Source organism: Umezawaea sp. (assembly GCF_057122925.1).
This window is the reverse complement of sequence record NZ_DBNGPQ010000030.1, coordinates 1-56,915: the sequence shown is the minus strand read 5'-3', so window position 1 is coordinate 56,915 and position 56,915 is coordinate 1. Positions and strand designations below refer to the sequence as shown.

Below are 56,915 nucleotides of genomic sequence, written 5' to 3'. Positions count from 1 at the left end.
CTTCCGCGCGGGCCCGGTCTTCACCGGCCTGCTGCTGGCCGACGAGATCAACCGGACCCCGCCCAAGACCCAGTCGGCGCTGCTGGAGGCCATGCAGGAGGGGCAGGTGACGGTGGAGGGCCGCACGTTCCCGCTGCCGCGGCCGTTCCACGTGCTGGCCACCGCGAACCCCGTGGAGCACGAGGGCACCTACCCGCTCCCGGAGGCGCAGCTCGACCGGTTCCTGGTGCGCCTGGACATCGGCTACCCGCCCGCCGCCGAGGAGGTCGAGGTGCTGCGCCGCAGGCTCGTCCGGCAGCGCGAGCAGACCGAGGTGGCACCGGTCTTCGAGGCGACCAGGCTCGCCGAGCTCCAGGCGGGCGTGGAGCGGGTCGCGGTCGACGAGGACGTGCTGCGCTACTGCGTCGACCTGGCCTCCTCGACCAGGGCGCACCCGGCGGTCGAGGTCGGCGCCTCGCCCCGCGGCGCGCTGGCGCTCGTGCTGGTCGCCAGGGCCCTCGCCGTCCTGGACGGCCGCGACTTCGTGCTGCCCGAGGACGTGAAGGACTGCGCCGTCCCCGCCCTCGCCCACCGGCTCACCCTGCGGCCCGAGACGTGGACGTCCGGCACCACCGGCGTGGAGGTCGTCACCGAGCTGCTGGGCAAGGTCCCCGGCCCCGCGAGCACGCGCTCGTGAGCCGGGCCGACCGGCTCAGGGCCGCGTTCACCCGCGAGACCGGGTGGCGGGCCACCGACGCGTACGGCCGCGCCGTCGTGCTGGGCGTCGGCCTCGTCGTCCTCGGCGGCCTGCTCCACGAGGTCGAACTCGTCCTGGTCGGCACCCCGTTCCTGATCTCCCTCCTGGCGGCCCTGGCCGTCCGCGTCCGCGGCGTCCCGACCGTCACCGTCCGCGCGCTGCCGCGCACCGCGGAACCCGGCTCGGCCACCACCGGCGTCGAGGTGGACCCGGCCGAGGGCGCCGAGTTCCTGGCCGTCCGCCTGCCCGCACCAGGCGCGGGGGGCGACGCCCTGGGCCCGGTCCACCTGCTCCCCGCCACCACCGACCCGATCGCCGTGAAGCTCCGCCGAGAAGCCTGGGGCGACGGCGTGGACCTGCGCGCGGACCACCTGTTCGCGGGCCCGGACGGCCTCCTGGTCCACGGCCCGGTCGTGGGCGTGGAACGGGGCCGCGTGGTCCTCCCCCCGGTGGACGCCCTACCAGCGGGCCTGCTCCCCGCCCGAGCCGCGGGCCTGGTGGGCGTCCACCGCACCCGCCGCCCCGGCGACTCGACCGAACTCCGCGACATCCGCGCCTTCCAACCGGGCGACCGCCTGCGCCGCATCGACTGGCGGATCTCCCTGCGCAGCCAGGTCGTGCACGTCCGAGAACACCACGCCGAAGCGGACGCGGACGTCCTGCTGGCCCTGGACACCCGCTACGACCTGGGCAGGAGGGTCGCGGACTGGTCAACAGGCCAGCCGGGCAACACCACGAGACCGAACGGCAGCCTGGACACCGCGGTAAGGGCAGCGGCGTCACTGGCCTCCGGCTACCTGCACCAGGGCGACCGAGTGGGCCTGGCAGACCTGGGCCGCCCGCAACTCAACGTCCGCCAGGGCACGGGCAAACGCCAACTGCTCACACTCCGCAACCAACTGGTCGTCTGCGCCCGCTCAGCAGGCTGGTCCCCCCGTCCGACACTGCACCGCACCCCCCACGGCGCCCTGGTCATCATCCTGTCCCCGTTCCTGGACGACCACGTGGTGGAGATAGCGGTACAGGCAGCCCGCAGGGGAAACCTGGTACTGGCGGTGGACGTACTACCACCGGACCTGGTCCCGGACGCGGAAACCCCGTGGGGCCAACCAGCGCTAAAACTGCTGAAACTGGAACAACGAACCAGGCTAAAAGCCCTGAAGCAGCACGGCGTCCCAGCGGTGACCTGGGACAAATCAGGCCGCTCAGCGGCAACGACACTGCAAAGGGCAAAACGCGGGGCAAGCCGGCTGAGAAGGTGAAACCACAGGCGAAGAATCCACCAGTCCACCCAACGCGGCAGACCGACCGCCGCGTGGCCGATTCTTCTCGGGGATCTGACCCTTGAAATCGATGATCGGGCAGGCTTTCGGGACCGCCCTTTTAGCCCGACCGAGGGTCGGATCGAGGGGTCCCCGAGTCGGCCACCCCACCGGACCCGCCCCCACCGGACCCGCCCCCACCGGACCCACATCCGAGGCCCACGCGATGACCCACCCCACCACCCTCCCGGCAGGCCTGCCGGCCTGGACCCTGAGAGCCCTCTCCACCCTCACCTGCGCCGCGACGGCCCTGCTCCTGGCCCACGACGGCGTCCGAGCCCCAACCCTCACCCTCTACGCCCTGATCTCCCTGGCGGCCATCACCATCCCGGCCTCGGCGGCCCCGGCCCTCGGCATCGGAGTAGCCGCCGCCGCCCTGGCCTTCACCGAAGGCGGCCCCTTCCGCCCCGCGGTCCTCGCCATGATCGTCCTGCTGCACCTCTTCCACCTCACCTCGGCCCTCACGGCCCTCACCCCACCCCGCTCCCGCCTCCACCTCAGCGCCCTGAAGGGGCCTGCCCGCAGGTTCGCCCTGACCCAGCTCCTCACCTCCACCCTCGTGGTCGTGACGGCGTTCCTCCCCAGCGGCGGCACCGAGCCCGCCGTCGAGGTCGCGGGCCTCCTCGCGGCCACCGGACTGGCCACCGCGGCCGTGCTCCTCATGCGCCCCAGGAGCTGAGGAACACCTCAGCTCAACCTGAGCTACTGGATCGATCCTCTCAGGGGTTATGCCCAACCGAGACGCTTCCCGCAGGTCAGCGGCGGGGGTGTTCGCCATCACCCGGCGACCGTGGTCACAACGGGGCCTTCGGACGCGCGAACACGGGGGTCGCGGTGCGACCATGTGCGTATGGCTGCTGTGAAGTCGCAACCCACGAGGATCGTCATCGTCGGCGGTGGGTACGTCGGTATGTACACCGCACTGGGGTTGCAGAAGAAACTGCGTTCCGGTGAGGCGTCGGTGACCGTTGTCGACCCGCAGCCTCACATGACCTACCAGCCCTTCCTCCCGGAGGCGGCCGCGGGGTCCATCGAGCCCCGCCACGTCGTGGTGCCCCTCCGCAAGGTCCTCAACCGCTGCCACGTCGTGACCGGCCGCGTGACGAAGATCGAGCACGCCGCCAAGTCGATCACGCTGGAGACCGCCGACGGCCACGTCGAGCAGCTCGAGTACGACGTGCTGGTCAACGCGCTGGGTTCGATCGCCCGCACGCTGCCGATCCCCGGTCTGGCCGAGCAGGGCATCGGCGTGAAGACCATCGGCGAGGCCATCTACATCCGCAACCACGTGCTGTCGCGCCTCGACCAGGCCGCGAGCACCCGCGACCCGGAGCTGCGGCGGAGGCTGCTGAGCTTCGTCGTCATCGGCGGCGGGTTCGCGGGCATCGAGACGCTGGCGGAGCTGGAGGACATGGCCCGCTACGCGCTGCGCTACTACACCCAGCTCAAGCCCGAGGACATGAACTGGGTGCTGGTCGAGGCCACCAAGCGGGTCATGCCCGAGGTGAGCGAGAAGATGGGCGTCTACACCGTCCAGCAGCTCGAGAAGCGCGGCATGAAGGTCTTCCTGGACACCCGCGTGAAGACCATGGAGAACGGTCACGTCGTCCTGGACGACGGCACCGAGTTCGACAGCGACACGATCATCTGGACCGCGGGCGTCAAGGCGAACCCGGTCCTGCGCAACACCGACCTGCCGCTCGACGAGCGCGGTCGCGTCCGCTGCACGGCGAAGCTCCAGGTCGAGGGCCTGGCGGGCGTCTGGTCGGCCGGTGACTGCTCGGCGGTGCCCGACCTGTCGCGCACCGAGGAAGACCCGATGGCGACGTGCAGCCCGTCGGCCCAGCACGCGGTGCGGCAGAGCAAGGTGCTCGTCGGCAACATCGTGGCGAGCCTGCGCGGCAAGCCGCAGAAGGACTACTTCCACAAGTACATCGGCTCGGTCGCGGGTCTGGGCCTGTACAAGGGTGTCGCGGACGTCTACGGCATCAAGATGAAGGGCCTGCTGGCCTGGCTGGCGCACCGCGGCTACCACGTCGCGAAGATGCCCACCTTCAACCGCAAGTTCCGTGTTCTCATGGACTGGCTGCTCGCGTTCGTCAACGGCCGCGAGGTCGTCGCCCTGGGTCAGATCAACGACCCCAAGGCGGAGTTCGACCGCGCGTCGAAGAGCTGAGTCCCCCGACGGGTGTTGCTCGCACTGCGCCGTTCGGTTGCAGTCGGGTGACACCCGTCTGGCTTAGTGCCGTAACTTGAGCCCCCAGAAGGAGCAATCTGGGTGGGCTCATCTTGACATTGCGTTACGTGAACCCGAGACTACTGCTTGTGCATCACCTGAAAGCGTGATGCGCGCGTTGGGGAAAGAGGTGACCGCGATGTCCCTTGAGGAGCTGGCCGCACAGCTTCGCCGCGGTGAGATCGAGGACCGCGCCTTGGCGGAGTACGCCGCCGAGTACGTCACGGCTGGGAAGTGTTTTCGAAGCAAGAAAGACGACTGAGCGTGACCGCTTCCGAGCGCGGGGTCGACAGACCCCCGCTCGAAGCCGTAAGAATCCTCCCCGAACCGAGTCCCACTCCGGTGAAGCCGACTCCGCTCCTCCTCCAAGGCCAGAACTACCTCTTCCGGTCACCCCCCAAGACCCTGGACTTCCAGGAGCAGGTCCACCGGATGGGCATGGTCGACGAAGGCGACGGCAGTCCCGTCCCGTGCGTCCTGGTGCTCGCCCGCAGCGCGGACATGGAGATGAACGAACTCTCCATCGCGCTCGCCGAACGCGGTGTCCGGATGGCCCGCATCGACGCCGACCGCTGCACCGACCTGCCGTTGACGATCTACACCGACGCGCCGCTGGTCGAGCTGGACCGGTGGCTGCTCCGGCCGGTCCTGGTGTGGCGCAGGCACTTCGAACTCTCCGCCCTCCCGGTCGAACCGGGCACGCTCGCGGGCTCGTACGCCGTCGACCAGTGGGGCGCGGTGTCGAACTGGCTCGCGACCCGCGGTGACTGGGCGCACGTCAACCCGGCCCGGTCCACGGCCCACCTCGACCGCCTCACGCAGCTCTCCGACGCCGCCTCGTTCGGCCTGACCGTCCCGCGCACGGCCGTGACGACCCGCCCCGGCCGCACCAGGCCCGGCGGCGCGCACTGCATCGTGAAGACCTCCGGGCGGCACCTGCTGGAGCCGCGCCCCGGCGTGCAGCACGGCCTGTTCCCGCGCCCGCTGGAGACCAGCCGCTCCAGCGACGCCCCCGAGTCGGCGCCGGTGATCGTCCAGCAGTACCTGGCGTCCGAGACGGAGCTGCGGGTGTTCGTCGTGGGCGGTCGCTGCATCGCCTACCAGGTCGACAAGCTCGACCCGGCCCAGCTGTGGGTCGACCCGGACGCGGTCCGGGTGACACCCACGACGGTGCCCGACACCGTGTCCGCCAAACTCCTCGCCTTAGCCCGCTACTGGCGGGTCGAGGTGGCCGCGTTCGACCTCCTGGTGACGGCGAAGGACCACGTCTTCCTGGAGGTCAACGTGAACTGTGACTGGCGGTGGTTCGAACACCGCGCGGAGGACACACTGGTCTCGGACGCGGTCCACGACTGGGTCGCGCAGCGCTTCAAGGAGCTGTTGGGTGCGGGCAAAGGTCGCTGAACACGCGACGCTGTTCTACGAGAACGGCGCCGTCGTCTGGGACGACTACCTGCACCACCGCCAGTTCGCGATCAGCGAGACCGCCGAGCTGCTGTGCCGCAAGTTCAGCACCTTCACCGAGGTCGACGAACTCCTCGCCCCGCTGGGCGAGGAGGACCGGGCCGTGCTGCGCCGCGTGCTCGACGAGCTGGTGGACGCGGGCGTGCTGATCGTCGAGGGCTCCCCGGAGCACGAGGCCGAGCGCGACCTGCTGCTGGCGTGGTCGAGCTGGGGCGCGTCGGCCAGGCACTTCCACTTCGCCAGCCGCACGCTGGGCGACGCCGAGTACCAGGCCGCCGACGAGCACGACGCCGCGCTGGAGGTGAAGCTCGGCGAGAACCCGCCGCCCACCCCGTTCCGGACGCTCGGCGGTGACGCCGTCGAGCTGCCGGTGCTGCCCGCGCGGCCGTCGTGGGGCGCCGCGCCGGTGCTGGACGTGCTGCTGGCCCGCCAGACCACCCGCGAGTTCGGGTCGGACGGGGTGAGCCTGGAGCAGGTCGGCGAGCTGCTGGCCGTGCTCGGCGGCCCGTCGCCGATGCGGTCGCGGATCGGCAGGACCGGCACGGTGTTCAAGACGAGCCCGTCCGGCGGCGGACGCCACCCCGTCGAGCTGTACGCGCACGCGCGCCACGTCTGCGGCCTGCCCCCGGGCTGGTACCACTACGACGGCGCGCGGCACGTGCTCGAACCCGTCGGGCCGGAGTGGACGCCCGCGCAGATCGTCGAGGCCGCGGGGGACCAGGAGTGGGTCGGTGACGCACCGCTGGTGCTCGCCTACACGGCCGTGCTGGAGCGCACCCGCTGGCGCTACGACACCTCGCGCGCCTACCGCGTCGTGCAGATGGACGTCGGCCACCTCTCGCAGACCGCCTACCTGGTCGCGACGGCGATGGGGCTGGGCGTCGGCTTCACGGCCGCGCTGCGCGACGAACTGGTGGAACGGGCGCTCGGCTGTGACGCCTATCACGAAGCGGTATTGGGGATGACGGTCGTCGGTCCATTACGTAAATGACCGTAATAGCGGAACGCGTTGAGCCGTGCGGGTGTCTTGAGTCGATCTCGTTACTCGAATCCACGGACGACCTTTAAGCTGCCCGCTGCCCCCGTAGCCCAACCGGCAGAGGCAGGCCCCTTAAAAGGGTCAAAGGTACGGGTTCGACTCCCGTCGGGGGCACCACTCTTCATAAGCATAGACAACCTTCTGGCCAGCGTAAACCCGCTGAGAAATCATCCCATGTCTACTGGCGGCAGTGGTATGTGCCGCCTGTTCGAGTGATACGCGGCTATCACTCGAACGGGCTATCTCCGCAGAAATAGGGTTACCCCGCGTAACGGCAAAGAATGGTGATGGCCGCGCATTCGTGCGTTGGACATTAACGGTGGATGGTTTCACCTGGTCAGGTGGTAACCGGTTCCGCCGTCGCCCACGCGGTGACGACCTCGTCCAGCACCGCCAGCGGCAGCGGACCGCCGCCGAGCACCACGTCGTGGAACGCGCGGATGTCGAAACGGTCTCCCGCGACCGCCTCGGCCTCCGCCCGGATCCGCTGGATCTCCAGCCTGCCGACCATGTACGACAGCGCCTGGCCGGGCGCGGCGATGTAGCGGTCCACCTCGGACTCGATCTCCACGAGGGCCAGCGGCGTGTTCTCCGTGAGGTAGTCGACGGCCTGCGCGCGGCTCCAGCCCAGCGCGTGCAGGCCGGTGTCGACGACGAGCCTGCCCGCGCGCATCGAGTCCGTCGCCAGCATCCCCAGCCTCGCGACGTCGTCGGAGTACAGCCCCATCTCGTCGGCCAGCCGCTCGCAGTACAGGCCCCAGCCCTCCAGGTAGGAGTTGATGCTCGCGAGCCTGCGCAGCATCGGCAGCTCGGTCATCTGCTGCGCCAGCGTGATCTGGAAGTGGTGCCCCGGAACGGCTTCGTGGAACGCGATGGCCTCGGCCTGGTAGCGGTAGCGCTCCTGGGCCCGCGAGGTGTTCGCGTAGTACGTGCCGGGGCGGGAGCCGTCCAGCGCGGTGGGGGAGTAGTACGCCGCGGGCGCGCCCGGCGCCTCCGCCTCCGGGACGGCCGCCACCTCGCAGCGGCTCTCGGGCAGCGTGCCGAACCACCGCGGCGCGGCCAGCTCGGCCCGCCGCACGGCGCCCCGCGCGGAGTCGAGCATCTCCTCGGCGTCCCGCCAGCGCAGCGCTGGGTCGGTGCGCATCCGGTCGAAGATCGCGGCGAGGTCGTCGGTGCCGAACACCCGCAGCCCCACGGCGCTGTACTCCTCCGCCAGGTCGGCGATCAGCGCGAGACCGGTCTCGTGCAGGTCCTCCGGGGTCCGCGAGGTCGTCGTGTGCACCCGCGCCAGCCTCGCGTAGAGGGTGGCGCCGTCGGGCAGCCAGCACAGCCCCGGCCTGCCCTCGGGGCGGCCCGCGGGCAGCACCTCGCGCTCCAGGACGTCCCGGTACCCGGCGTAGGCGGGCCGCACCACGTCGGCGAGCAGCCGGTCGCGCTCGGCGGTGAACTCCGGCGGGCCGTCCTTGCGGGCCAGCGGGTCGTCCGACAGCGGCGTGGCGAGGTAGCGGTCGACGAACGCGACGGCGTCGCGCACCAGGTGCGCGACCGGCAGCCGTCCGGCGGTGAGACCGCCCCGGTGGCGCTCGGCCAGCACGTCGAGGAACGCGGGCACGGCGGCGAGCCGCAGCAGGTAGTCGCGGCGCTGCTCCGGGGTCGCGACGGTGGTCATCGGCAGGAGCGACAGCAGCGCGCCCGCGGGAGCGAAGAACGACCCGGCGATCGTGTACTCGACGGAGTGGGTGTCGAACCTGTCGACCAGCGACTCGGCCTGCTGCACGACGACCGCTCGCGTCACCGGGTCCTCGTCGGGCAGCGCCCGCGCGCGGGTGGCGATGTCCACCGCGGCGGCGCGCTGAGCGGCGCCGCCCGCCTCGGTGAGGTCGGCGAGGAGGTGGTCGTGCCCGGCGATGCCGTAGAGCGAGGCTTCCAACGGCTCGATGGCCATCACCAGCTCGAACAGCTCGTCCGCGAGTTCGGTCGTCTCCGTCATGGGCCGATGCTACTTAGCCGGTTAAGGCCGTCATCCCCGGTCCAGGTAGGCGAGCACGGCGAGTACTCGCCGGTTGTCGTCGTCGCACGGCGGGAGGCCGAGCTTGCCGAAGATGTTCGCGGTGTGCTTCCCGACCGCCTTGTCCCCGATGAACAGCCGGGCCCCGATGGCCCCGTTCGACCGGCCCTCCGCCATCAGCGCGAGCACCTCCCGCTCGCGGGGCGTCAGCGAACCGAGCGGCTCGTCGCGGACGTGGCTGGCGAGCAGCTGCGTGACGACCTCGGGGTCCATCGCGGTGCCGCCCGCCGCGACCCGGCGGATCGCGTCCACGAACTGGGTCACGTCCGACACCCGGTCCTTGAGCAGGTAGCCGACACCGCCCCCGCGGTCGGACAGCAGTTCCCGCGCGTAGAGCTGCTCGACGTACTGCGACAGCACCAGGACCGGCAGCCCCGGCACCTGCTTGCGCGCCGCGATGGCCGCCCGCAGGCCCTCGTCGGTGAACGTCGGCGGCAGCCGGACGTCCACCACGGCCACGTCCGGCTCGTGCTCGACCAGCGCGGCCAGCAGCGCGGGCCCGTTGTCCACGGCCTCGACCACGTCGAAGCCGTAGGCCACCAGCAGCCGGATCAGGCCGTCCCTGAGGAGGACGAGGTCTTCTCCGAGGACAACTCGCACGGCAGCTCCAAGGTCACGATGGTCGGCCCACCGACGGGACTGGCCAGTCCGAGTGTGCCGTCGAACGCGGCGAGCCTGCGCTCGATCCCCCGAAGTCCGCCGCCCGGCGTGACGGCGGCCCCGCCGCGGCCGTCGTCCCCGACCATCACCGCCAGCCGCTCGTCGGCGTGCCGGATCCGGATCCACGCCGACGTGGCCCCGCTGTGCTTGGCGACGTTGGCCAGCGTCTCGGCCACGGCGAAGTACGCGGCCGACTCGACCGGAGCCTGCGGCCTGCCGGGCAGCTCGACGTCGACCTCCACCGGCACCGGCAGCGCCAGCGCGAGCGCCCGCACGGCGCCGTCGAGCCCCCGGTCGGCGAGCACCGGCGGGTGGATGCCGCGCACCAGGTCCCGCAGCTCCGCCAGCGCCAGCGTCGACGACTCGCGCGCCTCGGCCAGCAGCGCCCTCGCGGCGTCCGGGTCGCGGGCCATCAGGTCCTCGGCCATGCCGAGGCTCATGCCCAGCGAGACGAGCCTGGCCTGGGCCCCGTCGTGCAGGTCGCGCTCGATGCGGCGCAGCTCGGCCGCCTGCGCGTCCACGGTGTCGGCCCGTGAGTCCGACAGCTCCCGCACCCGCGAGGTCAGGGTGGCCCGAGCGGTCGGCGCGAGCAGCCACCGGGCGACCGCGGCGTGCGCCTTCGTGGCCCACGGCGTCACCCACCACCCGGCCGCGATGAACAGCCCGCCGATGATCGGCGCCAGTGCGTAGCCGCCGGGGGTGTCGTCGCGCAGGAAGACGTACTCGACGGTCGCGTTGTCGAGCCAGGCGAGCGGAGCCACGAAACCCGCGATCCCGCTCCCCCACAGCGCGAGCGGCAGGACGCCCGCCGCGATGCTGAGCGGGGCGTTGACGACCATCCACGCCAGGTCCCGCCAGGTGGCCGGGTCGGTGGCGATCCACCGCACCTTCGCGATCGGCCCGCGGCTGGGCGGTACGCGGTAGGGCGAGGCGATCTCCGTGCCGAGCACGTCGCCCGCCCACCGCCGGTAGCGCCGCAGCGCGGACCGCTCCAGCGCCGTCACGCCGAGCAGGACCGGCACGCCGACCGTCACCAGGACCAGCGGGTAGGCGTAGAGCTGCAACGGGACCAGCACCAGCCCGGCCAGCGCCAGCGGGATACGGACGAGGCTCCACAGCACCAGCCGCACGCGGTCGCGGAGCTTCCCCAGCAGCTCTGTGTCCGTCATGGCGTCGAGTCTGGCGTGCCGGGGCCCCTCGGCGCGGTGGGTTTAACCCCCCGGTTTCAGATCTCGACGACGGTGCCGTCCGGCGGGACCTCGACCCCCGCCGCCACGAGCTCCGCGTGCTCCGGGGAGTCGGGGTCCAGCACCGGGTTGGTGTTGTTGAGGTGGGTGTAGATCCGCCGGACACCGGGGTGGCGGCGGAGTTCCGGCAGGCTCGCGGTGATCGGGAGGTGGCCCATCGCGGCCTGCCCGTGCGTGCCGCCCGTGGAGGCGCCCATCTCCCCGGCCGAGTGGAAGGTGCCGTCCAGCAGCAGGACGTCGGCGTCGGCGAGGAGCCGTTCCAGCTCGTGCGGCCAGGTCGCCAGGCAGGGCGCGTAGACCAGGACACCGCCGGTCCTCTGGTCCTCCACGCGGTACGCGACCACCCAGTCCGAGCCCACCGCGGACGCCGCGGCGTACCTGGGCCGCTTGCCGCTGACCGGCACGGCGGTGACCACCAGACCGCCCCGCAGCTCGAACGGCTCGTGCGGCTCGACCTCCCGCCAGGTCCACGGGGAGTACCCGTCCAGGACGCCCCGCAGGTCCAGGTCGCCGCGCAGCGCGTCCAGCACGGTCGAGGTCGCGCGCACCTCCGTGCCCGCCGCGCCGCGCAGTGCCAGCAGGCCGAGCGCGTGGTCCAGTTCGGCGTCGGTGAGGACCACGCCGCGGACGGGGGTGTCGCGGGGACCGGGGCCGGGGGCGAGCGCGGCGGTCGCCACGAGCTGGGCGCGGACGTCGGGGGAGGCGTTGAACAGCCACCAGTCCTCGCCGTCGCCGCTGACCGCCAGGCAGTCCTGCGTCCGCGACCGGAGGCGGCCCGCACGGGCCGCCTCGCACGGCCCGCACGCGCAGTTCCACTGCGGGAACCCGCCGCCCGCCGCGGTGCCGAGCAGGACCGCCCTCACCGCGCCGCCCTCCGCGGCACCAGGTCGGGCTCCGCCCCCGGAGGCGCCTCGGCCGCCAGGACCAGGTCCACGACCCCGCGGTCCGGGGAGAGCGAGCAGACGGGATCGGTGTTCGCCGCGTCCCCGGTGAGCTGGAACGCCTGGCAGCGGCACCCGCCGAAGTCGACCTCCCGGCGGGCGCAGCTCCGGCACGGGTCGCGCATCCAGTCGGTGCCCCGGTAGGCGGTGAACGACCGGGAGTCGTGCCAGATCTCGGCGAGCGGCCGGTCCCGCACGGTGTCGAACTCCAGGTCCGTGATCACCGAGGCGGCCGGGCACGGCAGGACGGTCCCGTCGGGGGACACGGTGAGCTGCCGCGCGCCCCAGCCGTGCATGCACGGCTTCGGGTGGGCCTCGTGGTAGTCGGCGACCACGTAGACGATCTCCATCGACCCCCGGAGCCGTTCCCGCGCCGCGGCCACGACCGGTGCCGCCGCGGCGAGCTGGTCCGCGGTCGGCAGCAGCGCGGCGCGGTTGCGCAGCGCCCAGCCGTAGTACTGGGTGTTGGCCAGCTCCAGCCGCTGGGCGCCCATGCGCTCGGCCAGCGCGACGATCCCGGCCACGTGGTCGAGGTTCCGCCGGTGCAGGACGACGTTCACCGTGAGCGGGAGCCCGAGCCCGGTCACCAGGTCGGCGGCGACCAGCTTGTGGTGGTGCGCCCTCACCCCGGCGACGCGGTCGGCGTCCCGGCGGTCGGCGTCCTGCACCGAGAGCTGCACGTGGTCCAGGCCCCTGGCAGCCAGGTCGGCCAGCCGGTCGGACGTCAGGCCGAGGCCGCTGGTCACCAGGTTCACGTAGCAGCCGAGGCCGCTCGCGCGGCTCACGAGGTCGGGGAGGTCGGGCCGCCCCAGAGGTTCGCCGCCGGACAGGTGCACCTGGAGGACGCCGAGCGCGCGGGCCTGGTCGAGCACCGAGCACCACTGCTCGGTGCTCAGCTCGTCGCGGCGGCGCACCAGTTCCAGCGGGTTCGAGCAGTAGCCGCACCGCAGCGGGCAGCGGTGGGTGAGTTCGGCGAGCAGCCCGAACGGCGCCTCAGCCATCGAGGTCCACCACCCGGCGCTCCACCAGGCGTGCGACGAGTTCGGCGACGTCCGCCGTCCGCACGCCGTCGAACTCGTCGGCCAGCGTTCGCGCCACGTCCGCGATCGTGGCCCGCCCGTCGCACAGGCCGACGACCGCGGCGGCGGTCGGGTTCAGCACCAGGACGCCCTCGGGGAACAGCAGCACGTGGCTCTCCCGGACCCGGTCGTAGGACGCGCGCACGCCCGTCCGGAGGCGGGGGACGCGGTCGTGCGCCGGCGTCACCGCCGCTCCCGACCCGCGTAGTAGTCGACGGTGTCCAGGATCGACCGGAGCACGTCGCACTTGAACGACAGCGCGGCCACGGCCGCCTCCTGCTGCTGCCTGGTCGTGCAGTGCTCGACCACGAGGTCCACCGTGGACCTCCCCTCACCGGCGACCACCCGGAGCCTGCTGGTGAAGTAGGCGAAGCCCTCCTCCGCGATCCACGGGTACCGCGCGCGCATGTCCGCGAGCCTGCGCGCCATCAGCCCGCGCGAGAACATCTCGGTCAACCCGGACGCGACGGCCTCCACCCACGGCCTGGTGCGGGCGAACGTGACGTAGGCGTCCACGGCGAACCGGGTGCCGGGCAGCACGTGGCGCTCGTCCAGCACCTCCTCGCGGGTCAGCCCGACGGACTCGGCCATCCGGATCCAGTCCTCGGCACCGCCCTCGCCCGCCCGCGTGCCGTCGTGCCAGACGATCCGCTCCCGCCACCGGCGCCGCACCTCGGGCAGCGGGCAGTTCGCCAGGATCGCGGCGTCCTTCTGCGGGATGCACCGCTGGTAGTACCAGCGGTTGGCGGCCCACGAGCGCAGTTCCCCCGCGCTCAGCGAGCCGTCGTGCAGGCGCAGGTGGAACGGGTGGGCGTGCCAGTAGCGGGGAGCCAGCGCGCGCAGTTCCGCGGTGAACTCCTCCGGTGGTGCCAGGGCTGCCAAGCGGTGCTCCTAGTCCGACGGGACGCCGTGGACCCCGCTCGGTGCGAGGGTCCACGGCCGGGTCCGCTGAACCGGATCAGGTGCGGGCCGCGTAGGCGGTGACCTCCATCGGGGTGTCGAAGTCCCGGAAGTCGGGCTTCACCCAGACGGGTTTGGTGGTGGCGGGAACCTCGGGCGCGGGGCGGCGGACGTTCTCGGTGTCGGGCATCTGCGCACTCCTCGGGTCGGGTGGAGCACCGTGGCCGCGCGGCGGTTCCCCCACCGTAGGTCGTCCCCGGTGGGAGCGCCAGATGGGAAAGATCCTTTCCTAAATGCTGGGCCCGGTCCGCGGCGCCCGCTCGGACGCCGACCGGGAACCCCGCCCGGTTCAGTTCCGAGCGGCCGGGAAGCTGCGCAGCTGCGCGAGGACCTGCGGGTCCTGGAGCTGCATCCACTGGATGACCTCGGTGTAGGTGGCGCACACGGTGGACTCCTGCACGCAGACCTCGCCCATGAACTGCTCCACGGCCGCGCTGAACGCCCCACCGGCCCACTCGTTGAAGTGGTTGCCGATGGTCAGCGGCGCCCGGTTGCCGTTGAAGGCCGCCCGGTACACCGAGCGGTAGGTGTCGACCACGACGGAGGTGAACTCGGGCGCCCTCTCGGGCTCCTCCTTCGCGCCGTTGAGCGCGTACCAGAGGTTGAAGTCCATCATCACGGCCTGCTTGTTCAACGCGGGCACGCGCACCTCGGGGAGCGGGAACTCGTAGATCCCGTCGATGATCTTGGGCCAGGTGACGCCGAGGCTGACCTGGCTGGTGTCGTAGACGAGCCCGTGCGACCTCATCGCCGGGATGGCGGCCTTGAAGTCGGCCTCCAGGCAGGGGGTGCGACCGCCGCGGACGGTGGTCGGGTCCAGCTTGAACCCCTGGGCGCCCGCCTTCCCGATGATCGAGAAGAACTGGTCCAGCTCGGTGTTCCACTGCTCGGTGTTCCAGGTGCCGACGCTGGGCTCGGTGCCCTGGCAGAAGTGCCCGTTGTAGTGGGTCCCCAGCTCGTGACCGGCGGCGATGGCGTCGTTGAGGTACCCGATGCGCAGCTCGACGTCCTGCTTCGACCCGCCGAAGCCGATCGCGGAGAAACCCGCGTCGTGGCCGGGACCCGTGTACTCGCGGCCCTGGTCGTCGCTCATCATGTAGACGCCCGACAGCAGGCCCGTGACGTGCGCCTTCGCCTGCTCGGTGATGGGCAGGACGCGGTCCCAGTGCGGCTTGGACGCGGCGCCGTCGAACGAGAACATGACGAACTGCGGCGGCTTCTCGTTCGGGCCGAGCTTGCGCATCCAGTCGGCGCGGGGCTCGGCGGGCGCGGGGACCTCGGGGACCGGGCCGTCCGTGACGGGCTGGCGGTTGGGGGCGGGCATGCCCACCGCGGCGTTGTCCGGCGTGTCCCTGCCCTGGCCGGTCCCACCCAGCGTCACCAGCACCGCGACGGTGACCCCGAGGGCAATCCCGGTCGTCACCCAGCCCATCCGATTCTGTTTCCACGCCACGACAGGAAGGACGGCGGTCCGGTACCGCGGGTTGCGTCCAGATCACGATCAACTTCACCTGGTTGTGTCGATCGTTACGTTCCCCCGTCGGCGTTGCCCGGTATCGCGATCGACAGTCCAGGTAAAGTCACTTTTACCCGACGGGAACCGATCGACTCGTGTGGTCGTTGAACCCCGTGACGGCGTCAGCACGCCACAGGAGGACGAGGTGCGTACCACCAGCAACCCCGCTTTCCGCAACCTGCCGACCGGCGGTTACGGGAACAACTACGCAGGCTTCGGTCAGCCGCCGCAGCAAGCGGGCCCCGGCTACGACCCTGCACCCCCATCGGCGGCCAACCGCCCGATGACGATCGACGACGTGGTGACCAAGACCGGCGCGACCCTGGCCGTCCTCTTGGTCGCGGGCACCATCACCTTCGTGATGGAGGCATACGCCCTCGCGCTGCCGGCGATGATCATCGGTTTCGTGTTGGCCCTGGTCAACATCTTCAAGAAGAAGCCGAGCCCGGCGCTCGTGCTCGCCTACGCGGTCGCCGAGGGCGTGTTCCTCGGTGCGGTGAGCGGTCTGGTCGGCCGGGCGTTCAGCAACGGCAACGCGATCGTGATCCAGGCGATCATCGGCACCATCGGCGTGTTCATCGGCATGCTCGTGGTCTACAAGACCGGTGCCGTGAAGGTCACGCCCAAGCTGACCAAGTGGATCACCGGTGCCGTCATCGGCGTCGCGGTGCTCATGCTGGCCAACCTGGTCGCGGGCTTCCTCACGCCGGGCGGTCTCGGCCTGCGCGACGGTGGCACCATCGCCATCATCTTCAGCCTGGTCTGCATCGGCATCGCCGCGTTCAGCTTCCTGCTGGACTTCGACGCCGCCGACGAGGCGATCCGCGCGGGCGTGCCCGCCGTGTTCGCCTGGAGGGTCGCGTTCGGCCTGACCGTGACCCTGGTCTGGCTGTACCTGGAGATCCTGCGACTGCTGTCCTACTTCAACTCGGACTGATCGCGGTTCTTCGAAGAGCGTGCGGGGCGCCCGGCCACTGGTCGGGCGCCCTTCTTCGTGCCTGGTGCGGTGACCGCCCTAGGGGCGCCAGCCGCCCCCGTCGTCCGGCAGCGTGCTCCCCACCTTGATCAGGCAGGACACGCACAGGTGCCCGTGCTGTTCGCGCTCCAGCCTCTCGGTCGGGACGCTGTGCTCGCAGACGGCCTCGTAGAAGCCGCGGTCGGTCGTGGTGGCGTGCTCGGCCCTGAACGCGTGGCACAGCCGGTCGTACTCGCTGTGCCACCAGACGTACGGCATGTGAAGCCTCCCTACTCCGAGGTGGGGACGGTTTCGCGGGCCTCCTCTGACGCGCGAAGGGGACGACCACCGCATCGGAGCAGCGGACGTCCCCTTCGGGGTGAACGATCACGCAGAGCTAGCTCAGGCGCTCCAGCACCATGGCCATGCCCTGGCCGCCGCCGACGCACATGGTCTCCAGACCGAACTGCTTGTCGTGGAACTGGAGAGAGTTGATCAGCGTCGTGGTGATCCGCGCGCCGGTCATGCCGAACGGGTGGCCGACGGCGATGGCGCCGCCGTTGACGTTCAGCCGGTCCAGGTCGATGCCCAGCTCCTGGTAGGAGGGGATGACCTGCGCGGCGAACGCCTCGTTGATCTCGACGAGGTCGATGTCGCCGATCGACATCCCGGCCAGCTCCAGCGCCCGGCGGGACGCCTCGACCGGGCCGAGGCCCATGATCTCCGGCGACAGGCCGGACACGCCGGTCGACACGATCCGCGCGAGCGGCGTGATGCCCAGCTCGCGCGCCTTCACGTCGCTCATGATCACCAGGGCCGCGGCGCCGTCGTTGAGCGGGCAGCAGTTGCCCGCCGTGACCTTGCCGTTCGGCCGGAACACCGGCTTGAGGCCCGCCACGCCGTCCAGCGTCACACCCGCGCGCGGACCGTCGTCGGCCGACACCACGGTGCCGTCCGGCAGCGTCACGGGGGTGATCTCGCGGGCCCAGAAGCCGTTGGCGATGGCCTTCTCGGCGAGGTTCTGCGAGCGCACGCCGAACTGGTCCATCTCCTCGCGGGAGATGCCCTTGGCCCAGGCGAGGTTCTCCGCGGTCTGGCCCATGGAGATGTAGATGTCGGGCAGCAGGCCCGCCTCGCGCGGGTCGGTCCACGTGTCGGCGCCCGCCTCGGCGGTGGCCGTGGTCCGCGCCTCGGCGTCGGCGAACACCGGGTTGTGCGTGTCGGGCCAGCCGTCGGAGTTGCCGCGGGCGAAGCTCGACACGGTCTCGACGCCCGCGCTGATGAACACGTCGCCCTCGCCCGCCCGGATGGCGTGCAGCGCCATCCGGGTGGTCTGGACGCTGGACGCGCAGTACCGGGTGACGGTCGTGCCGGGCACCTGGTCGTAGCCCGCGAGGACCGAGACCACGCGGCCCATGTTGAAGCCCTGCTCGCCGCCGGGGAGGCCGCAGCCGAGCATCAGGTCGTCGATGGTGGACGGGTCGAGCTCCGGAACCTTCGCCAGCGCGGCCTTGACCATCTGCACGGTCAGGTCGTCGCCGCGGATGTCCTTCAGCGAACCCTTGCCCGCTCGGCCGATGGGGGATCGGGCGGCGGAGACGATGACGGCCTCAGGCATTACGGAACTCCTTTGTTCACCGCAGCGTGTGGATCCACCCTAGTTAACGCCTGTTCAGCCGGGCCACCACTCGTGATGAACGCCGCCCGCTTTCACGATGCCGAAGACCCGGCGGCGGGGCAATCCGGGTTACCACCGGTCGGTGGACCGCAGGCCACCTGGTCGGGATCGTCGACCGGGGCACCCTGAGGACGCGGCCGAGTTAGGCTTCGCCGGTAATCTCGCAAAGTGGGAAAGGACTCTCCCGGTGGAGTACGTCGAGCACGTCGTCGACCTGGTTGGCAACACGCCGCTGGTGAAGTTGAACTCGATCACGGAGGGCGCCGCGCCGCTGGTCCTCGCGAAGGTCGAGTACCTGAACCCCGGCGGGAGCGTGAAGGACCGCATCGCGCTGCGCATGGTCGAGGCGGCCGAGGCCTCCGGTGAGCTGCGGCCCGGCGGCACGATCGTCGAACCCACGTCCGGCAACACCGGGGTCGGCCTGGCGCTCGTCGCGCAGCGCCGCGGCTACAAGTGCGTCTTCGTCTGCCCGGACAAGGTCAGCGAGGACAAGCGCAACGTGCTCAAGGCGTACGGCGCGGAGGTCGTGGTGTGCCCGACGGCCGTGGCCCCGGAGCACCCGGACTCCTACTACAACGTGTCGGACCGCCTGGTGCGCGAGATCCCCGGCGCCTGGAAGCCGGACCAGTACTCGAACCCGCAGAACCCGCTGAGCCACTACCACTCCACCGGGCCCGAGCTGTGGCGCCAGACGGAGGGGCGGATCACGCACTTCGTCGCGGGCGTCGGCACCGGCGGCACGATCTCCGGCACCGGCAGGTACCTCAAGGAGGTGTCCGGCGGCAAGGTGAAGATCATCGGCGCCGACCCGGAGGGCTCGGTGTACTCCGGTGGCACGGGCCGCCCGTACCTGGTGGAGGGCGTCGGCGAGGACTTCTGGCCGGATGCGTACGACCGCGACATCTGCGACGAGATCGTGGCCGTGTCCGACGCCGACTCCTTCGCCGTCACCCGCCGCCTCGCCCGCGAGGAGGGCCTGCTCGTCGGCGGTTCCTGCGGCATGGCCGCCGCGGCGGCGCTGAAGGTCGCCCAGGGCTGCGGCCCGGACGACGTCGTCGTCGTGCTGCTGCCCGACGGCGGTCGCGGCTACCTGTCGAAGGTCTTCAACGACCAGTGGATGTCGTCCTACGGCTTCCTGCCGCCCGACTCGTCCGGCGCGACCGTCGGCGACGTGCTGCGGCGCAAGGACGGCCACATCCCGGACCTGGTCCACGGCCACCCGAAGGAGACCGTCGCGGAAGCGGTCGCGATCCTGCGCGAGTTCGGCGTCTCTCAGATGCCCGTCGTCAACGCCGAGCCGCCGGTCATGGCCGCCGAGGTCTCCGGTGCGGTCAACGAGCGCGACCTGCTGGAGGCCCTGTTCACCGGCAAGGCGCAGCTCGCCGACACGCTGGACAAGCACATGTCGGCCCCGCTGCCGACGATCGGCGCGGGCGAGTCGGTGGGCGTGGCGATGAAGGCACTGTCGCATGCGGACGGTGCGCTCGTGCTGGACGACGGCAAGCCCGCGGGTGTCGTTACCCGGCAGGACATCCTGGGTTTCCTCGCCGGACGCTGATCGGTCCCCCCCGGCGGCACGTTCACCGGTTGCCGGTGGCGTGCCCCGGTCGATCCGCTAGCGTGGCCTGCACCTATCCGTGATCGCGACCCGAACAAAGGGGCTGGACACTCCGATGAACGCTCCGCAGCCGCCAGAAGGCCAGAACCAAGGCGGCCAACCACAGGAGAGCCAGGGGCAGGCTCCCAGCGGCGACGCGACGCAGGTGGTGTCGAGCGGCGGACAGCCCCCGGCGTTCCCGTCCGCAGACGCGACCCAGGTCGTCACCCCCGGTCAGGGGCCGCAGCCGAGCTCGGAGGCGACGCAGGTCGTCTCCGGCCAGGGGCAGCCGCCGCAGTCGAACCCGTACGGCCAGCCGCCGCAGACCGGCTCCGGCGGGTTCCCCGCCCAGCAGCCGCCCCCGTACGGCCAGCCCGCTCAACCCGGCCAGTACGGCCAGCCGCCGTCGAACCCGTACGGCCAGCCCGCCCAGCCCTACGGGCAGCAGCCGTACGGCCAGCAGCCGCCGTCGAACCCCTACGGCCAGCCCGCGCAGCCCTACGGGCAGCCGCAGCAGCAACAGCCGTGGGGCGCGCAGCAGCCCGCCTACGGCCAGCCGCAGCAGCAGGCCTGGGGCGCCCAGGGCGCCTACCCCGCTCAGGCGGGCTACGGCGCCGCGGCGGGCAACTACGCCGAGTGGGGCTCGCGCGCGATCGGCGGCCTGATCGACTACGTGGCCCCCGGCATCGTGGTGGGCCTGCTCGTCGGCGTGATCGGCGCCGCCACGGGTGACGTGACCGTGGCGCTGCTGCTGAACCTCGTCGGCTACGTCGGCCTGCTCGCCTTCATGGCGTACAACTCCTGGTACCTGGCGGGCACGACCGGCCAGTCCTTCGGCAAGAAGGTCGCCAACGTCAAGCTGATCAGCGAGCAGACCGGTCAGCCGGTCGGCTTCGGCAACGCCTTCGTGCGGCACCTCTGCCACTTCATCGACGGCCTGCCCTGCGGCATCGGGTACCTCGCCCCGCTGTGGGAGGCCAAGAAGCAGACCTGGGCCGACAAGATCATGAACACCGTCGTGGTCATGGCGGACGGCTCGGCCGCTCCCGCCCAGTACCCCGGCACCGGCGGCCAGCCCTACGGCTACGGCCAGCAGCCGCAGCAGCCGGGTTACGGCCAGCAGCCCCAGCAGGGCTACGGGCAGCAGCCCCCGCAGCAGGGCTACGGCCAGCAGCAGCCGCCCCAGCAGTGGTGACGGACCGGAATGGATGAACGGCCCCCCGACCCCCGGTCGGGGGGCCGCTTGCCGTCCGGTGCACCCGAACGGCCCCGTACGCTGGTGACATGACGGACAGCTCCCACCACGGCTTCGCGACCAGGGCGATCCACGCAGGTCAGGCTCCCGATCCGACCACCGGTTCGGTGATCCCGCCCATCCACGCGACCTCCACCTACGCGCAGGACGGCGTGGGAGGCCTGCGGGAGGGCTACGAGTACTCGCGCACCGGCAACCCGACCAGGACGGCCCTCCAGGAGTGCCTCGCCTCGCTGGAGGGCGGCAGGCACGCCCGCGCCTTCGCCTCGGGCATGGGCGCGACCGACGCCGCGCTCCGCGCGATGCTGCGTCCCGGCGACCACGTCCTCATCCCGAACGACGCCTACGGCGGCACGTTCCGGTTGATCGACAAGGTGCTGGGCCACTGGGGCGTCGAGCACACCCCGGTCGAGCTGTCCGATGTGGACGCGGTGCGCGCGGCGGTCCGGCCCAACACCAAGGTCATCTGGATCGAGACGCCCACGAACCCGCTGCTGAACATCGCGGACATCGCGGGCCTGTCCCAGATCGCGCACTCCGCGGGCGCGCTGCTCGTCGTGGACAACACCTTCGCGTCCCCGTACCTGCAAAGCCCGCTCGGCCTGGGCGCGGACGTGGTCATGCACTCCACGACCAAGTACATCGGCGGTCACTCCGACGTCGTCGGCGGTGCCCTCATCACCTCCGACGACGAGCTGGACGCCCAGTTCGGCTTCCTCCAGAACGGGGCGGGCGCGGTCGCCAGCCCGTTCGACTCGTGGCTGACGCTGCGCGGCATCAAGACCCTCGAACTCCGCATGGAGAAGCACTCGGACAACGCCGAGCTGGTCGTGCAGGCGCTGCTGAAGCACCCGAAGGTCAAGACCGTGCTGTACCCCGGCCTGCCGGAGCACCCCGGCCACGAGCTGGCGGCGAAGCAGATGCGCCGGTTCGGCGGGATGATCTCGTTCACCGTCCACGGCGGCGAGCAGGCCGCGCTGGACGTGTGCTCGCGCACCAGGCTGTTCACGCTGGCCGAGTCGCTCGGCGGCGTCGAGTCGCTGATCGAGCACCCCGGCAAGATGACGCACGCCAGCACCGAGGGCTCGCTGCTGGAGGTGCCGTCGGACCTGATCCGCGTCTCCGTGGGCATCGAGTCCGGTGACGACCTGGTCGCCGACCTGGTCGCCGCGCTGGACTGACCCCGCTCACCACGAAGGCCCCCGCTCGGGTGGAGCGGGGGCCTTCGTCGTCGTGACGCCTAGGGCTTGACCAGGTTGTCGCCGGGCAGGTGGTACTGCGCGTTCTCGGTCTTCGGCACCGCGGGCAGGTCCTGGCCGTCGACGCAACCGCCGATGAACTGGAGCGTGCCGTCGCGCTGCTCGAAGTGCCCGGAATCGTGGCAGCCCGCCTGGGCCACGGTGAAAAAGGCCGCGCCGGTCAGGGCCACGGCCGTGGCGACCGCTCCGAAGAGCGGAAGCACAGCGGCTACGCGCCTTGCGGGTGCCATGCCGCCTCCCCGATGTGAATGCCCTGTGAGGTTCCCCAAGACAGAGCGTACCCGTCCCCACGCGGTGGGTACCAAGCTCGTCGGCGAGAGGTGGCGCGGACTCGCCGGGCGGCCCAGCGGTCGTACCGCCGTTCAGCCGCCCGACGACCGTCAGAGGTTGCCCCGGCGCTCCTGCTCGCGCTCGATGGCCTCGAACAGCGCCTTGAAGTTGCCCTTGCCGAAGCCCAGCGAGCCGTGGCGCTCGATCAGCTCGTAGAACACCGTGGGCCGGTCGCCGATCGGCTTCGTGAAGATCTGGAGCAGGTAGCCGTCCTCGTCGCGGTCGACCAGGATGCGGTGCTCCTTGAGGACCTCGATCGGCACGCGCACCTTGCCGATGCGGGCCCGCAGCTCCGGGTCGTCGTAGTAGGAGTCCGGCGTGTCCAGGAACTCGACGCCCGACGCGCGCATCGCCGTCACCGTGCCCACGATGTCGTTGGTGGCCAGCGCGATGTGCTGGACGCCCGCGCCCTCGTAGAACTCCAGGTACTCGTCGATCTGCGACTTGCGCTGCGCGATGGCGGGCTCGTTGAGCGGGAACTTGACCCGGTGGTTGCCGTTGGAGACGACCTTGCTCATCAGCGCCGAGTAGTCGGTGGCGATGTCGTCGCCGATGAACTCCGCCATGTTCACGAAGCCCATGACCCGGTTGTACCACTCGACCCAGTGGTCCATCCGGCCCAGCTCGACGTTGCCGACGCAGTGGTCGACCGCCTGGAACAGCCGCTTCGGCGCACCGGCCGGGCGGACCACCGTGCTCTCCCTGGCCACGTAACCGGGCAGGTAGGGACCGGTGTAGGCGGACCGGTCGACCAGCGTGTGGCGGGTCTCGCCGTAGGTGGCGATGGCGGCCGTGCGGACCGTGCCGTGGTCGTCGCTGACGTCGTGCGGCTCCTCCAGCACGGTCGCCCCCTGCGCCCGCGCGTGGGCCACGCAGCGGTCGACGTCGTCGACCTCCAGCGCCAGGTCCACGACACCGTCGCCGTGGCGGCGGTGGTGCTCCAGCAGCGAGCTGTCCGGCAGCACGCCACCCTTGACCACGAACCGCGCCGACCCGGACTTGAGCACGAACGACTTATGGTCCCGCTGCCCCGTCTCGGGCCCCGCGTAGGCGACCAGCTGCATCCCGAAGGCGACCTGGTAGAACCACGCGGTCTGCGTGGCGTTGCCGACCACGAAGACCACCGCGTCCATGGACCGCACCGGGAACGGGTCCTTGGTCGCGTCGTAGTCGACCAGCCCGACGAGCTGCCGGAGCTGGTCGTAGCTCACGTCGTCGAGCTGCTGGTCGCCGCGCCCCAGTGTCCCGGTCATGGTGATCCCTCCGTGGTGGTCAGTTCGGTAGGAATAGGATGTGTCGTGCCGGGCATCCTGAGCAACACTCAGTGAAAATGCTGGACATTTTGTATAGTGATGCATGACTTCGGGCGAGCACCTAGAACACTCTGACCAGCCGCTGGACTCCCTGGACGCGAGGCTCCTGCTCCTGCTCACCGACGAACCGAGGCTGGGAGTCCTGGAGTGCTCCCGCCGCCTGGGCGTGGCGAGGGGCACCGTCCAGGCCAGGCTGGACCGCCTGGTGGCCAGGGGCGTCCTGACCGGCTTCCCCCCGGCCTTGGACCTGGCGGCGATGGGCTACACCCTCACCGCGTTCGCCGTCCTGGAGATCGCACAGGGCCGCAGGCAGGAGGTCTCCAACGGCCTGGCGGCCATCAACGAGGTCTGCGAGGTCCACGCCACCACGGGCCAGGGCGACCTCTTCGTCAGGATGGTCGCCCGCTCCAACGCGGACCTGCAACGCGTGATCGACGAAATGGTCGACGTCCCGGGGGTGGAACGCCTCTCAACCTCGATAGCCCTCTCCACCCCGGTGCCACCACGCGTGCGCCCGCTCTTGGAGCGCATCACCTGACCACCTCGTGGGCCCCGGTCCCACCCCGTCCCCGGGTGGAGACCGCCCCTCCACCCGGCGGCACCCCTACTTCAACAACCGGCGCAGGATCTTCCCGCTGGGCGACTTGGGAATGGCGTCCACGACCTCCACCCACCGCACCTTCTTGTACGGAGCCACGCGCTCGGCGACCCACGCCATCAGCTCGTCCGCGTCCACCACCCGCGACACCACCACGAAGGCCTTGGGCGCCTCCCCACCCTCGACGTGCGGCACCCCGACCACGGCGGCGTCGAGCACGTCGGGATGGGTCAACAACAGGGCCTCCAGTTCGGCAGGAGCGACCTGGTACCCCTTGTACTTGATCAACTCCTTCAACCGGTCCACGACCCAGTAGTGCTCGCCCTCCACCCGAGCCACGTCCCCGGTGCGCAACCAGCCACCCTCCACGACGGTCGCCGAGGTGGCCTCGGGGTTGTCCAGGTACCCGACCATCACCTGCGGCCCCCGCACCCACAACTCGCCCTCCGGGGAATCCCCACCGGTCTTCGGGTCCACCAGCCGGGCCTCGGTGGACGGCAACAACGTCCCCACCGACCCGGCGGGCGTGTCGGCGAACCCGTCCTCCAGCACCAGCGTGATCCCCGGCGAAGCCTCGGTCATCCCGTACCCCTGCCGGATCGGGCACCCGAGCACCGCTTCCGCCCGCCGGGCCACCGCGACGTCCAGCGGCGCGGCCCCGGAGACGGCGAACCGCAACGACGAGAGGTCGTGCCCGCCCGCACCGGAGTTCGCCAACCCGAGGACCATCGGCGGCGCGAGGAACGCCCTGGTGACCCCGTGCTCCGCGATCATCCGCAGGTGCGCGTCGTGCTCGTACCGCGGCAGCGTCACGACGGTGGAACCGTGCCGCAGGGCCATGCCGAGGATGATCGAGAACCCGTAGACGTGGAAGAACGGCAGCACGGCCGAGAACACGTCGTCCGGGGTCACCCGCCACTGGGCCGAGTTCTGCTCGACGTTCGCCACCAGGTTCCGGTGGGTCAGCATCACCCCCTTCGCCGGACCCGTGGTGCCGCTGGAGTACGGGAGCAGCGCGACCGCCGTGGCGGGGTCGACCTCCACGGCCGGCGCGACCCCGTCCAGCGACCCGAACGGCGTGAACCCGGCGGCCGAGCCGATCACGAACCGGTGCTCGACGTCCGCCGCCCCGGCGACCTTCCCCGCCGCCGCCTCGGAAGCGATCACCGCGACGGCGCGGGAGGCCGCCAGCTGCCCGGCGATCTCCCCGTGGGTCAACGCCGGGTTCACCGGCGTGACGGTCGCGCCCGCGGCCAGCGCGGCGTGCAGCGCGAGCACGAACCCCGGCTGGTTGTGGCTGATCAGCGCCACGACGTCACCGGGTCCGACGCCCAGCGCGGCCAACCCTCCCGCGGCGGCGTCCACCCCGTCGGCCAGGGCGCGGTAGGTCATCCGCTCACCGGTGGCCGCGTCGACCAGCGCGACCCGGTCGCCGTGCGCGCGGTCGAGCAGGTGCTCGGTGAGGGTGGTGTCCGGGATGTCCACATCGGACAGTGCGCTGCGGTGGATCATCGCGGGACCCCGTCTCAGCGGTAGAAGCGGAACACGGGCTGCGCCACGCACGCGGGCTTGGTGCCGTTCTCGATCTCCACGACCACGTCGGCGGTGATCTGCGCGCCACCACCGCCGATCTGCTCGACCGACACGAGCGTCCCGGACAGCCTGATCCGCGCACCGGCCGGGACGGGGGCCGGGAAGCGCACCCGGTTCAGCCCGTAGTTCACCTTCGTCGTCACGTCGGGCACGTCGAACAGGTTGGTCCACAGTGGGATGACCAGCGCCAGGGTCAGGTACCCGTGGGCGATCGGCCCGCCGAACGGCCCGCTCCTGGCGCGCTCCGGGTCGACGTGGATCCACTGGTGGTCGTCGGTGGCGTCGGCGAACAGGTCGATGCGGGCCTGCGTCACGTCCAGCCACTCGCTGACGCCGAGCGAGGTCCCCGCGAGTCCGGGCAGGTCGTCGAACGCGACGGTGGTCACGGCTCCTCCTCCCGTCCCAGGCCCAACGCCCGGACCGCGTTCTCCTTGAGGATCTTCGGCCGGACGTGGTCCTTGATCTCCAGCTCCGCGAAGTCGGCCAGCCAGCGGTCGGGCGTGATGAGCGGGTAGTCCGAGCCGAACAGCACCTTGTCCTGCAACAGGGTGTTCGCGTACCGCACGAGCTGCGGCGGGAAGTACTTCGGCGACCACCCGGACAGGTCGACGTACACCTTCGGCTTGTGCGTCGCGACCGCCAGGGCCTCGTCCTGCCAGGGGAACGACGGGTGCGCCATGATGATCGTCAGGTCCGGGAAGTCGACCGCCACGTCGTCGAGCAGCATCGGGTTCGACAGCCCGAGCCGGATCCCGCCGCCCCCCGGCAGTCCGGCGCCGATGCCGGTCTGCCCGGTGTGGAACAGCGCGGGCACCCCGAGTTCCTCGGCGACCTCCAGCAGCGGGTACGCACTGCGGTCGTTCGGCGCGAAGCCCTGCAACGACGGGTGGAACTTGATGCCCCGCACCCCCCGGTCGACCAGCGAGCGGAACAGCCGGGCGCCCGTGCGGCCCTTCGCCGGGTCGACGCTCGCGAACGGGACCAGCACGTCCGGGTGCTCGGCCGCGGCCTCGACGATCTCGTCGTTGGAGATGGCCCGGTGACCGGTCGCGGCCTCGGCGTCGACGGTGAACACGACCGCCGCCATCCGCCGTTCCCGGTAGTAGGCGGCGGTTTCGTCGAGCGTCGGCGCCCGGTGGTCCGCCGCGAAGTACTTCGACGACGCCTCGACGTGGGCGTCCGGCAGCGAGAGGTGGCCGTGCCCGTCGACCTCGACGTGGGTGTGCACGTCGATCGCCACCAGGGCCTCGACGTCCAGCCCCGTCACGACGCCTGCTCCGGCAGCCGCTCGCCGACGACCTGCTCGTGGGCCGCGAACACCGTCGGCCACGTCTCGGCGATGGCGTCGGCGCTCCAGCCGCCGTCGGCGTACGCGGCCACGACCTGCGTCGGGTGCGTCCACAGCGACAGCCGGTCGCCGCCGATGCCGACGGCCTGGCCGGTGATGTCCTCGGCGGCGTCGGAGGCCAGGAACACCACCACGCCCGCCGCGTCCTCGGGGGTGCCGAAGGCCAGCACCCGCCGGGCGAACGGCGGCACCGGCTCGCCGGACCGCAGCGCCTCGACGTACGGCTGGAGCGCGGGGATGGTCTCGGTCATGGCGGTCGCGGCGACGGGCACGACCGCGTTCACGGTCACCTTGGCGCGCGCCAGTTCCATCGCCCACGTGCGGGCGAACCCGACGACGCCCGCCTTCGCGGCGGAGTAGTTGGTCTGGCCGAAGTTGCCGCGCTGGCCCGCTGGGGAGCCGACCAGGATCAGCCGCCCGCCCGTGCCCTGCGCGCGGAACCGCACGGCCGCCGCCCGCGCGCAGGTGAACGTGCCGCGCAGGTGGACCCCGACCACCGCGTCGAAGTCCTCGTCGGTCATCTTCCAGAGCACCCGGTCGCGCAGCACGCCCGCGTTGGTGACCATCACGTCGAGCCGACCGAACTCGTCCACGGCCCGCGCCACCAGCGCGTCCGCCGCCTCGGCCGTCCCGACCGCGACGACCTCGGCCACCGCCCGCCCACCGGCGTCGACGATCTCCTCCACCGCGGCCCCGGCCGCACCGGCGTCCACGTCGTTCACCACGACCGCCGCCCCGGCGTCGGCCAACCCCTTGGCGTAGGCCAACCCGAGCCCCCGCCCGCTCCCGGTGACGACCGCGACCCTGCCGCTGAGATCCATCAGTCCCGTCCTCCTCGACCGCCGGGGGCTCCGGAGTCAGGGTGGACGCAAACTGTTGTGGTTGTCAACGATTGAGTTTGTCATCGGTATCCGGTGCGGCTACCCGTTGGGGAACACCAGTTGCCGCAGCAGGGTGTTCAGCTCCACCTGCGTCTCCGGCCTCACGTCGGCCATGATCCCGCTCTGCGCCTCGGCGATCCGGCGGCTGCCCTCGGAGCGGACCCGGTCGCCCTTCGCGGTGGCGCTGACCAGCTTGCTGCGGCGGTCGTTCGGGTCGGTGACCCGCTTCACCAGCCCGTTGCCCTCCAGTTCGTCGACCAGCGCGACGAGCTGCGACGGGTCGAGGCCCATGAGCTCGGCGAGCCTGCGCTGGGTGACGCCGGTCTTCTCCTCGCTCGCGAAGGCGAGGACGGAGTACGAGCGGACGCGCAGCCCCAGCGGGGAGAGCGCCTCGCTGGCCGTCTTGGCGAACACCCCGCTGGCTCGGGACAGCAGGAACCCCAGGTCCTGCGCCAAGGGATGTTCGTCACGCACCGGATCCTCCAAGAACGTCAATAATTGACGATGTCAATCAATCTTACAAGGCGCGCGAAAGGGGCGGCCACCAGCGCGGTGGCCGCCCCTGTGCGTCGTGGATCAGGCGGAGTAGGGAACCGCCTTGATCAGGGTGACCTTCTGGCTCTTGCCGTTCGGCAGCTCGTACTCGACGGTCTCGCCGTCCTTCGCACCGAGCAGCGCCTTCCCGAGCGGCGACGCGGGGGAGTAGACCTCCATCGCGCCGTGAGCGCCCTCCTCGCGCGTGGCGAGCAGGAACTCCTCGGTCTCGTCGTCCCCGTCGTACCGGATGGTCAGCACGGTGCCGGGTGCCGCGACGCCCTTGGTGGTCGGGGCCTCGCCGACCTTCGCCGCCTGGAGGAGCTCCTGCAGCTGCCGGATCCGGGCCTCCTGCTTGCCCTGCTCCTCACGAGCCGCGTGGTAACCACCGTTCTCCCGGAGGTCGCCTTCTTCGCGGCGCGCGTTGATCTCAGTGGCAATGACCGGGCGATTCTGGATCAGCTCGTCCAGCTCGTGCTTGAGCCGGTCGTAGGCCTCCTGGGTCAGCCAGGTCACCTGGGTGTCGCTCACGGTCACCAACTCCTCGTCTTGCTCCAAGTCCACCCCGTGGACTGGCAGTTTCCAGGCCACCAGCTCGCCCGGAACGGAAAAACACGGCCCACACCGGGGCCGTGCTGAGCTGCAAGAGTAACACGTTTACAACGTTCGACTACGGCGTTTTGTTCCCGACACCGCCGCTAAACCCGCAGATCACCCGCTTGGCCGCTACCTCGTGGACAGGTAGGCGGGTACCTGGTAGGAGCAGCCGAACACCTCTCCGGTGACCGGCGGTTTCGACGTGCGCAGAACCGTCTTCGCGACGCTGGTGCTCCTACCAGGTGGGACGAGCACCTCGCGCCTGCCCGCCTCGTCGCCGTCGTCGGAACGGGCCCTGATGACGCAGACCACGGGGCGCTCCGGCTGGTCGCGGGCGACCTCGAACGTCACCTCGACCGTGCTGTCGTCGAGCACCTCGAACGCGCTCTGCTTCGCCTCGACGGGCTGGTTGCCGAGGTTCTGGTAGGCGACCAGCGCGACCGCGCCCCCGACCAGCACGCCCAGCACGGGCAGTGACCAGCGGAGCCACTTCGGCAGCGGCTTGCGGGCCTGCTTGCCGTAGCGGCCCTCGGGCAGCGTGCGCTGCGCCACTCCGGTCACCCCTTCTCACCCCACCCGTTCACCGCCTGCGGACCAGCGGGAACAATGGGCCACGACGTCCGCGTTGAGTGTCGCAGGAGCCGATCCGGCCCCGCTTGGTGGGGCGGTCCGTGAATCGAAGAGGAGACCACGCCGGTCATGGTCGAGAAGCTGCGCCTGATGGCTGTGCACGCGCACCCCGATGACGAGTCGAGCAAGGGCGCGGCCACGATGGCCCGCTACGTCTCGGAGGGTCACGAGGTCATGGTCGTGACCTGCACCGGCGGTGAGGCGGGCAGCATCCTGAACCCCGCCATGAACCGCCCGGACGTCCTGGAGAACATGGCCGAGATCCGGCGCGGCGAGATGGCCCGCGCCGCCGAGATCCTCGGCATCCAGCACCGCTGGCTCGGGTACGTCGACTCGGGCCTGCCCGAGGGCGACCCGCTGCCGCCGCTGCCCGAGGGCTGCTTCGCGCTGGTCCCGATCGAGGAGTCGGCGGGGAAGCTGGTCGAGGTCATCCGCGAGTTCCGCCCCCACGTCATCGTCACCTACGACGAGAACGGCGGCTACCCGCACCCGGACCACATCCGCACGCACGAGGTGTCCGTCGCGGCCTTCGACGCCGCGGGCGACCCGGAGCGGTACCCCGAGGCGGGCGAGCCGTGGCAGCCGCTGAAGATGTACTACTCGCACGGCTTCTCGCGCGCCCGGATGATGACGTTCCACAACGCGCTGCTGGAGATCGGCCAGGAGTCGCCGTACACCGAGTGGATCGCGAAGTGGGACCCGAACACCCCCGACGTGCTCGACCGCGTGACCACCAGGGTCGAGTGCGGTGAGTACTTCGAGCAGCGCGACGAGGCCCTGAAGGCCCACGCGACCCAGATCGACCCGGAGAGCCGCTGGTTCTTCATCCCGCTGGAGATGCAGCGGCGGCTGTGGTCGACCGAGGAGTACGAGCTGGCCCGCTCGCTGGTCGACAGCACCGTGCCCGAGGACGACCTGTTCGCCGGTCTGCGGGAGAAGGTGTCCGCGTGATGCTCGCGCGGATCCCCGTCGAGGACACCACGGCCCTCGTCGTGGCCCAGCCGCCGACGTCGAACGACCCCGGCGGGCAGAAGGACGACTTCGGCAAGTCGTCCCCGCTCGGCCTGCTGCTGCTCGTGCTGTTCTTCATCGCGGTGTTCTTCCTGGTCCGCTCGATGAACAAGCACCTGCGCAACCTGCCCGCGAGCTTCGACGACCCCGCGCCGGCCGACGGCGAGGGCGACGACAAGCCCAAGGGCTAACCTGTCCCGCCGTGGACGTGATCGACTGGGACGTGCTGGAACCCGCCGCGGGCGCCTTGGCGTTCGAGGGCCTCGGCGTGCCGTGGTGGGTGTGCGGCGGGTGGGCGCTGGAGCGCTACACGGCCGTCCGCGAGCCGCACGACCGGCTGGTCGTCGGGGTGTTCACCGACGACGTCCCCGCCCTGCGCGCCCACTTCGCCGGGGCCGAGGTGTGGGCGGTGTCCGGCGGGGTCGCCGGGCCCGCTCCCGACGAGCTGCCGCCGGACGTGACGCGGCTCTGGGTCCGCGCCCGCCCCGGTACGCCGTGGCAGCTCGACGTGCGGCCGACCCGGCGCTGGCACGGCGAGTGGGTGTTCCCGCGCGACCCGACGGTCACGTTCCCGCTGGACGAGGTGACGTGGGTCGACGACGGCGTCCGCTACCTCAACCCGGAGCTGGTGCTGCTGTTCCGGTCCGGGCGCGTGCGGGGCACCGCGGACCTCGACCACACCCTCCCGTGGCTGCGCGCCGGGGCCCGCGAGAGGCTGTTCACCGAACTCCGCAAGCTCGACCCGTTCCACGCCTGGCTCGAACGCGCCTAGCGCAGCGCGCCCGGCCGGGCGAACCACGTCCGGCGCGCGGGCACCGACACGATCTCCCGCTCCGGGTAGCGCAGCGCCGTCAGCTTGCCGCCGAACACGCACCCGGTGTCCAGGCACAGGGTCCCGTTGACCCAGCGGGCCTCCGCGACCGGCGTGTGTCCGTAGAGGACGGTCGCCGCGCCGGTGTACTCCTCGGCCCAGGGGTAGCGGATCGGGTTGCCCGCCTCGTCGGTCCGGCCGGTGTTCTCGCCCCAGATGGCCAGGCTGCGCGTCCGCGACGACTCGCGGCCGTGGTACCGCTCCGGCAGCCCCGCGTGCGCGAGGACCAGCGCGCCGCCGTCGAGCACGTAGTGCGGGACCAGCGCGTCGCAGAACTCCAGCACCCGCCGCCGGAACCCCGCCGACTCCCGCGCCAGCTGGTCCATCGACTCGGCGAGGCCGTGGTCGCGCCGCACGTCGTTGCCGCGCAGCGCCTTCACCAGCTTCTCCTCGTGGTTGCCGCGCACGGCCAGCGCGTTGCCCGCGGCGACCATGCCCATCGCCAGCCGCAGCACACCGGGCGTGTCCGGGCCCCGGTCGACCAGGTCGCCGACGAACGCGACCCTGCGACCCTCCGGGTGCCGCGCGTCCACGGCCCGACCGCGCTCGTCGTGCAGGACCAGGTACCCCAGCTCCCGCAGCAGCTCCTCCAGCTCCACCCGGCAGCCGTGCACGTCGCCGATCACGTCGAACGGCCCGGTCTCGTGCCGCAGGTCGTTCGGCAGCCGCTCCGCCACCAGCCGCACCGCGTCCACCGCCGACTGGTCGGCCAGCACGTGCACGCGCCGGAACCCCTGCTCCCGCAGGGACCACTCGGTCAGGCCGACGGTGATGGCGACCGGCGTGGCGCTGCGCCGCTTGGCCAGCACCACCAGCTCGCCGCGCTGCGCACGGGAGGCGTCCGTGGCGTCGACCACGGTCACACCACCCGCCCGCAGCCGCCGGTCGATCACGTCGTGCCGGTCCACCGGCAGCGCTCCCGCCATCCGCGCGCCGAGCAGCACCACGAGCGACAGGTCGGGGATCATCAGGTTCACAGGCGCGGGTCCACCGGTTCCGATTCGAGGGCCAGTACGGCGAACACGCACTCGTGCACGCGCCACAGCGGTTCACCCGCCGCGACGCGCCGCAGCCCCTCAAGGCCGAGCGCGTACTCGCGGAGAGCAAGCGAACGCTTGCCGCCCAACGACCTCTTCCGCAGCCGGTCCAGGTTCGCGGTCTCCGTGTAGTCCGGACCGTAGACGATCCGCAGGTATTCCCGGCCCCGGACCTTCACCCCCGGCTGCACGAGTCCGCGCGGCCCGCGCACGAGGTTCGCCAGCGGCTTCACCACCATCCCCTCGCCACCGGCCGCCGTGAGGTCCTCCCACCACGCCGTGCCCGCCGCGACCGACCGCTCGTCAGCGGTGTCGACGAGCAGGCTGCGGGTCAGGGTGACCAGGTCCGGGTCGGCGTCGCGCAGCCGGGCCGCGATCCCCAGGTGCCACCGGTGGTCCCGGTCCTCGAACGTCCTGCCCTCGCTCGCGAGCAGCTGGAACGGCGCCAGCCGGACGCCGTCCAGGCCGTCGGTGTCCCAGACGTAGCGGCGGTAGGCCTCGCGGTACGCGGCGCCGTTGGCCGCCCGCGCCGTCGTGCGCGCCAGCAGGCCGTCGACGTCGATCCCGCGCGACCGGGCCTCGGTCAGCGCGTCCACCGCCCTCGGCAGGACGGCGTTCGCCGCCGCGCCGACCGCCGCGTACTGCTCGCGGACCAGCCCGTCCGCCTTGGCGTTCCACGGCATCAGCTCGGCGTCGAGCAGCAGCCAGCCGGTGTCCAGCTCCGCCCACAGCCCGGCGGCGGTCGCGGCCGTCCGCACGCGCTCCAGGAACGCGCCCGCCAGCGGTTCGGGGAAGAACGCGCGGCCGGTGCGCGTGTGCACGGCTCCACCGCCCTCGACGCCGAACCGCGCGGGTCCGACGCCGGGGTCGCGGCACACCAGCACGACGGCCCGCGAGCCCATGTGCTTCTCCTCGCACAGCACCTGCCCCGCGCCCGCGTTCCGGAACCCGGCGAACGCCTCCTCCGGGTGCTCCAGCACGTCGGGGCGCGCCGAGGTCGCGGTCGGCGACATCGTCGGCGGCAGGTAGGCGAGCCAGCGCGGGTCGATCGCGAACCGGCTCATCACCTCCAGCGCCGCGGCCGAGTGCTCGGCGCGAATGCCGATCCGGCCGTGGTGCCCGGTCTCCACCGACCGGTTCCCGGTGACGTCGGTCAGGGTGAGCACCTGCCCGTCACGGGCGGGCGGCGTGCCGACGAGCGGGCGCACCGGCTCGTACCAGACCTCGTGCGCGGCGACGGAGACCAGTTCCTCCTCCGGGTAGCGCAGCGCGGTCAGCTTGCCGCCGAACACGACCCCGGTGTCCAGGCACATCGTCCGGTTGACCCACTCCGCCTCCGGCACCGGTGTGTGGCCGTAGAGCACCACGGCGCTGCCCCGGTAGTCGTCGGCCCACGGGTACCGGACGGGCAGGCCGAACTCGTCGGTCTCGCCGGTCGTGTCGCCGTACAGCGCGAAGCTGCGCACCCGTCCGGACGCGCGGCCGTGGAAGTTCTCCGGCAGCCCGGCGTGCGCCAGCACCAGCGCGCCCCCGTCGAGCACGTAGTGCGACACGAGGTCGTGGCAGAACGACTCGACGTCGGCGCGGAACTCCTCCGGTTCCCCGGCGAGCTGCGCCAGCGACTCGGCGAGCCCGTGCGCCACCGTCACCTTCCTCCCGCGCAGCGCCTGCACCAGCTTGTGCTCGTGGTTGCCGCTCACCGCGAACGCGTGCCCGGACCGCACCATGCCCATCACCAGCCGCAGCACACCCGGTGTGTCCGGGCCGCGGTCGACGAGGTCGCCGACGAACGCCGCGCGCCTGCCCCCTGGGTGCGCGGCGTCGACCGCCCGCCCCAGCGCGTCGCGGGTGATCGCGTACCCCAGCCGGGCCAGCAGCTCCTCCAGTTCGGCGCGGCAGCCGTGCACGTCGCCGATCACGTCGAACGGCCCGGTCTCGTGCCGCAGGTCGTTCAGCATCCGCTCGTAGGTGAACGAGGCGGAATCCACCTCGGACTCGCCGCGCAGCACGTGCACCTTGCGGAAGCCCTCCTTCCTGAGGTGCCGCAACGACTTCCGCAGGTCGGCCTGGTGCCGCCGGACCACGCGCGCGCCGAAGTCGCGGTCCGGCCGGGCGGCGTTGCGCGCCACGCAGACGTCCTCCGGCAGGTCCAGCACGACGGCGACCGGCAGCACGTTGTGCTCGCGCGCCAGCGCGACCAGCCGCGCCCGGACGTGCCGCTGGACGTTCGTCGCGTCGATCACCGTCACCCGGCCCGCGGCCAGGCGCTTGCCCGCCACGTAGTGCAGCACGTCGAACGCGTCGCCGGACGCGCCCTGGTCGTTCTCGTCGTCGGCGACGAGCCCGCGGAAGTAGTCGGACGACAGCACCTGAGTGGGCCGGAAGTGCTTGGCCGCGAACGTGGACTTGCCCGAGCCGGACGCGCCGATCAGCACGACCAGCGACAGGTCGGGGATGGTCAGCTCCATCGGGCCTCCCGCTTCCTCGTGAACACGGCGAGCTGCGTGGGGGAGCCGAGCACGGGGTCCGACGGCCCGACGGGGAGGTACGAGACGGCGTACCCGTACCGCAGGCCCACCCCGTCACCCCACTCCCGGAACTGGGCCCGCGTCCACTCGAACCTGTGGTCGGCGTGCCGGAAGGTGTTGGGCGGCAGCGAGTCGAACAGCGCGTTGTACTCCACGTTCGGCGTGGTCACGATGACCGTGCCGGGCTCGGCGGCCGCGAAGACGGCGTGCTCCAGCGCGGGCAGCCGGTCCTCCTCGAGGTGCTCGACGACCTCCATCAGCACGGCGGCGTCGTACCCCGCCAGCCCCGCGTCGGCGTACGTCAGCGACGACTGCCGCAGCGTGATCCGCTCGCGGGCCCGGTCCGACAGGGTGTCCAGGTGCAGCCGCCGCTCGGCGACGGCGAGCGCCCTCGACGACACGTCGACCCCCAGCACCTCGGTGATCGAGGGCTCCTTCACCAGCTCCCGCAGCAGCGCGCCCTCGCCGCACCCGAGGTCCAGCACCCGCCGCGCCCCGCAGGCCCGCACCGCGGCCAGCACGCTCTCGCGCCGCCGCACGGCCAGCGGCAGCGGTACGTCCACCGGCGGGTCGAGCGCGTTGTCCAGCGCCTCCTCCGGCACGCCGTCGGCCTCGGCCAGCCGCTCCAGCGCGGACCGCACCAGCGGCCTGCTGCGCCCCAGGTAGCGCCGCGTGATCAGCTCCCGCTCGGGGTGCGCGGCCAGCCAGCCCTCGCCCGCCCGCATCAGCTTGTCGACCTCGTCCTGGTCGATCCAGTAGTGCTTCGACCCGTCCAGCACCGGCAGCAGCACGTAGAGCTGCTTCACCGCGTCGGCCAGCCGCAGCTCACCGGTCAGCGCCAGGTCCACGTACCGCGAGTCGCCCCACGAGGGCACGGCCGGGTCCAGCGGCACGGGGACCGCGTCGACGGTCCACCCCAGCGGCCCGAACAGCCTGCCGAGCAGGTCGACGTCCGGGCAGCCCAGCGCGGGCACCTCGACGCGGAGCGGGATCGCCCGAGCGGCCAGTTCGGGCCGCGCGTCGCACCGCCCGTTCATCGCGGTGCGGAAGACGGACCCCATGGCCACGGCGAGCAGCGACCCGGCCGCGTAGGGCCGGTCGTTCACGTACTGGGTGAGGCTGCTCGCCCGCCCGCGCACCAGCGCGATCGGATCGACCTCCAGCAGCAGCGCCGCCGTGCACTCGGCCTCCGACGCGCGCGGGTAGAACACGTGCGCGGTGCCGGACGCGGCGGGGAAGGACTGGGCCTTGCCAGGGTGCTTGTGCAGGAGGAAACCGAGGTCGGTCGCGGGCCGGTGCGTGGTCGTCATGGTCAGGAGCACCAGGGGAGTCTGACTGAACGACGCTGGTGGCGCGGGCGAATTACTGTGGACGGCATGACGAACCGGCTCGCGTCTTCCACCAGCCCGTACCTCCTCCAGCACGCCGACAACCCGGTCCACTGGCAGCCGTGGGGGCCGGAGGCGTTCGAGGAGGCGGTGCGGCGGGACGTGCCGGTGCTCCTGTCGGTCGGCTACGCGGCCTGCCACTGGTGCCACGTGATGGCGCACGAGTCGTTCGAGGACGAGGCCACGGCCGCGTACATGAACGAGCACTTCGTGAACGTCAAGGTGGACCGCGAGGAGCGGCCGGACGTGGACGCGGTCTACATGGAGGTCACGCAGGCCATGACCGGCCACGGGGGCTGGCCGATGACGTGCTTCCTCACGCCCGCCGCGGAACCGTTCTACGCGGGCACCTACTACCCGCCGCGGCCGCGGCCGGGGTCGCCGTCGTTCCGCCAGGTGCTGGAGTCGATCGCGTCGGCGTGGACCACGCAGGGCGACGAGGTGCGCGAGTCGGCGGCGGGCATCGCCGCGGAGCTGGCGCAGCGGGGCGGTCCGCTCCAGTCGTCCACAGTGGACGAGGAGGTGCTGTCCGGCGCGGTGGTGTCGCTGCTGGGCGAGTACGACCGCAAGCGCGGCGGGTTCGGCGGCGCGCCGAAGTTCCCGCCGTCCATGGTGGTCGAGTTCCTGCTGCGCCACCACGAGCGCACCGGCTCGATCCAGGCGCTGTCGATGGCCCGCGCCACCTGCGACGCGATGGTCGCGGGCGGCCTGTACGACCAGTTGGCGGGCGGCTTCGCGCGGTACTCGGTCGACGCCTCCTGGGTGGTGCCGCACTTCGAGAAGATGCTGTACGACAACGGTTTGCTGCTCCGCGCGTACACCCACCTCAGCCGCCGCGACGACAACCCGCGCTACCGCGAGGTCGTCCGCGACACCGCCGAGTTCCTGCTGCGCGACCTGACCACCCCGCAGGGCGCGTTCGCCGCGTCGCTGGACGCCGACACCGACGGCGAGGAGGGCCTCACCTACGTCTGGACGCCCGCGCAGCTGGTCGAGGTGCTGGGCCGCGAGGACGGCGAGTGGGCGGCGGAGGTCTTCGGCGTCACCCCGGAGGGCACCTTCGAGCACGGCACGTCCACCCTGCGCCTGGCCGAACCCGTCAGCGGCGAGCGGTGGGACCGCGTCCGCTCGGCCCTGTCGGAGGCCCGTGCGAGGCGCGCGCAGCCGGGCCGCGACGACAAGGTCGTGACGGCGTGGAACGGGTTGGCCGTCTCGGCGCTGGCCGAGGCGGGCGCCCTGGTCGGCGAACCCCGCTGGGTCGAGGCGGCCGCGCGGGCCGCCGACCTCCTGCTGGCCGTGCACGTGGTCGACGGCAGGCTGCTGCGGACGTCCCGCGACGGCGTGGCGGGCACCGCGGCGGGCGTGCTGGAGGACTACGGCTGCCTGGCCGACGGTCTGCTGGTGCTGCACCAGGTCACCGCCGACGCGCGCTGGCTGGACGCCGCGTGCGGCCTGCTCGACAAGGCGCTCGTGCACTTCTCCGACCTGGAGGCGCCGGGCGCGTTCTACGACACCGCCGACGACGCCGAGGCGCTGGTCCGCCGTCCGTCCGACCCGACCGACAACGCCAGCCCGTCGGGCGCGTCCTCCCTGGCCGCCGCGCTGCTGACCGCGTCGGCGCTGGGTCCGGAGCGCGCCGGCCTCTACCGCACGGCCGCGGAGCACGCCGTCGCGCGGGCGGGCCTGCTCGCCGCCAGGGCGCCGAGGTTCGCGGGCCACTGGCTCGCCGTCGCCGAAGCCCTGCACGCGGGCCCGGTCCAGGTCGCCCTCGTCGGCACGTCCCCCGACCTCGTGTCCGCCGCCCGCGTCGGGATCCACGGCGGGGGCGTGGTCGTCGCGGGCGACCCGGACTCGGTCCCGCTGCTGGCCGACCGCCCGCTGGTCGACGGCGGTCCCGCCGCGTACGTGTGCCGCGGCTACGTGTGCGACCGGCCGGTGACCTCGGTGGACGACCTGGTGGAGGCCCTCCGCCGATAGCGAACGCCCTCGACTTCCACCGTTGCAGGCGTAGCGTTGTAATCAAGTAATCGACGTTACGAGAGGGGTCGACATGGGACGCGGATGGGGCCCCGGACGGGGCAGGGGCGGGTGGCAGCAGGCCGACCTGCCGTCGGCGGACGACGCCGCCGCGTGGTTCACCGGGCGGCTGCCCGACGGCTGGTTCACCGGCGCGCCGGACGTCGTCGTCGACCGCGAGGAGATCCTCGTCGTCGGCACCCTGCCCGACCTGGAGGGCGAGTTCGCCGACGACGCGGAGCGCTCCGCCGCCGAGTCGGGCCGGATCAGCCGGTACCGCGAGCAGACCAGGGACGAGCGCATCGAGATCGCCAGGCAGGCCGAGCACCGCTACGGCCGCAAGGTCGCCTGGGGCGCCAGGCTGGGCGGCACCGAGGAGCTGTTCACCACGCTGTCCGTGCCGGTCATGACCAGGCTCAGGCAGCCGGAGCGCAAGGTGCTCGACACGCTCGTCGCCGCGGGCGTGGCGAGGTCGCGCTCGGAGGCGCTGGCCTGGGCCGTGCGCCTGGTCGGCGAGCACGCCGACACGTGGCTGGGCGAGCTGCGCGACGCGATGTCGAAGGTGGACGACCTCCGGGCCCAAGGTCCGGATCTGGGCTGACAAGTCAACCTGAAAGTGGCGCTCACCAGTGTGAACGCCACTGTCCAAACCTCAAGCATTCCCCAAGTAGTGCTCCGCTGACGGGGCGTTCTGGTCCACACTCGGTGCGTGGGGCCAGGGGGATGGGGAACGCCGCTGACCGGTCTGGGGGCCGGTCAGCGGCGGGGGTCGTGTCGAGACCGGTCGCCCGAGCTGCGAACTCGGCGTCCCCTCGAAGGCCTGGCCCGACCAGGTCAGGAGCAGATCGCGAACCAGGTGGCGATGTCCTGACGCCTCGTTCGCGGCTCGCGCCCGGCTTCGGTCGTTCGAAGCTTCGACCAGCGAAAACAGCACTCGTTAGTTCTCGCTGATTCTCGCCGCCTCCTGACGTCCCACGGCCTGTGGACGGCCTGGCGAAGATCAACCAGTCCCAGGGCACCACCCCGGTGCGAAGCTGATCCCTGCGGCCAGCGGTGGCGGGTCAGGGCACGCACTCCCGCCTGGTCCTCACGACGGAGGGGGCGTGCAGGCGGCAGACGTTCACCACGAGCGTCCGGCGTTCGAGACGGCCGGCCTGGAGTACCGCGAGCAGGAAGACGGGATGCACGGGCTTCGGCACCCGATGCCGTCCAGCCACGACAAGAGCCGCAGGGCCACCGATCGCCTGTTCAGGCCGGGGAAAGCGCAGGAGCGGCGGCCTGGAGACGGCCTGACCTTGGAAATCAAGCGTCTCCAGGCCCCTGACGTCAGCCTGAGTAGATCGCGAACCAGATGGCGATGTAGTGGCAGAGGGCGGCTACGACGGTGGCCGCGTGGAACACCTCGTGGAAGCCGAAAACGCCTGGCCAGGGGTTGGGCCAGCGGATTCCGTAGAACACGCCGCCCACGGTGTAGAGCAGGCCGCCGACGATCACGAGGACGAGGGCGGCGACGCCCGCGTTGTGCATGATGTCCGGCAGCACGAACACGGCGACCCAGCCGAGGGCGATGTACATCGGGACACCGACCCACTTGGGCGCGTGCGGCCAGGCCAGCTTGAGGACGACGCCGCTGACGGCACCGATCCAGACCACGGCCAGCACGACGTTCCCGGTGTTCGGGGGCATCGCGAGCAGGGCGAACGGCGTGTAGGTGCCCGCGATGAACACGAAGATCATCGAGTGGTCGAGGCGCTTCATCCACGTGCGGGCGCGGACGCTCACCCAGTCGACGCGGTGGTAGATGGCGCTGATGCCGAACAGGCCGAGGACGGTCGCGCCGTAGATGGAGGTGGCCAGGGCCGCCTTCGCCGACACCGTCGAGGCGGCGAGGGCGATGAGCGTGGCTCCCGTGGCGAGGGAGATGTAGAAGGACCAGACGTGCAGCCACCCGCGCATCCGGGGCCGCAGCGCCGGAACAGGCTGGCGGGCGGGCGTCGTTGAGGTCACACATTTGAGGTTACGGCACCGTAGGTTGTGTCGCAGTGGTCGTGCGGTGAACTTCACGCCTCCCTCGCCCGCTCGTGACCCGGCTCACGCGGCGTAGGCTCTCTGGTCGTGGGGCTCCTCAAGCAAGTCCGGGACGTGATGTCCCGCGTCTACGAGTACCGGTTGAACAAGTGGCTCGTCGACAAGCAGCGTCCGCGCCACGTGGGTGTCGTGCTGGACGGGAACCGGCGCTGGGCCAAGGAAGCCGGGTTCACCGACGTCGTCCACGGCCACCGGGTCGGCGCGCGCAAGATCCTCGACCTGCTCGGGTGGTGCACCGACGCCAACGTCGAGGTCGTGACGCTCTGGCTCTTGTCGACGGACAACCTGGACCGTCCCATCGAGGAACTGGGTCCGCTGCTCGACATCATCGCGGACATCGTGGACGAACTGGCCGAACCGGGCAATCCGTGGCGGGTCAGGCACGTCGGCGCGCTGGACATGCTGCCCACGGAGACCGCGGCCCGGCTGTCCGCCGCGGCCCTGCGCACGACGGGCCGCACGGGCCTGGAGGTCAACGTCGCGGTCGGCTACGGCGGCAGGCAGGAGATCGCGGACGCGGTCCGCAAGCTGCTCCAGCAGCACGTGGAGACCGGCGGCACGATCGAGGAGCTGGCCGAGGTCCTGGACGTCGACCACATCGCCGAGCACCTCTACACCTCCGGCCAGCCCGACCCCGACCTGCTCATCAGGACGTCGGGGGAGCAGCGGCTGTCCGGCTTCATGCTGTGGCAGTCGGCGCACTCGGAGTTCTGGTTCTGCGAGGCCTACTGGCCCGCGTTCCGCCGCACGGACTTCCTGCGGGCCCTGCGCGACTACGCGATCCGCCACCGCCGGTTCGGCTCCTGACGCTTCCCGCACCGTGAACGAGGGGTGGTCCGCTCGGAGCGGGACGCCCCTCGTTCGGCTGGTGGTCGCTTTTACTGGACGTGGCGCCACCCCGCACGACGAATCGCGATTTCCTCATCCGGAGTTCGCCTGCGATTCGGGCGCCTGCCTTCTTCCGAGTGAGGCGGTGGCTTTCCCGTGCGCTTCGGATTCTTCCGGTTCACGTCGGCAATGGGCGTGATCGGAGTGGTCGGTTCAATTCGAAGATGTTTCGCCACCACCCCGGAACGGGGAATGAATCGGGACTGGTAGCGTGAGAGCCGATGAGGCCCCTGGAGGTTGAAGCTCCAGGGGCCTCATCGGCTCCGTGTACCGCCAGGTAGACCGCGGCCCTGGCGCGTCGGTGGACCACCGGGTGGTGGCCGGACGCGTCGGAGCGGCGCGATCGCTGCTCGGGTGCTAGATCAGGCCGCCGAGCAGGCCCGTGAGCAGGCCGTGGTGGTGCCAGCCGTAGTGGTGGTGGTGGCCGTCCCAGCCCCAGTCGTCGTCCACGCTGCTGTAGACCACGTGGGACGACGCGCCGTCGGGACCGACCGTGCTCGTGGACTCGTAGTACTCCGCGTCTCGGACCGTGTCCAGTGTGTCGGCGGAAGCGATGCCGCCCGCCGCCAGGGCGAGAGGAATGGACAGGGCACCCGCAACGATCATGCGATTGATCCTGCGCATCGTGGGACAACCTCCAAGGTTGAGTACGAGAACTACATTTCGAAAGGTACCCGCCCCGAGCTGAATTGCTTCCCCGGTCACCACATCGTGTGATCCACGTATTCCGAAGTCGGTTTTGTCCCGTGTCTTTCGTTTTTGCTGCACTGTGCGTGACGGTGTGGATAAACGTCACCTGTGTGGGGGTCGCGCCGAGTGGTTGGTGCTGGTGAGCGTGTGCGGGATCGGCCGGTTGCCTCGTTACTTGCCGATGTGAAGCAATGTGATCAAGGGGTGATTTTCGCGCAGTGGAATCAGGAATTGGGCGGCGGGGGACCGGGGTGGGCGAACCCGGACCGCGGGCCCGCCCTCGCGCGCGGAGCCGACGGCGGTCGGACACCCTGTCCACCGCACCACCGGAGTCGTGAACGGGATTCGTCTTCGTTCGGGGTCATGCGTACAGGTGAACTCGGCCCGGCGGCCGTCGCGCACCCCGCGGACGATCTTCCTGCGGCAGAGGGGGATTCGTTCGACTTGAGGGCTTCGGCCGGACTTCTCGGGTGAGCTGCGTCACGGCGGTTCGCTGTGCGGGCACCGCGCGCACCGGCAGCATGACAAAGGGGGACGACGCGGCGGCCGGTTCGCCCACCGCCCGGATGTCCTTGTCGCACAAGAAGAACGCTCATCGCTCAGCAGATCCAAGGAGTCGTTGTGAAGATCTCCCTCCGTCGTGTCGTCGCGGCCTGCGCGCTCGCCGCACCCCTCGCCCTCGGCACCAGCGGTGTCGCCCTGGCCGACGCCTACGAGGCGTACGACGCTTCGGCGGGTCCCGACGGCGCCTCGCTGGACATCGTGGAGGCCGCGGGCCACCACCACGACTACTACGGCGGCTTCCCCGGTGCGGGCGGCGCGCTCGTCGAGTTCCACTCGGTCGCGGGTCCGGACGGGGTGAGCAGCGAGTGGCTGTACGCGACGGTCGGAGAGGACGGCGAGGTCACGTACGTCCAGGGCCAGGACACGGCCGGTCCCGACGGCGCCACGTCCACGGGTGTGGCGGCCGCCGGTTCGGACGGCTGACCCCGCGGACCGCGCGGCGGTGTCCCGGACGGGCACCGGCGTGCGGTCCGCACCGGACCCGCGGGGTGGCAGGGCGCTCGACGATCACGTCGCGCCCGGCCACCCCGTTCGCGTGCGCGCCCAGCGGCAGGGCCGCGGTCGGGTCGGGCGGCGACCGGTTCCGCGAGGCGAAGGCGCGGCCGCCCCTCGCCGGGCCGGGGCCGTGCCCCCGGTCCCGCTGGACCGGGCGGACCCGCCCCCGCTGCGGGGCAGGTCGGCGAACGACTTCCCAGCGGGCACCGGTGCCCGCTGGCCCGGTTCCCCGGTTCCGGTCGGATCACCAAGTCCCACAACGGATCCGCGTCCGCCGTGCTCCCGGACGCCACCGGTTCGCGCGCCTTCGGCGGTGATCGCGGTGGGCGAGACGCCCGGAACCCGCTCCGCCGTGTACTGGCGGCCAACGACGACGCCCGGTTGCCGGAGCGTTCGTCGCGTTCGGGTAACAGGTCCACTCAAGAAACCGCCAATTCTGCTACGAAACATAACTGCGTCAGCCGTTATGGCACTCCTGGGTCACCCGAATAGGTGGCCGAATACTCACTGTGCGAGTAGGTCGCACACGATGGTGTTGCCGAGTGGATTTGTCCTTGGGGGGCATGTATGTTCGTCCCACGGCAATCGTATCGCTGTTAGTTAGTGCGGTTCGTTTCCTTGGACGGCCTGAGTTCTGGGTTTTCGTTCGAGTTTCGTTGGGTGCTCCTAAGTTGGGGTTCTACTCAAGCGATTGCCCTTTGGGTCGGTATCTAGATTTCTTTTTGGGGAGTTCTCCGTGTTGAAGAAGTTCGGTACGGTGGCCCTTGCCACCGCAGCAGGTCTGATGGCGCTCGGTGGCGCGGCTTCCGCGGCCCCCGTTGTGGGCAACGTGGACAGCGTCGACCACGGCCAGTTCGGTCAGGTCGGACTGCTCAACCTGAACAACACCGACGTGCTGCACAACGTCAACGCCGTTGTGGGCGCCTGCGACAACAACATCAACGTGCTCGGCGTCCAGGTGCCGGTCGAGGATGTCGCCAACGGTCTCAACGTGCCGATCCTCTCGCCGGGCGAGAGCGAAGCCGTCAGCGCGTCCCCCGACGTGTGCGCCAGCGGTGGCATCATCGACGGTGGGACCGGTCAGAACAACTGACCGTCATTCAGGCGGCCTCATTCGGAGGCCGACGCTGATGTGGCCGTAGGTTCTTGATGTGGCCTTGAAGCGGTGGTGCGTTCCTCGATCCGAGGAGTTCCGCACCACCGCTTCGCCGTTTCTCCAGGTGCTCTGACCTGCGCTGACAGGTCCCCGAAGCCCATTCCCCGCGTGCGAGTTCGGTGATGGTGTCCCGAACTGCCCGCCGCGGCTGGTCGTTCGTCCTGATTTCCCGCGTCGGCGGTACCGCGTGAGCCGCTCGTCCAGCGGCACCGGTTGGCAAAGCGACTCAACCGAGTGTCACTCTCTGGAACGAGTTTTACACTCGAATCGGTGGCTTTGCCGGTAAATGACTGCGACGAACGGGTTCAATTGCCATTCTAATCTCATGCCTGCTGGGAAACTGCGTACAATGCTCAGGTTTGTTCAACTGACGAGTGCCGTTCTGGCGATCGTCGTCGTCGGGTCCACCACCGGGTTCGCGGAGTCGTCCGGCGGTCAGCCGCAACCCCCGGCCACCGAGCGAGGGGTCGAGCACTGCGACTCGCAGCCCTCCTGGCACCCGGAGTGCGGTACCGGCGACTGGTACCCCAACCCCCCGGTCCACACGCCGCCCCCGCACTCGAACTGGGAGCACGGCGAGACCACGACCCCGGAGTGCCCGCCCGGCCACTCGCCGCTGGAGCACGGGGAACCGCAGTGCGAGACGACGACCACGTCGCCGAGCACCACGACCACGACCACCAGCACGACGACGTCGTCGAGCACGACCACCACCACGCCGAGCACGACCACCACCACCCCCAGCACCACCACGACCACGCCCAGCACGACCACCACCACGCCGACCTCGACGACGACCACCACGTCGGGGACGACGAGCAGCACCACGTCGAGCACGACGACCCCGAGCGTGGTCACCGACAGCTCGTCGAGCAGCACCTCCACCACCCCGACCCACGTCACCTCCACCACCCACCAGGGCGGTCGCTGGCACGGGGGCTCGGGTGACCGGGTCGCCGCTGGGCCGGACCGCCTGGCCCACACGGGTGCGCCCGGTGGCTGGCTGGCCCTCGTGGGCCTGCTGCTGCTCCTGGGCGGCAGCACGCTGATGCTGATGTTCCGGACCCGCAAGAACGCCTGATCCGGTCGCGGGGCCCGCGGTGGACCACCGCGGGCCCCGCGTTTCGGGGAACGACCGCGCGGCCGGCTCCGGAATCGCTGTGACGATTCCTCACAACCGTGTTCCGATTCGCTGGAAAGCGAAGGTCGTGGCCGGACGAACAGTGCTTTCCAGTTCTGATGTCAAATTCGAGCGAGCCGCCGATCTGCCGTCTGTGGCGCTGGTCTCGATCTTGTTCCCGTTCTCGCCTGCCTTCACTCGATTAGGTGGTACACGATCGGGGTCATGGGGTGGAAAGTGGACCATGGGCCCTGTACGTTCGCCATCACGGCCTTGTCCCCGACAGCCGTTTCCCACGAGTCATGGCGGCCAGCGGGTTAGTCGTGGGCCTCAGTGATTTATTCGTTAGCGAACCAACCACTTAAGGATTTATCCAGTGCTCAAGAAGATGGCTTCCGTTGTTGCCGCCACTGCGGCTGGCATGGTCATGCTCGGTGGAATGGCCAACGCCACGACCGGCGTCCCGGCCGAGGAGCACCACGACGACATCGTGGGCAACGGCCACAGCGTCGACCAGAGTGACTTCGCCCAGGTGGGCCTGGTCAACCTGAACAACACCCAGGTGCTGGAGAACGTGAACGCCGTCGCAGGCATCTGCGACAACAACATCAACGTGCTCGGCGTGCAGGTGCCGATCGAGGACGTCGCGAACGGCCTCGACGTGCCGGTCCTCTCCCCTGGCTCCAACGAGGCCGAGAGCGTCTCGCCCGACATCTGCAGCACCGGTGGCGTCATCACCGGTGGCACCGGCCAGAGCAACTGATCGCAGACTGAGCAGTCGCCATCCCCCCGGCGGCCTCGGATCTGACTCTCTTGCAGCGCTTGCCAAGCCGTGGTGCGGGGCCCGATCGTCCGGGTCCCGCACCACAGCTCTGCGGGGGGCGGAACGTCCACGCCGGTCGACGGCGTGAAGGCCGTTCGCCGACCACGCACGGGTCGGCCAACGGCGGTGCGGCACCCGGCGCGTCCGGGGCGCCGCCGGACCGGGCGTGATCCTCCCGGCGAGACCGGGAGTCGGGCCACCCCGGTGGAAGTCCTTCCGCGGCAACCGAAGGACGTCACCCACGACGGGCGCTGGTCCCGCTGCGGTGTGGCGCGCCGCGGCCCACGTCGTCACACCAGTCGAGGAAGCGGAGCGCGGATGCTGTCGGACAGCAAGCCCAAGAGGGTCGTCGTCGCCGCGTTGGCGTTCGCGGCGCTGATCACGACACCCGCCGCGCGCGCGGACGACAGCCGTCTGCTGCCGGACCTGCGCCAGGCGCCCGTGGGGTGCCCCGGCGGTTTCAGCGGCGACCCGAGCACGTGCCGCGACTGGGACGTGTGCATGGTCCTGGACGCGTCCAACCCGAGCGGTTCGTGCGCGAGCTTCGGCCCGGCCCAGGCCGTGCGGCTCCGCTTCACCAGCTCCGAGGACAACGTCGGCGACGGCCCGCTGCTGATCTTCGGCCACCGCGACGACACCGAGCAGCCCACCATGGCCGTGCGCCAGGCGTTCCAGACCAGGGGCTCGGACGTCCTGCCGGACTCCTTCGCCGCGGCCCAGCACGCCACCACGAACTCGATGTACTACGAGCCCGCCCGGTCCCACCAGCACTGGCACCTGATGGACTTCGAGCGCTTCCAGCTCCGCAACCCCGCCGGTGACGTCCTCGTCGCGGACCGCAAGAACGGGTTCTGCCTGGGCGACCGCTACCGGACGCACGACGCGGGCAGCCTGCCCGGCACGCCGACCGGGACCACCAGTCCGACGGCGAAGCTGGCCACCTTCCTGCGCGGCAACATGTGCAAGCACCACGAGGTCGACGCCCTGGACGTCGTCGAGGGGATCTCGGTCGGCAGCGGCGACGACTACCGCCTGGACGTCGACTTCCAGTGGCTCGACATCACCGCCGTGCCCTCGGGCGTCTACGACGTGGTCAACACCGTCAACGACGACCGCAGGCTGGTCGAGAAGGACTACGGCAACAACACGTCGTCGATCGCCGTCTCGATCCAGTGGCCCTCGGGGGCCGCCTCCGCTCCGTCGCTGATCACCAGGCCGCCCAAGGTCTCCCTGATCCGCAGCTGTCCCGGCCAGGCGCGGTGCGCCGCACCGCCCCGCTGAACCGGTCGGCCCGCCCCGGTCCTCGGCCCGGCGGATTGTCCTGTTCGCGCTGGTCCTCCTAGGCTCCCCTGCTCATGGACGTCAACCAGCTGGTGCGCGAGTACCAGGTGCTCGGGCTGAGACTCGGCCGCCTGTCGCCGGGCCTCGTGGACTCCTTCACCGGGGACCAGGGGCTGCGTCGCCAGGTGGACGACGAACCGAGGCCGCACCCGACCGCGCTGGCCGCCCGCGCGGGCCTGCTGCGCCGTGAACTGGTCGGCAGCGAACTGGCCGAGCCGCGTCGCCGGTTCCTCGACGCGCACCTGGTCGCGCTGGAGTGCACCGCGCGGAAGCTCGCGGGGGTCCGCATCGGCTACGTCGACGAGGTGGCCGCCTACTTCCAGGTGCGGATCCGGCCGGGCAACGAGGACACCTACCGCGCCGCCCACGCCCAACTGGACGACCTGCTGCCGGGGCCGGGCAGCCTGGCCTACCGGCTCGCGGAGTTCCGCTCCCTCGACGAGGTGCCGCTCAAGCGGCTGGACGGCGCCGTGCACGCCCTGTCCAGCGCCCTGCGCGACCTGGCCCGCGAGCGCTTCGGCCTCCCGGACGGCGAGGTCGTCGAGTACCGGATCGTGCGCGACAAGCCGTGGAGCGGCTTCAACTACTACCTGGGCGGACTCAGGTCCGTCGTGGCGATCAACGCCGACCTCGGGCACCGCATGTCGAACCTGCCGCACCTGGTCGCGCACGAGTCCTACCCCGGCCACCACACCGAGCACTGCCGCAAGGACGTCGGCCTGGTCGGCCGCCGGGGCTTCGCCGAGCAGTCGATCTTCCTGATCAACACCCCCCAGTGCCTGATGGCCGAGGGCATGGCCGACCTCGGCCTGCACGCGCTCGTCGGCCACGGCTGGGGGGCGTGGACCGAGGAGATCATGCGCGACCTCGGCCTGCGGATGGAGGGCCCGCTGGCGGAACGCGTCGAGGCGGCCACGTCCGGGCTCGCCGCGGTCCGGCAGGACGCCGCCCTGATGCTGCACGACCAGCGCGCCGACCAGGCCGACGTGATCGCCTACCTGTGCCGCTGGCTGCTCGTCCCGGAGCGCAGGGCGCGGCAGATGGTGCGCTTCCTGGCCGACCCGCTGTGGCGCGCGTACACGACCACCTACGTCGAAGGGGTGCGGCTCGTCAGGGCGTACCTGGACGCCAGGGCGCCGGGCGTGTCGCTTGCGGACAGATACCTGACCGTCCTCGATGAACCTCTGGTGCCGGAGATGTTGCGGGAAGAAGTCGAGACAGGGGTGTCCTGGCTGCCCCGTGACTCCGCGTGATCATGGGGCTGATGTGACAGAACGTGCCCTGAGCTGCGCGAACGCCACATCTGCTGGGCCAAGTGGAGTCCGTTTCGGCCGCCTGATGACCCACTGCGGCGGCGGATGACCGTTCGGCGAGCAGAAGAGGAATTCACGAATCACCTGTGTGGCTCCCTGCACAGGGAGCACTTTCGAAGGTAACTTTCGAACTGGCGGGACGCGACCACTGCGGACCGCGCAGGGAGGCCCTGATCGTGGCAACTGGCGCGAGGGGGCCGGCACCCGGCTCTCGCGGTCGGCTCGCCTGAAGGTAGGCGGTCGATCGATCGGGGTTGGTGCCTGGCCCAGCGAGGAACGGACGCGGGTGCCGCGTTCGTGAGGGAGTTGCCGTGAACGCACGACGACCCGCGAGCCGTTCCTCAGGCTCACCGCGCACTACTTCTCCGGACAGCGACGCACCCACCACCCGCACGTTCGTGGTGGACACGTCCGTCCTCCTCTCCGACCCGATGGCGACCACGAGGTTCGCGGAGCACGAGGTCGTGCTCCCGCTCGTGGTGATCAGCGAGCTGGAGGGGAAGCGGAACCACCCCGAGCTGGGCTGGTTCGCCCGAGAAGCGCTGCGACTGCTCGACGACCTCCGTTTGCGGCATGGTCGCCTGGACTCCCCGGTGCCGATTGGCGATGTCGGTGGAACCCTGCACGTCGAGCTCAACCACACCGATCCGGAGGTGTTGCCCGCCGGTTTCCGCACCGACTCCAACGACGCCCGCATCCTCGCGTGCGCGCTGAACCTGGCTGCCGAGGGACGTTCCGTCACCCTGGTCACCAAGGACATGCCGCTGCGCGTCAAGGCGGGGGCCTGCGGCCTCGTCGCGGACGAGTACCGAGCTCACGACGTCACCCTGTCCGGCTACAACGGCATGTCGGACGTGGACGTCGACCAGACCGTCGTGGACGCGCTCTACCGGGACAACACCATCGACCCGGCGCTGCACGACCTGGCCGACGTGGCGGAACTGCCCTGCCACAGCGGCCTGCGCCTGCTCGCGGGGTCGTCGAGCGCGCTCGCCCGCGTCACGCCGGACAAGCAGATCAGGCTGGTCAGGGGTGATCGCGAGGCGTTCGGCGTGCACGGCCGGTCCGCCGAGCAGCGCATCGCCCTCGACCTGCTGCTGGACCCCGACGTCGGCATCGTCTCGCTGGGCGGACGAGCCGGGACGGGGAAGTCGGCACTCGCGCTGTGCGCGGGCCTGGAGGCGGTGATGGAGCGCAGGCACCACCGCAAGGTCGTGGTGTTCCGCCCGCTCTACGCCGTCGGCGGTCAGGACCTGGGCTACCTGCCCGGTTCCGAGAGCGAGAAGATGCAGCCCTGGGCGCAGGCGGTGTTCGACACCCTCGGCGCGCTGGTCAGCCAGGACGTGGTCGAGGAGGTCATGGACCGCGGGATGCTGGAGGTCCTGCCGCTGACCCACATCCGCGGCCGGTCGCTGCACGACTCGTACGTGATCGTCGACGAGGCGCAGTCGTTGGAGCGCAACGTCCTGCTGACCGTGCTGTCGAGGCTGGGCACGAACTCGCGGGTGGTCCTCACCCACGACGTGGCGCAGCGCGACAACCTGCGCGTCGGCAGGCACGACGGCGTGGCCGCCGTGATCGAGAAGCTCAAGGGGCACCCGCTGTTCGCCCACGTCACGCTGACCCGGTCCGAGCGGTCGCCGATCGCCGCGCTGGTCACCGAGATGTTGGAGGACTACTCGAGCTAGTGGCGTGACGGAGGAGGGGGCGTCCGCACCGGTGGGCGCCCCCTCCTCCGCGTTCGGCCGATCGTCAGCCGCCCAGCTCGCGTTCCACCGAGGTGAGGACCTCGGGTTCCAGGGTGGGTTTGCCCGATTCGAGCAGCCACCGCTCGAGGTCCCGGTTCGGGTCCGCGGCGTACTCGGTCGTCTCGCCCCTGGTCTTCTGCACGACCCCCTTCTGCACGAGGACGACCTCGTCGCCCGCTCGCACGATGAAGCCCCGGTAGCCCAGGTTGTTCGCCACCTGCCCCGAGGTCGCCGCCGGGAGGCCGTCCACCCTCTCCCGGAAGGTGGACGCCTGCGCGTCCGGCAGCGACCACGTCGGGTTGGGCCTGCCGGAGAAGACGTCGAGTTCGACCTCGGTTTTCTCAGGCACGGTCCTGCCCTCCCCGGACGGTGTCGAAGCGCAAGCCGAGGCGAGGAGCACGAGAAGTGTTCCTGCCATGAATCGGCGTGTGTCGATTGAATTCTCCTATGCCACTAACGCGGTGCTGTTGTTCTGGTAGAAGTACCCGCAAAAATTGGTGTAGTTGCCGCGGCAGATGTTGTTCGGCGCGTATCCCGTGCCGTTCTCCTGGTAGATCGCGTGACCGCAGTCGTCGGTGTACTTCGCCGGGGTGCCGCCCGGCTTGTGGCCCCACCACCAGTTCGGGCCGCCGGTCACCAGGCGGTAGAAGTGGTAGTCGACGTTGGGCCAGATCACCATCGCGATCGTCAGCGTGTTCGTCTGGCAGCCGTCCTGCCACCCGTCCGCCCGCAGCCCGTCGGTGCAGCCGCCGCACGTGATGGACGTCGCGGGCCGCCCGCCACGCCTGCCGGGCAGCGCGTAGCGCACGCCCGCCAGGTGGTTGCTGGCGAAGCAGTAGCAGTTGTTGCGCGTCACGTTCTCCGGCTGGTTGAACAGGTCGGCGTTGGCGCTGAAGTAGTTCGATCCGCAGGCCCACCAGGTCGCGCCCCTGGTGGAGGACCCTTCGCCGCCCCCCTCGGGACTGTCCGGGTTCTCCTCGTCGTCCTGCTTCTCGCGGCCGCCGAACCCGGTCGCGGGCTGGGTCGGGTCGACCGTCCTGCTGTCGACCCGCGCGATCCCCTGCGTCGCGGCCTCCTGGAGCACGTCGGTCACGCCGCTGTCGCGGTAGCTCTCCGCGGTGCCGAGGAGCCACTGGGCGGCGGGCTCTGTCGCGGGCTTGCTGCCCACGCGGAACTCCTGGGGCAGCGACAGCGACCGCTCGTCGCCGTCGGTCTTGACCGTGCGGATGATCAGGCCGCGGTAGCCGAGGCTGAACTGCTCGTCGGCCGTGGCGGCGGGTGAGAGTTGGGAGGGGTCGGCCGCGACGCGTTCGAGCAGTTCGCGTTCGTGGGCTTCGGAAAGGATCCAGGTGGGATTGGGCATTCCGGATAAGATGTCGAGTTCGACTTCGAGCACGATGACACCCCCGTGTGGCACGTGTTGTTCCCCGATGAGGGCTCAATATATACCCGGAGTGCCGTGAAATGAACGAGGACTTTTGCCCCCTTTTTAGTCCAATGCGCGACGCATAAAACCCTTCATGCCGAGCGCGCCGAAGCCGACGATGGACGCCACGATCACCAGCAGGCACACGCCGAGGGGGATGTGCGGCACGTCGGGCGCCAGCACGGCCCTCATGCCCTCGCTGACGTAGGTGAGCGGGTTCAGCGCGCACACCACCTGGAACCAGCGGGTCTGGTCCAGCGCCTGCCACGGGAACTGCGAGGAGCCGGTGAACAGCAGCGGCGTGAGGATGACCGCGAACATGATGTTGATCCGGCGCGGCGGGACGGACGTGCCGATGACCATGCCGACCGCGGCGCCCGCGAGCGAGCCGAGGCAGATCACCAGGAACGCCATCGGCAGCCCGGCCACCGGCCACGTGACGTCGAGCAGCAGGAACCCGATCGGCACCATCAGGATCGCGGCGAGGAGGCCGCGCAGCCCGCCGAACACCATCTTCTCGACCGCGACCAGCGGGATCGGGATGGGCGCGAGCAGCCGGTCCTCGATCTCGCGGGTCCACGAGAAGTCCAGCACCAGCGGCAGCGTCGTGTTCTGGAGCGCGCCGAGGAAGCCGTTCATGGCGACGATGCCGGGCAGCAGCACGGCGGCGAAGTCGCCCTGCACGAACCCGATGTCGCCGAGGACCTTGCCGAAGATGAAGAGGATGAAGAACGGCTGGATCAGCACCTGCGCGAGGAAGCTGGGCATCTCGCTGCCGGTGACGAACACGTCGCGCCACAGGATCGCGCGGAACGTGCGGATCGAGACCGACGCCGGGGTCGCGCTCATCGGAGTTCCCTGCCCGTCATCTGGATGAACACGTCTTCGAGGCTCGGTTTGCCGATCGCGAGGTCGCTGACCTCGACGCCCAGCTCCTCCAGCGTGCGCAGCACGAGCGGCAGCGCGACGGCGGCGGTCGCGTCGGCGTAGACGCGGAACGTGCTGCTGCCCGCCACGTCCTCGACCCGCACGACGGCGTCGAGACCGCTCAGCGCGGCCGTGACCACGGCGGGGTCGGTCCCGAGCGGGTTGGTGGTGACGCTGATGGTGGTGCTGCCGGGCAGCGACGACGTCAGCTTCTCCGGGCTGTCGAGCGCGAGCAGCTTCCCGTGGTCGACGATGCCGACCCGGTCGCACAGCTTCGCGGCCTCGTCCATGTCGTGCGTGGTCAGCACGATCGTCACGCCCTCCTGCTGGAGCGCCGCCACCCGGTCGTGCACGAACAGCCGGGCCTGCGGGTCGAGGCCCGTCGACGGCTCGTCCAGGAACAGCACCCTCGGCCGGTGCATCAGCGCCCGCGCGATCATCAGCCGCTGCGCCTGCCCGCCGGAGAGCGTGTCGACCAGCGCCTTCGCGTGGTCCTCCAGGCCCATCTTGGCCAGGATCTCGTCGGCCAGCCGCACCCGCTCGGCCCGCCCGATGCCGTGGTAGGCCGCGTGGAACAGCAGGTTCTGCCGGGCGTTCAGCGTCCGGTCCAGGTTGTTGCGCTGCGGTACGACGGCCAGCAGCTGCCGTGCGCGCTGCGAGTCGGCGTTCACGTCCACACCGCACACCAGGGCGCGACCCGAGGTGAGCCGCACCCTGGTGGTGAGCACGCCGACGGTCGTCGTCTTGCCCGCACCGTTCGGTCCGAGGAGACCGAACACCTCGCCGGGCGGCACCGTGAAACTCAATCCGTCCACAGCGGGCTTCTGACCCGACCTGTAGACCTTCACGAGGTCCGAGACCTCTACCGCTTCGTCCACGCCGCACAGCGTAAGCGCGGCCGCACTTCTTCTTTCAGCACCTGAACATTGTTCGGTTTTTACCAACCGCCGGGCAGGGGACGCCCTTCCGCGAAGCCCGCGGCCGACTGGACGCCCAGCACGGCGCGCTCGTGGAACGCCTCCAGGTCCTCCGCGCCCGCGTACGTGCACGACGACCGCACGCCGGACGTGATGGCGTCCAACAGGTCCTCGACGCTGGGCCGAACCGGGTCCAGCCACATCCGCGACGTCGAGATGCCCTCCTCGAACAGCCCCTTGCGGGCCCGGTCGAACGCGTTGTCGGTGCGGGTGCGCGCGCTGACGGCCCGCTTCGACGCCATGCCGAACGACTCCTTGTAGAGCCTGCCGGACTCGTCGCTGCGCAGGTCGCCCGGCGACTCGTACGTCCCCGCGAACCACGAGCCGACCATCACGCTCGACGCGCCGGCCGCCAGCGCCAGCGCCACGTCGCGCGGGTGCCGCACGCCGCCGTCCGCCCACACGTGCTTGCCGAGCCTCCGAGCCTCCGCCGCGCACTCCGCGACGGCCGAGAACTGCGGCCTCCCCACACCGGTCATCATCCGGGTGGTGCACATCGCGCCGGGGCCGACACCGACCTTGATGATGTCCGCACCCGCTTCCACCAGGTCGCGGACACCTTCGGCGGTGACCACGTTGCCCGCCACGACCGGGACCGCCGGGTCGTGCCTGCGGACCGCCTGGAGCGCGGTGAGCATCTTCTCCTGGTGGCCGTGGGCGGTGTCGACGACCAGCGTGTCCACGCCCGCCTTGAGCAGTTCGGCCGCCTTCGCGCCCACGTCCCCGTTCACGCCGACCGCCGCCGCGACCCGCAGCTGACCCCGCTCGTCCAGCGCGGGCTTGTAGACCTCGGCCCGGAGCGCGCCCAGGGCGGTGAGTACGCCTGCCAGGACCCCGTTCTCGTCCACACCGAGGGCCACCCGCTGGGTCCGGCCGTTCAGGTGGTCGAAGACGTCGCGGGGTGCGGTGTCCAGGGGGAGGGTGAGGACGTGCTCGTCCGCCACCTCGGACAGGCGGGTGAAGCGGTCGACGCCCGAGCACGCCGCCTCGTCCACGACACCCACCGGCCTGCCGGCGTGGTCGAGGACGACCACCGCGCCGTGGGCGCGCTTGTGGATCAGGTTGAGGGCGTCGGCCACGGAGTCGTCCGGACTGAGGACGAGCGGCGTGTCCCAGACCGGGTGCCGGTCCTTCACCCACGCGACGATGCCCGCCACGACGTCCGGCGCCACGTCCTGGGGGAGGACCACGAGGCCGCCGCGCCTGGCCATGGTCTCCGCCATGCGCCTGCCCGCCACGGCGGTCATGTTCGCCACGACCACCGGGATGGTCGCGCCGGTGTTGTCGGAGGTGGAGAGGTCGACGCCGAACCTGGATTCCACGGCCGAACGGCCCGGTACCAGGAAGACGTCGTCGTAGGTCAGGTCGTAGCTGGGGCGATGCCCTTCGATGAACCGCACGAGGACTGAATGCTACGCGGGAAGTGGGGGTTTTGCCGGGGGTTGGAGGTGAGGGGGTGGGTGGTGGGGGTGGTTGCGGTTGTAGGCGTGGTTGGTGCGGGTGCGGGTGCGGGTGCGGTGCGGGTGCGGGTGCGGGTGCGGTGCGGGGGCGGTGGGGGTGCGGTGGCGGTGGCGGGTGAGTGCGGTGGCGGGTGTGGGTGACAGGTGAGGACCCCGCGGGGTGGCGGGTGTGAGTGCGGTGGCGGGTGTGAGTGCGGTGGCGGGTGTGGGTGGGTGCCGGGTGTGGGTGGGTGGTTGGCCTGGAGTCGCTGTCGTCGGGGTGGGGTTGGGCCGCCGTTGTCGGGTGCCGGAGTCGGGTTGGGTGGGTGTGGCGGTTGGTGACCGTTGTGGGTGGGTGGGCTCAAGTCGCTGTTGTCGGTGCCGGGTTGGGCTGCTGGTGTCGGGAGCGGGGCGGACCGGGTTGGGGTGTTGTGTCGGGTTGGTCAGGTGGGTCTCCCTCACCCCGCTCGCGCGATTGTCTCGATCGTTGATCTTGGTTTGTCAAGGCGGGAAAGATGCCTTGACAAACCAAGATCAACGAGGAGGGCGCTTCGGATCGGGGTGAGGGAGGGTCTGCTCGGTACACGTGGGAGCGGGTTGGGTGCTTTCGTGTGAGGAGCGGGCAAGTTGGGTCCTGGGTAGGGGAGCGAGTTGGCGGTCGGGCGATGACGGCGGGTGACCGCTCTGCCGAACCTGCGACGGCTCCGGTTGGTCACGGCGCTTTCTGGAGCGATGAGCCGCTGGATTCCGTTGGCCGCGTGAAGGCTGATCACCTGGGTCGTGTGCGTCGGTTCGGATGTCGCTGGTTGCCTGGGGGCGGTGCGGTCCGGATGCTTCCGGTCGTTGGAGAACCGGACGTCGCTGGTTGGCTGGGTGCGGCGGTCGGGCGGCGGTGGCTGGCTGAACTCGGTGGGTCACCAAGGCTTGGTTGATCACCAAGGCTTGGTCGGTCGGCTAGCCGGGTTCGATCGGCCGGGCCTGGTCGCCCCGCCGGGTTTCGGCGGTTGCCTGGGGTCCGTTGGTTGGCTGGGCTGCGGCGGTTGACTGAATTCGGTCGGTTACTTGGGCCCGGGTCAGTCGGCCAGCCGGGCTCGATCGGCCCGGCCCGGCCTGGTCGGTCGGTGGGGTTTCGGCGGTTGGCTGGGCTGGGTCGGTTACCTGGGCTTGGTCGATTGCCTGGGCCCCGATGGTCGGCTGGACTTGGTCGGTGGTTGGGTGGCTGGGTGGCTGCGG

Annotated in this window: 55 protein-coding genes, 1 tRNA gene and 1 pseudogene (1 of these 57 running past the window's edge); 26 read left to right on the top strand and 31 right to left on the bottom strand. The window is 71.0% G+C overall.

Going from position 1 to position 56,915, the window contains the following annotated elements; translation table 11 throughout:
- From AC156L_RS04330 to AC156L_RS04295, 8 genes are all read left to right on the top strand, one after another.
- A protein-coding gene (locus tag AC156L_RS04330; protein WP_330883712.1) for an AAA family ATPase crosses the window boundary here: on the top strand, positions 1-676 show its 3' portion. Its footprint begins 299 nt before the window's first position; only the last 676 of its 975 coding nucleotides appear in the window; the start codon falls outside the window, past its left edge; its stop codon occupies positions 674-676.
- Complete coding sequence (locus AC156L_RS04325; RefSeq protein WP_330883710.1) at positions 673-1,998, top strand: DUF58 domain-containing protein; 1,326 nt, start codon at positions 673-675, stop codon at positions 1,996-1,998. Before AC156L_RS04330 ends, AC156L_RS04325 begins: the two co-directional genes overlap by 4 nt.
- A gap of 226 nt (positions 1,999-2,224) precedes the next feature.
- On the top strand, positions 2,225-2,737 hold the full coding sequence (locus AC156L_RS04320; RefSeq protein WP_330883707.1) for a hypothetical protein: 513 nt from the start codon (positions 2,225-2,227) through the stop codon (positions 2,735-2,737).
- Positions 2,738-2,908: 171 nt separating this feature from the next.
- On the top strand, positions 2,909-4,234 hold the full coding sequence (locus AC156L_RS04315; RefSeq protein WP_330883704.1) for an NAD(P)/FAD-dependent oxidoreductase: 1,326 nt from the start codon (positions 2,909-2,911) through the stop codon (positions 4,232-4,234).
- Between the two features lie 166 nt (positions 4,235-4,400).
- Complete coding sequence (locus tag AC156L_RS04310; protein WP_170155645.1) at positions 4,401-4,556, top strand: hypothetical protein; 156 nt, start codon at positions 4,401-4,403, stop codon at positions 4,554-4,556.
- Between the two features lie 80 nt (positions 4,557-4,636).
- Positions 4,637-5,698: an ATP-grasp domain-containing protein gene (locus AC156L_RS04305; RefSeq protein ID WP_330883700.1), complete on the top strand. Its 1,062-nt coding sequence runs from the start codon at positions 4,637-4,639 to the stop codon at positions 5,696-5,698.
- Complete coding sequence (locus tag AC156L_RS04300) at positions 5,679-6,749, top strand: SagB family peptide dehydrogenase (protein ID WP_330883699.1); 1,071 nt, start codon at positions 5,679-5,681, stop codon at positions 6,747-6,749. Before AC156L_RS04305 ends, AC156L_RS04300 begins: the two co-directional genes overlap by 20 nt.
- Before the next feature lie 87 nt (positions 6,750-6,836).
- Positions 6,837-6,914 (top strand) — tRNA-Leu (locus AC156L_RS04295).
- A gap of 220 nt (positions 6,915-7,134) precedes the next feature.
- Here AC156L_RS04295 and AC156L_RS04290 read toward each other — a convergent pair.
- From AC156L_RS04290 to AC156L_RS04250, 9 genes are all read right to left on the bottom strand, one after another.
- Entirely contained in the window at positions 7,135-8,787 is a 1,653-nt protein-coding gene (locus AC156L_RS04290) for a DUF885 domain-containing protein (protein ID WP_330883697.1), read from the bottom strand.
- A 30-nt stretch (positions 8,788-8,817) separates the two neighbouring features.
- Positions 8,818-9,465 (bottom strand): response regulator transcription factor, encoded by a 648-nt coding sequence (locus AC156L_RS04285; protein ID WP_330883695.1) that lies wholly within the window; start codon positions 9,463-9,465, stop codon positions 8,818-8,820.
- Positions 9,417-10,694, bottom strand: a complete 1,278-nt coding sequence (locus AC156L_RS04280; RefSeq protein WP_330883693.1) for a sensor histidine kinase — start codon at positions 10,692-10,694, stop codon at positions 9,417-9,419. Before AC156L_RS04280 ends, AC156L_RS04285 begins: the two co-directional genes overlap by 49 nt.
- A gap of 56 nt (positions 10,695-10,750) precedes the next feature.
- Complete coding sequence (gene pqqB / locus AC156L_RS04275) at positions 10,751-11,635, bottom strand: pyrroloquinoline quinone biosynthesis protein PqqB (RefSeq protein WP_330883691.1); 885 nt, start codon at positions 11,633-11,635, stop codon at positions 10,751-10,753.
- Complete coding sequence (gene pqqE / locus AC156L_RS04270) at positions 11,632-12,714, bottom strand: pyrroloquinoline quinone biosynthesis protein PqqE (RefSeq protein WP_330883689.1); 1,083 nt, start codon at positions 12,712-12,714, stop codon at positions 11,632-11,634. The genes pqqB and pqqE overlap by 4 nt, the downstream gene beginning before the upstream one ends.
- Positions 12,707-12,979 carry a pyrroloquinoline quinone biosynthesis peptide chaperone PqqD gene (pqqD, locus tag AC156L_RS04265; protein WP_330883687.1) on the bottom strand — a complete coding sequence of 91 codons (273 nt, stop codon included), beginning with the start codon at positions 12,977-12,979 and terminating at the stop codon, positions 12,707-12,709. Before pqqD ends, pqqE begins: the two co-directional genes overlap by 8 nt.
- Complete coding sequence (pqqC, locus tag AC156L_RS04260; RefSeq protein ID WP_330883685.1) at positions 12,976-13,674, bottom strand: pyrroloquinoline-quinone synthase PqqC; 699 nt, start codon at positions 13,672-13,674, stop codon at positions 12,976-12,978. Before pqqC ends, pqqD begins: the two co-directional genes overlap by 4 nt.
- 76 nt (positions 13,675-13,750) lie before the next feature.
- Entirely contained in the window at positions 13,751-13,882 is a 132-nt protein-coding gene (pqqA, locus tag AC156L_RS04255) for a pyrroloquinoline quinone precursor peptide PqqA (RefSeq protein ID WP_330883683.1), read from the bottom strand.
- A gap of 159 nt (positions 13,883-14,041) precedes the next feature.
- Entirely contained in the window at positions 14,042-15,184 is a 1,143-nt protein-coding gene (locus AC156L_RS04250) for a polysaccharide deacetylase family protein (protein ID WP_330883681.1), read from the bottom strand.
- 229 nt (positions 15,185-15,413) lie between these two features.
- On the opposite strand from AC156L_RS04250, the gene AC156L_RS04245 reads away from it, so the two are divergent.
- Entirely contained in the window at positions 15,414-16,205 is a 792-nt protein-coding gene (locus tag AC156L_RS04245) for a Bax inhibitor-1/YccA family protein (RefSeq protein WP_330883679.1), read from the top strand.
- Positions 16,206-16,283: 78 nt separating this feature from the next.
- Here AC156L_RS04245 and AC156L_RS04240 read toward each other — a convergent pair whose 3' ends face one another.
- Both AC156L_RS04240 and AC156L_RS04235 read right to left on the bottom strand, forming a co-directional pair.
- Positions 16,284-16,502, bottom strand: coding sequence for a hypothetical protein (locus AC156L_RS04240; RefSeq protein WP_330883676.1), 219 nt, complete (start codon positions 16,500-16,502; stop codon positions 16,284-16,286).
- A gap of 118 nt (positions 16,503-16,620) precedes the next feature.
- Positions 16,621-17,841 carry an acetyl-CoA C-acetyltransferase gene (locus AC156L_RS04235; protein ID WP_330883674.1) on the bottom strand — a complete coding sequence of 407 codons (1,221 nt, stop codon included), beginning with the start codon at positions 17,839-17,841 and terminating at the stop codon, positions 16,621-16,623.
- A 247-nt stretch (positions 17,842-18,088) separates the two neighbouring features.
- On the opposite strand from AC156L_RS04235, the gene AC156L_RS04230 reads away from it, so the two are divergent.
- From AC156L_RS04230 to AC156L_RS04220, 3 genes are all read left to right on the top strand, one after another.
- Positions 18,089-19,459: a cystathionine beta-synthase gene (locus tag AC156L_RS04230; protein ID WP_330883672.1), complete on the top strand. Its 1,371-nt coding sequence runs from the start codon at positions 18,089-18,091 to the stop codon at positions 19,457-19,459.
- 115 nt (positions 19,460-19,574) lie between these two features.
- Positions 19,575-20,693, top strand: coding sequence for an RDD family protein (locus AC156L_RS04225; protein WP_330883671.1), 1,119 nt, complete (start codon positions 19,575-19,577; stop codon positions 20,691-20,693).
- Positions 20,694-20,782: 89 nt separating this feature from the next.
- A complete protein-coding gene (locus AC156L_RS04220) occupies positions 20,783-21,934 on the top strand; it encodes a cystathionine gamma-synthase (RefSeq protein ID WP_330883670.1) in 1,152 nt (383 codons plus the stop codon).
- 59 nt (positions 21,935-21,993) lie between these two features.
- Here the strand turns inward: AC156L_RS04220 and AC156L_RS04215 are convergent, their stop codons facing one another.
- Both AC156L_RS04215 and hppD read right to left on the bottom strand, forming a co-directional pair.
- Positions 21,994-22,242, bottom strand: coding sequence for a hypothetical protein (locus AC156L_RS04215; RefSeq protein ID WP_330883669.1), 249 nt, complete (start codon positions 22,240-22,242; stop codon positions 21,994-21,996).
- A 150-nt stretch (positions 22,243-22,392) separates the two neighbouring features.
- Positions 22,393-23,595 (bottom strand): 4-hydroxyphenylpyruvate dioxygenase, encoded by a 1,203-nt coding sequence (gene hppD / locus AC156L_RS04210; protein WP_330883668.1) that lies wholly within the window; start codon positions 23,593-23,595, stop codon positions 22,393-22,395.
- A gap of 103 nt (positions 23,596-23,698) precedes the next feature.
- On the opposite strand from hppD, the gene AC156L_RS04205 reads away from it, so the two are divergent.
- Positions 23,699-24,193, top strand: a complete 495-nt coding sequence (locus tag AC156L_RS04205) for an Lrp/AsnC family transcriptional regulator (protein WP_330883667.1) — start codon at positions 23,699-23,701, stop codon at positions 24,191-24,193.
- A 66-nt stretch (positions 24,194-24,259) separates the two neighbouring features.
- Here AC156L_RS04205 and AC156L_RS04200 read toward each other — a convergent pair whose 3' ends face one another.
- The 7 genes from AC156L_RS04200 to AC156L_RS04170 form a co-directional block, all read right to left on the bottom strand.
- Positions 24,260-25,765: an AMP-binding protein gene (locus AC156L_RS04200; RefSeq protein WP_330883666.1), complete on the bottom strand. Its 1,506-nt coding sequence runs from the start codon at positions 25,763-25,765 to the stop codon at positions 24,260-24,262.
- Between the two features lie 14 nt (positions 25,766-25,779).
- Entirely contained in the window at positions 25,780-26,232 is a 453-nt protein-coding gene (locus tag AC156L_RS04195; RefSeq protein WP_330883665.1) for a MaoC family dehydratase, read from the bottom strand.
- Positions 26,229-27,104, bottom strand: a complete 876-nt coding sequence (locus AC156L_RS04190) for an amidohydrolase family protein (RefSeq protein WP_484406615.1) — start codon at positions 27,102-27,104, stop codon at positions 26,229-26,231. Before AC156L_RS04190 ends, AC156L_RS04195 begins: the two co-directional genes overlap by 4 nt.
- Positions 27,105-27,109: 5 nt before the next feature.
- Positions 27,110-28,015 (bottom strand): SDR family NAD(P)-dependent oxidoreductase, encoded by a 906-nt coding sequence (locus AC156L_RS04185; protein WP_330883664.1) that lies wholly within the window; start codon positions 28,013-28,015, stop codon positions 27,110-27,112.
- Positions 28,016-28,114: 99 nt separating this feature from the next.
- Complete coding sequence (locus AC156L_RS04180; RefSeq protein ID WP_330883663.1) at positions 28,115-28,549, bottom strand: MarR family winged helix-turn-helix transcriptional regulator; 435 nt, start codon at positions 28,547-28,549, stop codon at positions 28,115-28,117.
- 102 nt (positions 28,550-28,651) lie between these two features.
- Positions 28,652-29,149, bottom strand: coding sequence for a transcription elongation factor GreA (gene greA / locus AC156L_RS04175; protein WP_330883774.1), 498 nt, complete (start codon positions 29,147-29,149; stop codon positions 28,652-28,654).
- Positions 29,150-29,335: 186 nt separating this feature from the next.
- On the bottom strand, positions 29,336-29,767 hold the full coding sequence (locus AC156L_RS04170) for a DUF4307 domain-containing protein (RefSeq protein WP_330883662.1): 432 nt from the start codon (positions 29,765-29,767) through the stop codon (positions 29,336-29,338).
- A gap of 138 nt (positions 29,768-29,905) precedes the next feature.
- Here AC156L_RS04170 and mca point away from each other — a divergent pair, with 138 nt between their 5' ends.
- Genes mca through AC156L_RS04155 form a run of 3 tightly spaced genes read left to right on the top strand, consistent with a single transcriptional unit; the run spans position 29,906 to position 31,619 of the window.
- Positions 29,906-30,787 carry a mycothiol conjugate amidase Mca gene (mca, locus tag AC156L_RS04165; RefSeq protein WP_330883661.1) on the top strand — a complete coding sequence of 294 codons (882 nt, stop codon included), beginning with the start codon at positions 29,906-29,908 and terminating at the stop codon, positions 30,785-30,787.
- Positions 30,787-31,038, top strand: a complete 252-nt coding sequence (locus AC156L_RS04160) for a hypothetical protein (RefSeq protein ID WP_414720125.1) — start codon at positions 30,787-30,789, stop codon at positions 31,036-31,038. Before mca ends, AC156L_RS04160 begins: the two co-directional genes overlap by 1 nt.
- An 11-nt stretch (positions 31,039-31,049) precedes the next feature.
- Complete coding sequence (locus AC156L_RS04155) at positions 31,050-31,619, top strand: hypothetical protein (protein WP_330883659.1); 570 nt, start codon at positions 31,050-31,052, stop codon at positions 31,617-31,619.
- A 20-nt stretch (positions 31,620-31,639) separates the two neighbouring features.
- On the opposite strand, the pseudogene AC156L_RS04150 reads toward AC156L_RS04155, so the two are convergent.
- From AC156L_RS04150 to AC156L_RS04140, 3 genes and pseudogenes are all read right to left on the bottom strand, one after another.
- Positions 31,640-32,686, bottom strand: a pseudogene (locus AC156L_RS04150) (metallophosphoesterase); the annotation flags it as partial.
- 5 nt (positions 32,687-32,691) lie between these two features.
- The gene (locus tag AC156L_RS04145) at positions 32,692-35,223 is read right to left on the bottom strand and encodes a polynucleotide kinase-phosphatase (protein WP_330883657.1); all 2,532 of its coding nucleotides are present in this window, start codon (positions 35,221-35,223) and stop codon (positions 32,692-32,694) included.
- Positions 35,214-36,605, bottom strand: coding sequence for a 3' terminal RNA ribose 2'-O-methyltransferase Hen1 (locus tag AC156L_RS04140; protein ID WP_330883655.1), 1,392 nt, complete (start codon positions 36,603-36,605; stop codon positions 35,214-35,216). Before AC156L_RS04140 ends, AC156L_RS04145 begins: the two co-directional genes overlap by 10 nt.
- Before the next feature lie 54 nt (positions 36,606-36,659).
- Between AC156L_RS04140 and AC156L_RS04135 the strand changes: the two genes are divergently transcribed.
- Together AC156L_RS04135 and AC156L_RS04130 are read left to right on the top strand one after the other, a co-directional pair.
- Positions 36,660-38,648 (top strand): thioredoxin domain-containing protein, encoded by a 1,989-nt coding sequence (locus tag AC156L_RS04135; RefSeq protein ID WP_330883653.1) that lies wholly within the window; start codon positions 36,660-36,662, stop codon positions 38,646-38,648.
- Between the two features lie 73 nt (positions 38,649-38,721).
- Positions 38,722-39,288 carry a hypothetical protein gene (locus AC156L_RS04130; protein ID WP_330883651.1) on the top strand — a complete coding sequence of 189 codons (567 nt, stop codon included), beginning with the start codon at positions 38,722-38,724 and terminating at the stop codon, positions 39,286-39,288.
- A gap of 725 nt (positions 39,289-40,013) precedes the next feature.
- On the opposite strand, the gene trhA is transcribed toward AC156L_RS04130, so the two are convergent.
- Positions 40,014-40,643, bottom strand: a complete 630-nt coding sequence (trhA, locus tag AC156L_RS04125; RefSeq protein WP_330883772.1) for a PAQR family membrane homeostasis protein TrhA — start codon at positions 40,641-40,643, stop codon at positions 40,014-40,016.
- 159 nt (positions 40,644-40,802) lie between these two features.
- Between trhA and AC156L_RS04120 the strand changes: the two genes are divergently transcribed.
- Positions 40,803-41,582: an isoprenyl transferase gene (locus AC156L_RS04120; RefSeq protein WP_330883649.1), complete on the top strand. Its 780-nt coding sequence runs from the start codon at positions 40,803-40,805 to the stop codon at positions 41,580-41,582.
- Between the two features lie 438 nt (positions 41,583-42,020).
- Here AC156L_RS04120 and AC156L_RS04115 read toward each other — a convergent pair whose 3' ends face one another.
- Positions 42,021-42,269 carry a hypothetical protein gene (locus AC156L_RS04115; RefSeq protein ID WP_330883647.1) on the bottom strand — a complete coding sequence of 83 codons (249 nt, stop codon included), beginning with the start codon at positions 42,267-42,269 and terminating at the stop codon, positions 42,021-42,023.
- Positions 42,270-42,974: 705 nt separating this feature from the next.
- Here AC156L_RS04115 and AC156L_RS04110 point away from each other — a divergent pair.
- A complete protein-coding gene (locus tag AC156L_RS04110) occupies positions 42,975-43,340 on the top strand; it encodes a hypothetical protein (RefSeq protein ID WP_330883645.1) in 366 nt (121 codons plus the stop codon).
- Positions 43,341-44,148: 808 nt separating this feature from the next.
- Positions 44,149-44,505 (top strand): hypothetical protein, encoded by a 357-nt coding sequence (locus AC156L_RS04105; RefSeq protein ID WP_330883643.1) that lies wholly within the window; start codon positions 44,149-44,151, stop codon positions 44,503-44,505.
- A 498-nt stretch (positions 44,506-45,003) separates the two neighbouring features.
- Here AC156L_RS04105 and AC156L_RS04100 read toward each other — a convergent pair whose 3' ends face one another.
- On the bottom strand, positions 45,004-45,426 hold the full coding sequence (locus AC156L_RS04100; protein WP_330883641.1) for a hypothetical protein: 423 nt from the start codon (positions 45,424-45,426) through the stop codon (positions 45,004-45,006).
- Between AC156L_RS04100 and AC156L_RS04095 the strand changes: the two genes are divergently transcribed.
- From AC156L_RS04095 to phoH2, 5 genes are all read left to right on the top strand, one after another.
- Positions 45,419-45,649: an LPXTG cell wall anchor domain-containing protein gene (locus AC156L_RS04095; RefSeq protein ID WP_330883639.1), complete on the top strand. Its 231-nt coding sequence runs from the start codon at positions 45,419-45,421 to the stop codon at positions 45,647-45,649. The two genes, AC156L_RS04100 and AC156L_RS04095, sit on opposite strands and share 8 nt — an antisense overlap.
- A gap of 415 nt (positions 45,650-46,064) precedes the next feature.
- Positions 46,065-46,451, top strand: a complete 387-nt coding sequence (locus AC156L_RS04090) for a hypothetical protein (RefSeq protein WP_330883637.1) — start codon at positions 46,065-46,067, stop codon at positions 46,449-46,451.
- Positions 46,452-46,829: 378 nt separating this feature from the next.
- Complete coding sequence (locus AC156L_RS04085; protein ID WP_330883635.1) at positions 46,830-47,792, top strand: lysyl oxidase family protein; 963 nt, start codon at positions 46,830-46,832, stop codon at positions 47,790-47,792.
- Between the two features lie 74 nt (positions 47,793-47,866).
- The gene (locus AC156L_RS04080) at positions 47,867-49,105 is read left to right on the top strand and encodes a DUF885 domain-containing protein (RefSeq protein WP_330883633.1); all 1,239 of its coding nucleotides are present in this window, start codon (positions 47,867-47,869) and stop codon (positions 49,103-49,105) included.
- A gap of 458 nt (positions 49,106-49,563) precedes the next feature.
- Entirely contained in the window at positions 49,564-50,853 is a 1,290-nt protein-coding gene (gene phoH2, locus AC156L_RS04075) for an RNA 5'-3' helicase PhoH2 (RefSeq protein WP_330883770.1), read from the top strand.
- 64 nt (positions 50,854-50,917) lie between these two features.
- On the opposite strand, the gene AC156L_RS04070 is transcribed toward phoH2, so the two are convergent.
- The 5 genes from AC156L_RS04070 to AC156L_RS04050 all read right to left on the bottom strand — a co-directional run bounded on the left by AC156L_RS04070 (position 50,918) and on the right by AC156L_RS04050 (position 55,643).
- Positions 50,918-51,262, bottom strand: coding sequence for a hypothetical protein (locus AC156L_RS04070; RefSeq protein WP_330883631.1), 345 nt, complete (start codon positions 51,260-51,262; stop codon positions 50,918-50,920).
- Positions 51,263-51,358: 96 nt separating this feature from the next.
- On the bottom strand, positions 51,359-52,276 hold the full coding sequence (locus AC156L_RS04065) for a hypothetical protein (RefSeq protein WP_330883629.1): 918 nt from the start codon (positions 52,274-52,276) through the stop codon (positions 51,359-51,361).
- Between the two features lie 126 nt (positions 52,277-52,402).
- Complete coding sequence (locus AC156L_RS04060) at positions 52,403-53,188, bottom strand: ABC transporter permease (protein WP_330883627.1); 786 nt, start codon at positions 53,186-53,188, stop codon at positions 52,403-52,405.
- A complete protein-coding gene (locus tag AC156L_RS04055) occupies positions 53,185-54,144 on the bottom strand; it encodes an ABC transporter ATP-binding protein (protein WP_330883625.1) in 960 nt (319 codons plus the stop codon). Before AC156L_RS04055 ends, AC156L_RS04060 begins: the two co-directional genes overlap by 4 nt.
- A gap of 59 nt (positions 54,145-54,203) precedes the next feature.
- Positions 54,204-55,643: a GuaB1 family IMP dehydrogenase-related protein gene (locus tag AC156L_RS04050; protein ID WP_330883623.1), complete on the bottom strand. Its 1,440-nt coding sequence runs from the start codon at positions 55,641-55,643 to the stop codon at positions 54,204-54,206.
- Positions 55,644-56,915: the final 1,272 nt, after the last annotated feature.

Bases quoted from the DNA above. Each gene is read 5' to 3' on its own strand.
- AC156L_RS04320 (WP_330883707.1), top strand. From the start codon at position 2,225: ATGACCCACCCCACCACCCTCCCGGCAGGCCTGCCGGCCTGGACCCTG.
- AC156L_RS04315 (WP_330883704.1), top strand. From the start codon at position 2,909: ATGGCTGCTGTGAAGTCGCAACCCACGAGGATCGTCATCGTCGGCGGT.
- AC156L_RS04290 (WP_330883697.1), bottom strand. From the start codon at position 8,787: ATGACGGAGACGACCGAACTCGCGGACGAGCTGTTCGAGCTGGTGATG.
- AC156L_RS04280 (WP_330883693.1), bottom strand. From the start codon at position 10,694: ATGACGGACACAGAGCTGCTGGGGAAGCTCCGCGACCGCGTGCGGCTG.
- pqqE (WP_330883689.1), bottom strand. From the start codon at position 12,714: ATGGCTGAGGCGCCGTTCGGGCTGCTCGCCGAACTCACCCACCGCTGC.
- pqqA (WP_330883683.1), bottom strand. From the start codon at position 13,882: ATGCCCGACACCGAGAACGTCCGCCGCCCCGCGCCCGAGGTTCCCGCC.
- AC156L_RS04250 (WP_330883681.1), bottom strand. From the start codon at position 15,184: ATGGGCTGGGTGACGACCGGGATTGCCCTCGGGGTCACCGTCGCGGTG.
- AC156L_RS04240 (WP_330883676.1), bottom strand. From the start codon at position 16,502: ATGCCGTACGTCTGGTGGCACAGCGAGTACGACCGGCTGTGCCACGCG.
- AC156L_RS04235 (WP_330883674.1), bottom strand. From the start codon at position 17,841: ATGCCTGAGGCCGTCATCGTCTCCGCCGCCCGATCCCCCATCGGCCGA.
- AC156L_RS04225 (WP_330883671.1), top strand. From the start codon at position 19,575: ATGAACGCTCCGCAGCCGCCAGAAGGCCAGAACCAAGGCGGCCAACCA.
- AC156L_RS04220 (WP_330883670.1), top strand. From the start codon at position 20,783: ATGACGGACAGCTCCCACCACGGCTTCGCGACCAGGGCGATCCACGCA.
- AC156L_RS04215 (WP_330883669.1), bottom strand. From the start codon at position 22,242: ATGGCACCCGCAAGGCGCGTAGCCGCTGTGCTTCCGCTCTTCGGAGCG.
- hppD (WP_330883668.1), bottom strand. From the start codon at position 23,595: ATGACCGGGACACTGGGGCGCGGCGACCAGCAGCTCGACGACGTGAGC.
- AC156L_RS04205 (WP_330883667.1), top strand. From the start codon at position 23,699: ATGACTTCGGGCGAGCACCTAGAACACTCTGACCAGCCGCTGGACTCC.
- AC156L_RS04200 (WP_330883666.1), bottom strand. From the start codon at position 25,765: ATGATCCACCGCAGCGCACTGTCCGATGTGGACATCCCGGACACCACC.
- AC156L_RS04185 (WP_330883664.1), bottom strand. From the start codon at position 28,015: ATGGATCTCAGCGGCAGGGTCGCGGTCGTCACCGGGAGCGGGCGGGGG.
- mca (WP_330883661.1), top strand. From the start codon at position 29,906: ATGGTCGAGAAGCTGCGCCTGATGGCTGTGCACGCGCACCCCGATGAC.
- AC156L_RS04160 (WP_414720125.1), top strand. From the start codon at position 30,787: ATGCTCGCGCGGATCCCCGTCGAGGACACCACGGCCCTCGTCGTGGCC.
- AC156L_RS04145 (WP_330883657.1), bottom strand. From the start codon at position 35,223: ATGGAGCTGACCATCCCCGACCTGTCGCTGGTCGTGCTGATCGGCGCG.
- AC156L_RS04135 (WP_330883653.1), top strand. From the start codon at position 36,660: ATGACGAACCGGCTCGCGTCTTCCACCAGCCCGTACCTCCTCCAGCAC.
- AC156L_RS04130 (WP_330883651.1), top strand. From the start codon at position 38,722: ATGGGACGCGGATGGGGCCCCGGACGGGGCAGGGGCGGGTGGCAGCAG.
- trhA (WP_330883772.1), bottom strand. From the start codon at position 40,643: ATGCGCGGGTGGCTGCACGTCTGGTCCTTCTACATCTCCCTCGCCACG.
- AC156L_RS04115 (WP_330883647.1), bottom strand. From the start codon at position 42,269: ATGATCGTTGCGGGTGCCCTGTCCATTCCTCTCGCCCTGGCGGCGGGC.
- AC156L_RS04085 (WP_330883635.1), top strand. From the start codon at position 46,830: ATGCTGTCGGACAGCAAGCCCAAGAGGGTCGTCGTCGCCGCGTTGGCG.
- AC156L_RS04080 (WP_330883633.1), top strand. From the start codon at position 47,867: ATGGACGTCAACCAGCTGGTGCGCGAGTACCAGGTGCTCGGGCTGAGA.
- AC156L_RS04065 (WP_330883629.1), bottom strand. From the start codon at position 52,276: ATGCCCAATCCCACCTGGATCCTTTCCGAAGCCCACGAACGCGAACTG.
- AC156L_RS04060 (WP_330883627.1), bottom strand. From the start codon at position 53,188: ATGAGCGCGACCCCGGCGTCGGTCTCGATCCGCACGTTCCGCGCGATC.